The organism is Planctomycetota bacterium, from assembly GCA_018242585.1.
Lineage (GTDB): Bacteria > Planctomycetota > Planctomycetia > Pirellulales > PNKZ01 > JAFEBQ01.
On the sequence record JAFEBQ010000041.1, the window covers coordinates 1 to 57,671 of the forward strand.

Sequence of the window (57,671 nt, forward strand, 5' to 3'; positions counted from 1 at the left end):
CAAGTGCATAACAGGCTCTAGGCCAGCCCCGACGCACAGGCCGCCACCACGCCGAACGCCACCAGCCAGAATGCACTGACCGTTGGTGATACTTCCGGCGGCCCGCTTCGCTCGGCCCCGGCGGTCAAAATCGGCACGGCTATCAACAGCACGAGCGTGGCCAAAACCGAGCGCCGTGAGATCGGCTCGTTGAGCCAGAAGCGTCCCAACAGCGCGCCACCAATGATCGTCAGCCCCAACGTCAACGGCACCGACAGCGCGAGCCCGACGTATTTCAAGCCGATTTGAAAGCCGACGTTGCCGAGCCATTGACCAATCAGCCCCGTGACCGACAGTCCGACCAGCAACCGCGGTGTCGCCAGCAGAGGCAATTGCCGCGCCACGCGCACCGCCAAGATCAACGCCGCGACGGCGAACGTCGGGCCAGCTTTCATGGTGGCGACCCACAAGGGATCGCAATGCGCGACCTGCCGAAGACACGTGTTTGAGCAGGTGTAGATAAACGCCGCCATCAGCCCGCACCCGCTGCCGAACAGCACAGGATCGACTTGCCCACGCGGGCGCAGCTTCTTGGCCGCGGCGGCGGGCGCACGTTCAACGGCAGAACACTCGGCGGGGTTCACATCGGCAGGCGGGACTTCGCTTCGGGGCATCGTATCGGCTATTGTAGACCGACGGCACGACTTTGACGAGGCGAGGGTGTCGCGGTGAATAGTGTCGAAGCAAGCGGTGTCGACGCGACTGCAAGCTTCGTAATCGCAGCATGACGAAACCATGATCCTCCACGACGACGAGACAGTAGCCCTGGTCACGCAGATTCACGACGCGGGGCACCAAGGCGTGCTGGCCGTCACCGGCGGCGGCAGCGCGGCGCTGGCGGCCTTGCTGGCACAGCCCGGCGCGTCGCGCACGGTGCTCGAAGCGGTCGTGCCGTACGCGGCCGAAGCGCTGACCGCGTGGCTGGGCGCGCGGCCCGAGCAGTTCTGCTCGGTGCGAACCGCATGCGCAATGGCAATGGCGTCGTATCAACGCGCCCGGGCCTATCGCCCCGACGAAGAAAGCCACCACCTGTTCGGAGTGGGAGCGACGGCCAGCCTGGCCAGCGATCGGCCCAAGCACGGCTCGCACCGCGTCCACGTTGCGGTCCAGACAGCCGGGGCGACTCGCTGTACATCGCACGAATTGAATAAAGGAGCCCGGTCGCGCGGCGAGGAAGAAGCGTTCGTCTGCCAACTGATCTTGAACCTGGTGGCTGAAACGTGTGGGGTCGATGCACGACTGAAGCTCGCTCTGTTGGCCGGCGACGCGACCATGTTGCAACAAGCAAAGGCTCCGCCCGCGTGGGAAGATTTGCTGGCCGGCCGCGTGCCGTCGGTCGCCGTGGGGCACGTGGCGGCGGGCGTACCGGCGGCGATCTTTCCCGGCGCGTTCAACCCGTTGCACGATGGCCACCGGCAGATGGCGACGATCGCGGCGCGGCGGCTGGGAACGGTGCCCGCTTTTGAGCTGTCGGTGACCAACGTCGACAAGCCGGCGCTCGACTACCTGGAGATCGAACGTCGGGTGTCGCAGTTTGGCGCCGATGACGCGGTCTGGCTGACTTGCGCGCCGACGTTTGTCGAGAAGTCGGGGCTGTTTCCCGGCGCGACATTCGTTGTCGGCGCCGATACGATCGAGCGGATCGCCGCGCCGCGTTATTATGGCAATGATCAAGCTGCCACCGACCGGGCGCTCGCCACGCTGGCCCAGCGACGTTGCCGATTCCTGGTGTTCGGACGCACTTGCGAGGGAAGGTTTCAGGGGCTCGACGAGTTGCGCTTGCCACAGGCCTTGCGGGCCCTGTGCATCGGCGTTCCAGAAAGTGACTTCCGCAACGACGTGTCGTCGACGGAGCTACGCGGAGGGGCGAGGGGCTAGAAATAAGTTCCGAGGCGTGCGCGATAAACACCCCTCCCTTACAGGGAGGGGCAGGGGGGAGGGTGAAGACGTTCACGACTGAGAGGCATCGCCAGCAGAGGGCGTTCGAGGTTGCGCGATGTCGATTGGTCGGCGACGCGTTTACCCTCACCTGGCTTGCTGCGCTCGCCATCCTCTCCCTGGGAGGAAGAGGTGTTTCGCCGGCTTAACTGCGTGAGCGCACCCCCTGCCATCCGAAGCGACGCTAGACAGACAAAAAATCCTGATCTTCCAACGGCAGAGCTAACTCGCGCCAGGCGGGAAACAGCGGCGCGATGATCGACACGGGCTCGCGCGTCATCGGATGCAGGAACTCCAATTGCCGGCCGTGCAGGGCGATCGATTGCTCGCGGAAGTCCTCGACCGGCGGGCCGAAGCTGGTCAGCGAGCCGTACAGCGTGTCCCCCAACACAGCGTGCCCGCGGGCGGCGGCCTGGACACGAATCTGGTGATAGCGCCCGGTGTGCAGCACGACCTCGAGCCAGGTTCCCCACGGGAAGACGCCCAGCACCCGGTAGCTCAGCTCGGCGTCGCGTCCTTCGGGATGATCGGCGTCAACGACCAGCCCGCGCGGCTGCCCCTTGATCTTCAACAGTCGATCGCGCCATTTGCCGGACTCGGGCTCGACCACGCCCGAGACGCATGCCCAATAGCGCTTGTGTACGGTGCGGTTCTCGAACTGCTCGGAAAGCTTGCGAGCCGCGCGGACATGGCGCGCCACGACCACGGCCCCCGACACCGGCCGGTCCAGGCGGTGAGGCAACCCCAGGTAGACGTTTCCCGTCTTACCCTCGATCGCGCGAACCCAATCCTTGAGCTGCACCTCCAGGCTGTCGATCCCCTCGGGAGCGTGCGTCAGTAGTCCGGCCGGCTTGAGGGCGACGATGCACGGGCCGTTGTGATAGAGGATGTGCGGCAAAGAAGGGGCGAGGGGCTAGAGACTAGGGGCTAGTTGGAAAGGAGACTGTTGAAAGTGGAGAGTAGAGAATACATCTAGCAGCTCATTCGACAAACACCCCAAGATGCAATCGCCGAGGCGCGTTCGACAAACACCCCTCCCTCTCAGGGAGGGGCAGGGGGGAGGGTAAGAGCGTTCACGGCTGAGAAGCATCGCCATCAGAGGGCGTTCGAGGTTGTGCGATGTCAAATGGCCTGCCACGCATTTACCCTCACCTGGCTTGCTGCGCTCGCCATCCTCTCCCTGGGAGGGAGAGGTGTTTCGCGGGCTTAACGGCGTAAGTGCGAGCCCTGCCAAACGAGGCGACGCGCTGAAGACGTCACACGTAATCCACGAGCAAGACAACGCGGCGCAAAAGAAACAGCCCACGAGGGTTTGACGCTCGTGGGCTGCTCGTTGTCGAAGGCCCCCGGTCACTGACCGGGGGCTAAAGACTGGTTGCTCGCCAAATGCTGGTGCGAAATCAGACCGCGCCGGCCTTCGGCACCACGAACGGCGCCCGATACTCACGGGTCAGCATGGCGTCGGCCGCGGCGTTGTTGATGAACGTCTCGGTCTTGGTATCGAGCGCCAGGGTCTCGCCGCACACCACTTGCACGTCGGCCGGCACGCCGTTCTCGCTCAAGTGCTGCGCGAACCGCTCGAACGTCTCGGACTTGTCGGCCGATTGCAGCTTGGACTTCAGATCGCCCATCGGCATTGACTTGCCCAGGCGATACGAGATGTTTCCCAAGTGGCACAGGGCGCTCGACAGGTGCCCCTGTTCGATGTCGGCGTTGAGAACCTTGTAATCCCGCTTGCGAACAGCGTCGAGGAAGTTGTCGAAGTGGACCGAGTCGCCCCCCTTGGGTGTCGAGAACTTGGTCGTCAGGTTCCCCTTCAGGTCGAAGGCCGAGCCGCCGGCGTAACTGTTGAGTACCAGGTAACCTTCGCTCCCCTCGAAGATAATACCGACCGACGCGTCGCGCAGCGGCTTGGTCTCGAGGCCGCGAACTTCAAATACCAGCGTCTTGGGGCCGTAATCGGCGTACACCAACTGGGTATTCGCGGTTTCGCCGGCGTCTTCATAGCCCAAGCGGCCACCGTAGCTGAACACGCGATCGCACAGCGTGTTCGCCCCCAGGCCCCAGCGGGCCACGTCCATCTGGTGAATCCCCTGGTTCCCCAGGTCGCCGTTGCCACATTCCCACTGCCAGTGCCAGTCGTAGTGGAACTTGGGGCGGGTCAGCGGGCTCATCGGCGCCGGCCCGGCCCACAAGTTGTAATCGACCGAGGCCGGAATCTCGTACGTGCCGCGCGGGCCGATCGACTTGCGGCGCTTGTAGCACAGGCCGCGAGCGATCTTCACTTCGCCGATCTTGCCATCCTGCAGGAACTTGATCGCATCGGCGGTGCCAGCCATCGAGCGGCTTTGCGTGCCGGTCTGGCAAATCTTGTTGTACTTGCGAGCGGCTTCGACGATCCGCCGGCCTTCGCTGACGTTGTGGCTGACCGGCTTTTCGACATAGACGTCCTTGCCAGCCTGAATGGCCCAGATGCTGCACAGGGCGTGCCAGTGGTTTGGCGTGGCGGTGCTGACGATGTCGACCGACTTGTTGTCGAAGACTTCGCGCATGTCGCGGACGAACTTCGGCTTCAGGCCGGTCTTCTTTTCCATGTCGGCACAGGCTTGCTGGCCGACCTTCTCGTCGGCGTCGCAGATGATCGTCACATCGCAGCCGTTGCGGTTGCCAAAGCCAGCCAGGTGGCTCTTGCCGCGACCGTTGACGCCGATGACCGCCACGCTCAGTCGTTCGTTGGGGCTGCGAGCGCCGGCGCTCTCGTCCTTCTTCTCGGCGGCGCTCAACAGCGAAGCCGACATGGCGGCAGCCGAGGCCGCGAACATAGAATCTTGCAAGAACCGGCGGCGCGAAAGATGCGACATGAAGGGAACTCCTGTTCGAGTGCGCGGGACGTGAACCGTGCCGCGATCAGCGGCACGCAATGGTCGGAAACAACGCTCGGGCGGGCAGGTACTTAAGGCGGGAGAGCCCAGGGGCTCGAAGGCTGTTGATGATACCCTAGCCGGGCTGCGGGGGACAAATGTTTTTGACGCGCTGCAGTGGGGTTTTAATTGATCAAAAACGAGCGCGTCGGCCCCCTAAGCCCAGGGGTTTCACCCCCTGGGGTCTTTAGGTTTCCCAGGGGGCGAAGCCCCTGGGCTTGTGATTACCACCAGCAGGCTCGACGTTGCTCCGCTAGCAGCCCGATGGCTCGCTCGGTATAGGTTGCCTAAAACGGTCAAATGGCGAACAATTCAGCCCGGCAGGCCCTCCGGAGCGAACCAATTGCATGGCGGAGGGGTCGTTTTCTGGGTAGAATTGAACGCAGGGAGTTGCATCCCGGACTAGGAGGACTCATCACTCGTGGCGACTACTGAACTCAGCCGGGCCGACGTCGATGCGCGGGGCGACCGCTCATTGGAACGGGCCTTGGCCGCCGCTCGTACGGCCGCCGAACACCGCGGCCGGGACATTACCATCCTCGACCTGCGCGAACTCACCAGTGAGTTCGACTTCTTCGTGCTGGTCACCGGTTCCAGCCGCCGGCAATTGCACACCATTGCCGACGAAGTCAATCGCGTGCTACAAAAGCAACTGCACGATCGTCGATTGGGAACCGAAGGCTACGTCGACAGCCGCTGGATTCTTCAGGACTATGGCGACGTGGTGGTCCACTGCTTTGACGACGAAGCGCGGAAGTACTACGCGCTCGACCAGCTTTGGTGTACAGCTAAGCGAGTCGAGTTCGTGCCGCCGGTCGTCGAGCCCGCCCGCCACGCGCCGTGGGAAGAGTAGAGCGGTAGTTTTTGGATTCGTTCGGGCCTTGCTGCTGATCGCGACGGCTCTCTTTCAAGTGGGGAGCGGGAATCGGTCAAGGCGTTCAACGCCTTTGGGGCCTCCATCGCCATCGATCGCGCACTAGCCCTTCGCCCCTTGCGGGAGAAGGTGCCCGAAGGGCGGATGAGGGGTACCGAATAGCTCCTCGCGCCAGCCTGAAGCGCCCCCTCACCCGGTTCGCCATGCGAACCACCCTCTCCCACAAAGGGCGAGGGTGAAAGACGACCGTCCTCCATCAACCGTTCGGCAACCGCATGAATCTTTTAGCCCTGGTCCGCGAGCGGCTCGCCGCGGCGTTAACGCCCTACGCCACGCCCGAGGAATTGCCGGCCTTGCTCGAGTTGGTCCGGCCGAGCCAGGACGCCAGCTTTGGTGATTACCAGGCTAACTTGGCCATGCCGCTGGGCAAGAAGCTGGGCCGGCCACCGCGCGACATCGCGGCTGAGATCGTGGCCGCGCTGAAGCTCGACGACATCGCTCACCCACCCGAGGTCGCCGGCCCCGGCTTCATCAACGTCCGGCTACGCGACGACTGGCTGGCCGGGTGTCTGGGTCGGGCGGTCGCCGATGCGCGGTTGGGCGTGGCGGCGACGACGCAGCCGCGCACCTTTGTCATCGACTATTCCGCGCCGAACGTGGCCAAGCCGATGCACGTCGGGCACATTCGCTCGACGGTGATTGGCGATGCCCTGTACCGAACGCTGAAGTTCCTCGGCCACCGGACGATCAGCGACAACCACCTGGGGGACTGGGGCACCCAGTTCGGGATGATCATCTATGGCTACAAGCACTTTCGCGACGAGGCGGCGTACCAGAAGTCGCCGGTCGACGAGTTGGCTCGGCTGTACCGGCTGGTGAATCGGCTGGTCGATTATCACGAAGGGCGCGAGCGGCTACCGCTGTTGCGCAAAGAGCTGGCCGAACGCGAAGCCGATCTGCGCGCCGAGCAGGCCGCCCCGAAAGCCGCCGATCCGCAAGAAGAAAAGAAACGCGTCAAGGCGCTCAAGCGATTGGAAGGGGTCGTCGCCGACACGCGCAAAGACGTTGACGCGCTGGCCGAGAAGCTGGCCGCGGTCGAGTCGGACGAGAATCTGGCTCACATGGCCTGGCAACATCCCCACATCGGCCAGGCCGCGCTGCAAGAGACGGCCAAGCTTCACGAAGGAGACGCCGAGAACCTGCGCTTGTGGCACGCGTTCCTGCCGCCGTGCCGCGAGGCGATCAACGTCGTCTATCGCCGGCTGGGGGTGACGTTCGACGAGACGCTGGGGGAAAGCTTCTACCACGATCAACTGGCCGGCACGGTCGACGACCTGATCGCGCGGGGAATTGCCCGCGAGAGCGACGGGGCGCTGTGCGTCTTCTTCGACACGCTGCCGGTCACGGCCACCGGGGGCAAAAAGATTGACGCCCCGATGATCGTTCGCAAGAAGGACGGGGCGTTTTTGTACGCGACGACCGATCTGGCGACGATCGAATATCGAATGAAGCGGTGGCAGCCCGACGCCATTTTGTACGTCGTCGACCACCGGCAAAGCTTGCACTTCGAACAACTGTTCGCCACGGCGCGCTTGCTGGGCTTTGACAAGCTGGAACTGCAGCACGTCAGCTTTGGCACCGTGCTGGGGAGCGATGGCCGGCCGTACAAGACCCGCTCGGGCGACACGGTCGGCTTGACCGGGTTGCTGGACGAGGCGGTCAGCCGGGCCCGCGAGATCGTTTCGGCCAATGACGAGTCCAAGCCGAGCGGCGCGGACCTTTCGCCCGAACGCCGGCAACAGATCGCCGAGACGGTTGGCATCGCGGCGTTGAAGTACGCCGACCTGTCGCAGAACCGGACCAGCGACTACACGTTCAGCTACGACAAGATGTTGGCCATGAACGGCAACACGGCCACGTACATGCAATACGCCTACGCCCGGGTGCGGAGCATCTTCCGTCGCGGGCAGGTCGACGTCGAAGCGTTGCGAGCGTCGGCCCCGGCTGTGGCGCTCGACGCCCCGGCCGAGCAAGCCCTGGCGCGGCAGTTGTTGCGGTTCGAGGAAGCGCTGGCGTCGGTGTTGACCGATTACCGGCCGCACCAGTTGACGACGTATCTGTGGGATCTGGCGAACACGTATTCGACGTTTTTCGAGCAGTGTCCGGTGTTGAAGGCCGAGACGCCCGCCGTGCGCGACAGCCGGTTACTGCTCTGCGACCTGACCGCCCGGACGATCAAGCAGGGGCTGGAGTTGCTAGGCATCGGCGTGGTCGAGCAGATGTGATTCTGAAAGGCTCGCCACGGAAGCACTGAGTCACGGAGGCTTGCACGGAGAGGAATGAGAGAGGGAGAGAAGAAAGGGGTAGCCCGGACAACTTGTTGTCCGGGTCGCGCTAGCGACAAGAGGGTGGCGAACTCGGTTTCAACAACATTGGGTACGGTGCCCGCGCGCCTCTTGTTGCTGCGCAACCCCGACAAGCAAGTTGTCGGGGCTACCCCAGTTGAGGGCGCGACCCACACTTCGAGAGCCCGGGATTGGAATCGTCGGGCGGCGCTAACCGGGGGCTTACTTCTCCGGCGCTCTATGACGCACGTCTCCGTGCTTCACTCCGTGTCTCTGTGCCTCCGTGGCTAGTCTTCCACGAAGCAGCGAAAAACTCACACAAAGCCGCAGAAGTCAATCATCCGCGCGATTTCGCTCTTCAGCTCCGCGCGGCGGACGACGCGATCGACAAAGCCGTGCTCCAGCAGAAATTCGCTGGTCTGAAAGCCTTTGGGCAACTCGGCTCGAATCGTGGCCTCGATGGTCCGCGGGCCGGCAAAGCCGATCATCGCGCGCGGTTCGGCAAAGACCACATCCCCCAACGAGGCAAAGCTGGCCGCCACGCCACCCATCGTCGGGTCAGTGAGGACCGAGATGAACAAGCCGCCGGCGGCGTCATAGCGCGCGAGCGCCGCCGAGACCTTGGCCATTTGCATCAGGGATAGAATCCCTTCGTGCATCCGGGCGCCGCCGCCCGAGCCGCTGACGATGATCAGCGGCAAGTGCTGCTCGGTGGCCCGTTCAGTCAAGCGAGTTAAACGCTCGCCGACGACTGAACCCATGCTTCCCATGATGAAGGCCGAGTCGGTGATGCCGACTGCCACGCGGCGGGCGCGGATCATGCCGTGGCCGGTCAGGGCTGCGTCGTTCAGGCCGGTGCGCTTCTGCTCGGCTTGCAACCGCTGGGCGTACGGCTTCTTGTCGACAAAGCCCAACGGGTCCAGCGGCATCACCTCGGCGTCCCACTCCTCGAACGTGCCGTCGTCCAACAACTGGGCCGTCCGGTCCTTGGCCGAGATGTACCAGTGATAGTCGCATTGGGGACAGACGTTGAACCGCTTCTCCGCTTCCTTGCGAAAGATCGTCTCGCCACAGCCCGGGCAGCGCTTCCACAACCCCTCGGGCACCCCGCGCTTGGCGCGCGGCGCGGCGGCCGATGACGAAATCGCGTCCATCGGAGCCGTGGGAACCGGCGTCTGGTCGGGCAGTTCGCTGGAGGTGGTGGAATCGGTTTTGGCCGAAGCCATAGTCGGTCGTCTCCGGTACTTCTTCGCCGCGGCCACGCTCGGGTGCGCGACGCGCGATTCTTTTCGTGCCTAGGCGGTCTCGCTCGTCCGCGCGGCGGCCACCGGAACCGGCGCGGTCCCGCGCTCGATCAGCTCCCACGTGCCGTGCTCGCTCATCACTTCCCACAAGTCGCCGACCGGCGTGTGGTTCAGGCACGCCCGGGCCAAACTGGCCAGCGGCTCGGACAACACCAGGCCGACAACGCCATCTTTATTCTTCTTGGCGATTTTCGCCAGCGCCTCTTGCACGCGTTCGCGAGCCTCGCCCAGGGTTTCCCCTTCGGGCGGGCAGACGCACTCGGGCTGGTCCGAGCATTTCTGGTAAACCTTGGGGAGCTTGCGTCGCACTTCTTCGACGAGCATCCCCTGCCACAGTCCCAGGCTCATGTTGGTGAGCCCGTCCAGGCATTTTACCTTGGCGTCGAGCGCCTCGGCGAGCATGGTGGCCGTTTGCCGGGCCGGCTCGCCGTCGGCGGTGTAAATGACGTGCAAATCCAGCGGCCGCAGGGCCGGCGCCAACTGTTCGACTTCGCGCACTCCGGTGTCGCACAGCGGGATGTCCAGGCTCCCCTGAATCCGACCTTGCAGGTCGTAATCGGTAGCGCCCGGGCGAATTAGAGCAATCCTTAACATGTTCGTTGCGGTGACCGTGTTGTTTTGGAACTGGCCAGTTCCACCAAGCGGCGGGTGCTGGCCAAATAGTCGCTGGTGCCAAAGATCGCCGAACCCACCACCAGCAGTTGGGCTCCGGCCGCGCAGCAATCGGCGATCGTGGCGTCGTTCACGCCCCCATCGATCTCCAACAGCAATTCATCGCCCGCCAAGCTGCGCAGCTCGGCAAGCTTGTCCAGCGCCCGGCGGTCGAACTTCTGGCCGCCAAAGCCCGGGTTCACACTCATCACCAACACCAGATCGCAATCCTTCAGGTACGGCCGCACTGCCGAGACCGGGGTGTCGGGGTTCAAGGCCAGACCAGCCATCGCCCCGATGGCCCGAATCTCGCGCAGCAATGGCCGCGGATCATGGACTGCCTCGACATGAATGGTCATCGAGTCGGCCCCGGCTTCCCGGTAACGCTCGATGTACTGGGCCGGATTGCTGATCATCAGATGGACGTCTAGCGGCAGGGTGGTCATCCGCCGAAACGCCTCGACCAGGGGCAATCCATAGGACAGGTTCGGCACAAAGTGGCCGTCCATTACGTCCAGGTGCAGCCCCGGAACGCCGGCGGCTTCGATGCGGCGCACTTCATTGGCCAACTGGCCAAAGTCGCACATCAACAGCGACGGCAGCACCGCAGGAATCGACCCACGCAGGTGGGCAATCGTCTCAGAGATGGTCATCCGCGGTGAGTCCAACGACTTCCACTCGTGAAGAGCAGACGTGGCTGCATGCAAAAACCGACCGCGCGTCCAAAAGCTGCCGAACGGCTGGGCGGGTCGCGGACTGCCTGCCCCGCAGACTCGACCGACCCAGACTCAAACGATCTGGTCCGCTGGCAGCCGGCTTGCCCCCGTGGGCCGCCGCCTGTGACGCGCGTAGGAAGTATCTTATCAGCTTTGAGCGTCGGAATCTGCGCGTGGTTCAAGGGGCGTCGCAAGCTGTTTGCTGGCAATGCTTTCAGTCAACGCCGCTAGCGGGGACCGTTGTACGGCTTCAAGCCAGCCTGAGTCATGGCATCCACGCCCGAAATCGCGGCTGAATCGTCGCCCCTGGCTGGCCCGGCCGCTCGCCGGCCGGGTTGCGTAAGCAACAGGAAGAACGCGCGACTCTGGCGACCTATTCCAAGCTCCAACGATCTTCTTGTCGCTGGCGCGACCCAGCCGACAAGCGGCTGGGCCACCCTTACTGAGGACGGTCGCCAGAGGGAAGGTCACTGGGCATGCGAGCCCGCCTACTTGGCGGCTTTTGCCGGCTTTTTCAGCTCGGCCAGGGCGGCCAGCACGTCGTCGTCGTGGCCGTCGACCGAGACCTTCTTCCAGACCTTGGCCACCACGCCGTGGGCGTCGATCAGATAGGTCGAGCGCTGGATCCCCATCGACTTCTTGCCGTACATGTTCTTCTCGCGCCAGGCCCCGTACTTCTCGGCCACCACATGCTCTTCGTCGGACAACAGCGGGAAGTTCAGGTCGAACTTGTCGCGAAATCCGGCGTGGCTGTCGACCGTGTCCGTGCTCAGACCCAACACCTGGGCACCTAGCTTGGCCAGTTCGGCCTTGCGGTCGCGGAAGGCGCAAGCCTCCTTAGTGCAGCCCGGCGTGTTGTCGCGCGGGTAGAAATAGAGCACCACCGGCTTGCCGCGCAGCTCCTTCAGCTTGACCTTCGAGCCGCTATCGGTGGGCAGGGTGAAATCGGGGGCCGGCTGGCCGGCTTCGATCCAATCGCTCATGTTCGACGTTCCTTGCTGGGCAATTCGGCTATGGTTATCAGTCGGCCGCACGCTCGCGGCGGCCCGTTCGGACGCCGATTGTACAGGCCGCCGCCCCATCGGCGAGCCCCCTTGGCCCGGTCGATAGGGTCAGACACTTTGGGCCCGATTGCCACTGGGGACATAACCTCTGGCGGTTCTTAGGGTATCATCAGTGGTCTCAGGGCCTGGCAACGGTTAGCGACCAGCGCACCCCAGGGCAATGTGAACCCGTCCGTTGAGCGACCATGGGCATTCGATTCGCCTGTCAACAATGCGGCCACGCCATGCACGTCAAGGATTTCCTGGCTGGCAAGCGCGGCATTTGCGATCAGTGCCAGGCCCGGGTCGACATCCCGCTGCAATCGACGATCGAAAAGGTCAAGACCGCCGAGGGGACGATCTATCGGCCGGTTGCCGCACCCCAGGGGGGTGCCAATGCTCAGATGGCTGGCGAGTCGGCCACCACGATGGCAGCCCCAACCGACACCGCGCAGGGCGCCGCGTTGCAGCCCACCACGGCCTATGCCCCCGCCGAAACGGCACATGCCCAGCCTGCCGCGTTGACTGCTCCGTCGGGCAAGCCGGCCGCAACGCCGCACGACCCGATCGACGAGAAACCGGCCGCCGTCTGGTACGTGTTGCCGCCGGGAGGAACGACTCAATACGGCCCGGCCCCCGGCACGTTGTTTCGCGTCTGGATCGATCAGGGGCGTGTGGGGCCCGAGTCGATGATCTGGCGCGAGGATTGGCCCGAGTGGCGTCGCGCGGCGGAGGTGTTGCCCCAGATGAGCGCGCTGACGCTCCCGCCCAGCGGTATCGCCTTGGCCACGCCGATTGGCCAGACCGTCTGGAGCGACCCGGTCGCCCGCACGCCAGCCACGCCGAACATCCCAGCCTCGGTGCTGGCCAAAGGGGAGTATCGCCTGGAACAGCGGCGTCGGAGCACGTGGCTGTGGGCCGGGCTGGCGGTGCTGCTGATCGCGGCGGTCGGACTGGCCGCCGTGATGATGCGGATTTATTCGTAATCCGCCTGACAGCCCGACCCGCTTAACGCCGGTGGACGATGAGAACCACGACGCGACTAATTCGTCGCCGTGGGCACCTGGGCACTTTCTACAGCGGCGTGCTCGATCTGTTCGAGCAAGCGCCGACACAAAGTCAGCATCAGCGCCCGGGCTTCGTCGCGCTCGGGATTGGTGATGGGCATGCCGCTGGTCACGAAGACCTGCGCCTGGATGTACTTGGCCGACGGACCGCCGGCCAATTGCACGCCGGCATGTTGCCAGTTCTGCTTCATGTTCATCAGCCGGTCGGTCAGCTCGAGCTGCAACCGGGAATCGAGCGACAGGCTGGAGGGAATGAATGGCTTGCCTTGCATGTCGAACATCACAAACACCAGGTAGCCGTAGCCCAGCGGCATCTGGTTCATTTCGCAATCCATGAACGGCAGATCGGAGTCGCCACGCGCTGCATGGAACGTCGGCGGGCTCACATCCCAACCCAGACCGCGGTAGCAAACCGTGATGTCGTGCCACTTGGCAAAGGGAAAGTCGACCGAGGCCCAGATGCGGTCGCTGCCTTTGCCATACGCCCAATAGCGCGAGTGGACCGCATGGAACGCCTGCTCGATCGAGTGTTTGAACTCGGTCTGCGGGCGACTTCCGCCCCACACGGCCGGCAAGGTATCGGCCGAGAGTTTTTCAAAGGCGAGCGGCGCGTGCGACGCATCGACCGTTTCGGTCGAACTGCCACCGACCGGGGCCAGCAGGTAGACCTGCCAGAGGACCAGCACCGCAAACGCGACGGTCACGGGAATAGTCAGCCACGAATCGATACTGGTGTGACGTAGCGCCGGAAAAACAGCCGTTCCCCGATTGGGCCTGGTCGAATTCCACCAGTACTTCGGATCGTGCAAGGTGAAGAACTCGAACAACCGATCGGTGCTCAGCACCATCCCCATGGTGAACGCGAACACCAGCATTCCCAGCAACCAGTGGGGCGTCCCCGTGGCTAAATCGACGTTCTTTTCCGCCGCGATCGTCACCAGGAAAATTCGCAGCGCATTGGCCGCAAACACCCAGCCAAACGACGACAGCAACAACATCACCGAGCGAAGAATGCCTCGCTTGGTCCACAAGACAAAGAAAAACGTGCCGGCGAAGCAGGCGTACAACGACTGCACGCCGCTGCACGCTTCCTCGACGAACAACTGCCGGCCTGGCAATTCGATGGTGTTTCCCATCAGCAAATGGATGACGCGGAACTGATCGAGCATCTGGCTGCTCCACGAAGCAGTCAGGCTCTGCATCTGGGCGATCAGCCGCGTTTCAATCTCGGACGAGTAAGGCACCATCAGCGAGGCGAATACGGCAATCGGCAAGGCGGCCGAAAGCAACTTGCGCCCGCCCAGCCCATGGGCTAAACCCAACAGCAACAAGAAGACCGCCCACATGGCCGCGCCGGGAATCATCAGCGCGATGGCGATCACATCGCACACCAGCGCCGCGACAACGGCGATCAGCATTCCAAACATCTCGCCATGGTGCAGTTGGCCGATCGTCGACAGCCGCTGTTGGACCAGCACAAACACACCCACCGGGATCAACAGCGCGTAGCCGTGCTGGGGTTTGTCCCACAGATCCCACAAGTGAATCCAAACCAACGGCAGATGGGCCAATAGCAGCACCGCCGCCGCGACTAGCACGCGGACGCTGATCTGGGGCAGCGCGAGGGCGCGCCCCGAACCGGCTGGCTTGGGCGATGGTCGAACGGGTGCGACCACGGCCGCCGAATGTTCAGATTCGAGCGACACTTGCGACAAGAAAACGCCTCAACGCTAGCGGGCTGTCCACCGTCATCACCGGGCTCGTTTGGTCGAGGCCAGCAGGCAATCAGCCAATGAATGGAAACAGCGTCCCTGCTCCCACCAATGCCACACCATTGCTGGGCTCGGAGCCGCCATCTTCAGTTTAGGGAGAATCGCTACCGAGGCAAGCTTTTAGTGCAGCCCAAACCCCAGGTTCCGACCGACGCAAACCCTGTTCTCGCCCGATCATAACGACGCTGGAACAGGCCCCGGTCGCGCCAGCCGTCACAACCTGCGCCGCTCGCCATTGAGGAGGCGGAGATCGAGGGGGACTCCCCACCATTGGGGAACGGATATGCGTGTGAGATGCTCCGCCAAGCCGGCGGCTTGGCCGCGGAAAACTGGCGACCGAGTCGCCGGCTTGGAAGAACGCTGCTTGGTGTGCGTTGGCAAATTGAGGGGAATTGAGCTGGGCCGCCAGCGACCTTATTCACCCTTGATCGTGAACTCGATCGACGCTTGCCCCGCTTTGTTGGCCAGCGTGTCTTCGACCGTGAGCTGCAGGGTGTACTTGCCGCCGTAGATCTTAGTGGGCAAGTGGAGGAAGTAGCGGATGAAATAGTCGTGCCGCACGTTCTGACAGTTTTCCTCGGTGGCCGGCAGCTCATGCTCGGCCACCCGGCGGCCTTGCGCATCGACAATCTGGTAACTGCTCTTCAGCGATGTGCGGTGCCCCTTGGGAGTGGCCTCGCTCTTGAAGTTCTGCAATTCGCAATACAACAGCAGTTGCTGCCCGGCCTTGAATTCGTACTTGGGAAAATCGGTATGCACGCCGAAGCTGCTCACCTCGGTGCAGAAGGCCAAATTCTTGACCAGCAAGTTGCTCGACTCAGCCAGCCGGTCCACGGCCTGGGCCAGGTGCGTCGTAGCGTCGGTGAGCCGGCGGTCCCGATCGCGCCCTTGGCCGGCGTCGAGATAGGTCGACATCCCGTACATCTGTTGCACCCAAAAATCTTGCTCGGCTGGTTGCATGCCGGCGATCGGACGCATGGCGTCCTTCTTGCGGCCGGCCATCAGGTACATCATCCGCAACTGGGCCTGTTGCGCGAGCACTTCGGGGGACGTCCCGCCATCGGCCGTCGATTCTTCCAGCTTGGCAATCGCCTGCGAAATCATGCCCGGCACGTCCTCGGGCGTCAGCGGTCGATCGAACGACACCGGCGTGATCGGTGAACTGGTCGTGTCCGGTGCTGCGGCGGTCGAGGTAGCGGCGGCGCTGGTTGCGCTGGGAGTGGCCGGCGCAGGCGTCGCGGCCGGTGACGCCACGGTCGGCGCGTTGGTCGCTGGCGCTGTCCCGGCTAGTTGCACGGGCGCTGCGGCCGGCGGTTGATTAGCGGGAGCCGGTGCGGCGACCGGCGTCACGGCAGTCGCCGACACGGTTGCAGTCGCGGTGGTTGCCTCGACGACGGGCCGCGCATCGATGGGCTTGGCCGCATTGGCCACCGTGGTCGCTTGTTCCTTCTGGCGCTGCCGGTATTTGAGCGAGGCGCGGAAGACCTGCACCATCTGCGGCCACAGCGCGGGATCGGTCTGCTGCAAGTCGGCCAACAGTTGCGACTGGGCGACCGGATCGAGGGCGCCGAGTGTTTGCAACTCGGCCATGATCTGGCTGAGCTGTTCGTTGCGCGCGGCGGCGGTGTTCGACGCCGCGCCGGTTTGCGCCGTTACCACGCCGGCGGGCACGGCCCCGGGCAACGTGACATTTGGCTCGGCGAGCGGGGCGCTGGTCAGCGCGGCAGTGGCGGCGGCATTCGGCGCGCTATTGCCACGCCGCAAGCCAAAGATCGACGGTCGCGCGACATCGCCACTGGTGCAGCCAGCCGTGGCCATCAGCATCAGCAGCCAAACGCATCCCCAGCACCGCGGCGCGCGACGAGCTGGCTCGCGCAGGCTGCGACGTGCAATGGGATAGGTAGCGCTCGGCTTCATGTTCGAATCTGCCGAAACCAAAACACGATCATCGGTGCGGAGGGCGGAATCGATGATGCGTTTGCGGTGGGGAAGGGAGAACAGGCGGGGGCGGAAGAATACGCCAAATCCCCCCCGCCAGCAAGGCGAAGTGCGTGGCCTGACAGCGCTAATGTCCAGCATCGCGCATGACGCTAGCACTCGCGTCGCTGGCCGAAGGGGTGGCCCAGCCGCTAGCCGGCTGGGTCGCGCAGCGACAGGAAATAGCGCAAGCTCATCCATTCTTCTTGTCGCTTCGCGACACGGCCGACAAGCGGCCGTGCCATCCAGCGTCGAACGGTCACCGGCTTTGCACCTGCGGCTCGGCGGCGGCCGAGATTCGCGCGATCAGCCGTTCCAGGGTCCGTCGCGCCGCGGGTCGTCCGCCCCCTTGGCTTTTGAGCGCGATGTCGGTGTCGAGCAGCCAGCGATAGAGCTGTTGAGATCGATAACGCCCGAGCCGCTTCAATTGCGTCTCGGCCTTCTCGATAAACATGCGGACGCCGGCCGCTTCGAGCGCGCCGCGCAGCGACATCCGTCGTCCCTCGGTCTCAGAACGAAAGACATGCCGCGCCGCGGTGGCCAGCTTGCGCAGCGACGAAGCGATTTGCCCCAGGATGGCCACTGGCTCTTCACCTGATCGCAACAGGCGATCGAGTTGTTCGAGGGCCGAGGCCGATTGCCCCAGCAAGGCGGCGTCGAGCATGTCCCAGGTGCTTTTGGTGCGCCAACTGCCCACCAGCCGATGGACGTCGTCGGCCACGATCTTGCGGCCTGGCTCGACCGCTCCGGCCAGCTTGGACAGTTCCTGATCCAACAGGCCCATCTCGGGCCCGACGATTTCGATCAGCACGTTAGCCGCCGAGCTGTCGAGTTCAGCTTGGTATTGCTTCTTTGCCCAGCGCTGAGCCCATTTGGACAGCTTAGCTTCGGTCGGCGTCGAGCAATCGATCGTCAAGCCCGACGCCGCGACGGCCTTGGCCAGCCGGGTGTTGGCGGGCCAGGTCTTGACGTTCAACAACAGGACGCCCGACGAGCGGGGCTTGGCCACGTAATCTTCCAAGGCCGCTCGGTTCTGGGTGACAAAATCGTCGGCGTTGTCGACCACGGCCAACCGCCGCCCGCCGCCGAACATGGCCATCGTCGACAGCTCGTCAATCACGTCGCGTAGCTCGGCTTCGTCGCCGTCGAAGGTGGTCATGCTGAACTCATCACCACCCGTCACGGCGTCGCGCAGCCACTGGCTGACCTGCCGCCGAAGCAAATGCTCATCACCGGCCGCCACGCAGACCGGCGGAATCTTGGCCGGCGGCTTGTCGAGCAGATCGAGTGCGTGAGTTGAAGTAGCAGCCACGGCGGGAAAGCCTGAATGACGAAGCACGAACGATGAATGCTGGCACACGAGTGCTGTCGCGAATATAGAGGCGGCAGCCAGATTGCTCAAGCAGCGCGGCTACAGGGTGAGAAGACCAACCACAAAGGCACGACGACACGACGGAATTGGGGGGAATTGAACCGCAAAGACGCAAAGGTCGCAAAGAAGACCGAAGAAACCAAGCGCTAGCGGGGGCTTGTCACTCAATCTCCGTCCACCCGAAGCTTATTGATATGCTTCCTCTCTTTCCCTGCTCGTGCATTTTTCTTTGCGCCCTTTGCGTCTTTGCGGTTCAATCTCCCTCTTCGCTGCCGCTGCCTTCGATCTCTGCTCTTGTCGCAATTCGGCGCTTGAACTACAAGTCCGCGAGTAACTTGCGACTCTTTGCGCGCCGAATGAAATGCCCCCACGCCTGACGACAATCATCACCTGGTTTGCGCGGCGGCCGACCGTGGCCGTCATGCTGCTGGCTGCGCTACTGTTTCTGTGGCAGCTTGGCTCGAACCGCGCGCTGACCGAGCACGAAACGCTCGTCGCCGGCCCGGCCAAGCAGATGGTCGCGTCGGGCGACTGGCTGGTGCTCTGGATCGGCGATCGAACCTGGCTCGAGAAGCCGCCCTTGCCCGAGTGGCTGGCCGGGCTCTCGTCGATCGCCCTCGGCGGCTTCACCGAAACCAGCGTGCGACTGCCGTTCGCGTTGTGCGGCTTGCTGGTCGTCTGGCTGCAGATGCGGCTGGCGACGCGCTTATTCAACGGGACCATCGGTTGGCTGTCGGGCCTGGTGCAATGCACCAGCGTCTACATGGTGGCCTATGCCCGACTGTGCGAAGCCGACGTGGTGCTGCTGGCCTTGTATCTGGCCGCGCTCACGCTGTTTCACGAAGCTGAATCACGGCGCAAGTCGCTCGCCCCGGCCGAGTGGCGGCGCTGGCGGTTTGCTTTCTGGATCGTGATCGGACTGACGAATCTGGCCAAAGGAATCGGCTTCGGCGCGCTGCTGGCCTTGTTCACTTGCGCCGGCTGGTTGATCGTCTCGGGCGATTGGCGCGGCCTGCGACGCTGGGTCTCGCCGCTCGGCATCTTGGCCGCGGTGGCGATTGCCGTCGCCTGGCCGGTGGCGGTGTCGCTCCGCGACCCGAGCGCGCTCCAGCTTTGGTACGAGCACACCTTCCGCCGCGCGGCCGATGGCATCGGTTACTCGCAGCCTTGGTGGTACTACTTCAGTCAGTGGCCGGTGCAGTTGCTCCCCTGGACCCCGTGGGTCGTGATCGGCGCTTGGTCGTCGCTGCGCACCGCGTGGCAACAGCTGCGCTCGAGCGAGCGATTCTGTTGGTTCTGGTTCGCGGGCCAGTTAGCTTTGCTCTCCTGCTCGTCGGGCAAGAATCATCACTATCTGCTCTATGCGCTGCCGGCGCTCGCGCCGATTGCCGCGAGTGGCTTATTGACCAGCGCGACACACCTGGCGACCTGGGGTGTTCGGCCACATCGCGTGTCGCTGGCGGCCGCAGCGCTGTTCGCCACGATTGTCGGCGGACATCTAACGGTCCAGACTTGGGTGATGCCACGCCGCGATCAATCGGCGGCGGATAAGCAATTCTTGCAAATGATCGGCCAACACTTGCCCGACAACTGCCTGCTAGCCGCCAGCGGTCGACAGGAAATCGCGCGGCACGTGTTCTATGTCGACCGGCCGTTGATCGGCGTCTGGTGCCCTTCGCATTTGCCGAATGTGTTGCCGGCGGGCGCGACGACGGCCTATGTGATCGATCGGGCGTCAGGGCGTCACGAATTGGGGATGGTCGGCCGCGTCGAACAAGTGGCCCAAAGCCCCTACACGCGCAAAGAGCGAAACCTCGACGATCGCTTCACGCTGTTCCGCGTCGAACTCAACACGCCGGCCGGCGGCGCGGCGACCACGGCTGCCCAGCCGGTAGATCGCCAAGAATTCCAGCGCTAACGCACTCTGGCGCTCTCTGACTGCGGGACTTTTGCCCTCGGCGCTTCCCGATGGTTAGAATGATCGCGACGATTTGCCATCATTCGAGGAGCTTGGACCATGCGCTGGGAAGGTGGACGCGAGAGCGACAATGTCGAGGACCAGCGCGGCGATGGTGGCGGCGGCTTCGGTGGTTTCGGCGGCGGGTTTGGCGGCCAGCCGATCATGCTCAGCGGCACCGGGTTGGTGATCCTGATCATTATCAGCCTGGTGTTCGGGCTCAATCCGTTGGAACTGTTGCAAGACGCCCAGCAAGGCGCGCCGCCTCCGCCGGCCGTCCACGCGCCCCACGAAGCCGGCCCCGAGGAAGAACATCTCAAGAAGTTTGTCTCGGTCGTGCTGGCCGAGACCGAGGACGTCTGGACCGAGTTGTTTCGCCAGCAAGGACTGCAATATCGCAAGCCTCACCTGGTGTTGTTCAACGGTCGAGTCGCCTCGGCGTGCGGCCTGTCATCGGCGGCGACCGGGCCGTTCTATTGCCCAGGTGACGAGCGCGTCTATCTGGACCTGAGCTTTTATCGCGAGTTGCGGCAGCGATTTCAGGCCCAGGGAGAATTCGCCCAGGCCTATGTGATCGCTCACGAAGTCGGCCATCACGTGCAGAAGCAACTGGGCATCAACGAGCAAGTCCAGGAAATGCAGCGCCGCAGCGACCGAGTGCGCGCCAACCATCTGTCGGTCTGTCTAGAGTTGCAGGCCGACTTCTTTGCCGGCGTCTGGGCTCGGCACGCCGACGAGATGCAACACATCCTCGACCCGGGCGATATCGAATCGGCCTTGCGCTGCGCCGCCGCGATTGGCGACGATCGCCTGCAAAAGCAGGCTCAAGGTTACGTCGTGCCCGACTCGTTCACCCACGGCACCAGCGCCCAGCGCGCCCGCTGGTTTCGCTTGGGCTACGAAACCGGCGACATGACCAAAGGAGACACGTTCAACGCGAAGGAGCTGTGAGGAAGAAGTTGCTGGTTGCAAGTTGCTAGTTGCTAGAGTTCGACCTTAGCTGCCAGCGCTTAGCGCAATCAGCGAAGCGTGTGCGACAAACACCCCTCCCTTTCAGGGAGGGGCAGGGGGGAGGGTAACGACGTTGCAGGCCAAACAAGATTCCAGCCACGCAGGCTTCGATCGAAAGCGAGAAACCAACATGCTTCGCATCGTATTCAGCACCTTCGCCATCGTCACCGCCGGCCTGGTGAACGTGGCCCAAGCCGGCGAGCCGGCTCGGTTGCCGCCTGGCGTCGTCGTCGAAGAAACTTGCCCTGACGCCAAGCTGACCAAGATCGTCTTCGTCGCCGGCAGCAGCTTCTACAAGCCCGGCGAGCACGAGTACCTCGGCGGCGCGGCCGTGCTGATGCGCCTGGCCCGACAAACGCCTGGCGTGTTTCCGGTTCTGGCGGTCGATTGGCCGCGGCGGGCCGAGACGTTCGCCGGCGCCAAGGCGATCGTGTTTTACCTGGACTGCGGCGACAAACATCCGCTGCGCGACGAAGCTAAGCTGGCCGAGGTACAGCGACTGGCCGACGCCGGCGTCGGACTGGTCGGCTGCCATCAGTTCGTCGACATTCCCAAGGAGCTGAATCCGGCCATGCAGCGACTGGTCGGCGCGGCGTGGGAGAAAGGGGCCTCGCAACGCGGGCACTGGGTGTCGGACTTCAAGACCTTTCCCCAGCACCCAACCACGCGCGGCGTCACGCCCTTTACGATCGACGACGGCTGGTTGTTCAAGCTGCGATTCATCGACGGCATGACCGGCATCACGCCGCTGGTGCGAACGGTTTCGCCCAAGGTGAAAGCGCCCGAGTACGACGACAACGCAATCGTCGGTTGGGCCTGCAATCGTGAGTGTGCCACCAAGCAGGGAATGGCCCGGTCGTTCGTCTTTACCGGTTGTCATCTGCACAAAAGCCTGGCCGAGCCGGGCTATCGACGATTCCTGACCAATGGCATCCTCTGGGCCGCCGGCGCCGAGATTCCCAGCAATGGCGCGCCGGTTGAACTCGACGCGGCCACGCTGGGCAGCTACCTGCCGCCACCGCCCGCCGGCGAAACCAAGTAATCACCCTCCACACGACGCGCACGCATATGAAACCATTTTGGGGCGAGTTGATCGGCACGATGATCCTGGTCGTGCTGGGGGATGGAGTCGTGGCCAACGTGCTGTTGGCGCGCACCAAAGGGAACAATGCCGGCTGGATCGTGGTTTCGGCAGGCTGGGGTCTGGCGGTAGCGATTGCCGTTTACCTGGTCAATGTGGTGAGCGGCGGGCATTTGAATCCGGCCGTCACCGTGGCGATGGCCACGCTCGGCAAACTCTTGTGGGCCGATGTACCAGTTTACGTGGCGGCGCAAATGCTGGGTGCGTTCCTCGGCGCGGTGCTCGTCTGGCTGGCGTACTGGCCCCACTGGGTGGCGACCGAGGATCAAAACGCGAAGCTGGCGGTGTTTTGCACCGCGCCGGCCATTCGCCGCATGTGCGCCAACTTCTTGTGCGAGTTGATCGGCACGTTCGTGCTGGTGCTGGGCGTGCTGGCCATCTTGCGGCCCGACAATCTCAGGCCGGGCACCGGACTGGCGTTGGGCATCGGGCCGCTCTTGGTCGGCTTGCTGGTCTGGTCGATTGGCTTATCGCTCGGCGGACCGACCGGCTATGCGATCAACCCAGCACGCGATCTGGGGCCACGCCTGGCCCACGCGCTATTGCCGATCGCCGGTAAGGGCCCCAGCGACTGGGCCTACGCCTGGGTTCCGGTCCTAGGCCCGATCGCCGGCGGCGTGCTGGGCGCCAAGTTCTTTCAATGGTGTTGGTGAGGGGGGGAAGAGGGGTTAGGGACTAGAGGCTAGGGGCTAGGGAAGACAAGACAGCGCGACGTGAGACGATCGCAGCATGCGCGACAAACACCCCTCCCTTTCAGGGAGGGGCAGGGGGGAGGGTAAGGACGTTGCAGGCCGACAAAGCATCAAGGCGCACTCGCCCCACACAAATCATCGCGCTGCTCCTGGCACTGGGAAGCACCAGCATCCTGCGCGCCGCCGATAACACGCCGCCAACCGCCAACGACACCGGCCCAACCGACACAGCCATCCGCGCCGCGGTCGCCAAGTCGATCCCGCTGCTCGAACGTGCCGCGCGCAGCTCGCTCGAACAGCGCGGCAAGCAATGTTTCACCTGTCATCACGAAGGGCTCGTCGTGATGGCCCTCGCGCCAGCCGAAGCCCGCGGCTTTGCCGTCGACAAGAAACTGTGGCAAGAGCAGGTCGATCACACAGCGGCGTTCCTGGCCAAGAATCGCGACCGCTACCGCCAGGGGCGCGGGCAGGGGGGGCACATCGACATGGCGGGTTACGCCTTGTGGACGCTCGACACCGCCCGCTGGCCGGCCGACGAGACGACCGCCGCGGTGGCCGAGTTCTTTTTGAAGTTCCAGGCCGACGCCGAGCATTACCAGCCGGCGTCCCACCGCCCGCCGAGCGAGCACAGCTTCTTCACCAGCAGCTATGTCGCTCTGCGCGGCTTGAAGGTTTATGGCACGCCAGAACTGCGAACCCAGATCGCCGAGCGGACGGCCCAGGTTGGCAAATGGATTCGCCAGACCGAGGCGATCGAGACCGAGGACAATATCTTTCGGCTCCGCGCGTTGAAATTGCTTGAGGCCGACGCGGACGAAGTGAAGCTCGCGACGACAACATTGCAAGCCGCTCAACAACCGGATGGCGGCTGGCGGCAACTTCCTGACATGCAATCGGACTCCTACGCGACAAGCACGGCACTGCTGGCCCTGCACGAGGAAGGAGGCCTGGCGACCGACAATCCAGCGTATCGGCGCGGGCTGCGATTCCTGATCGACCAACAGCAAGAAGATGGCTCGTGGCACGTGGCCTCGCGGGCTAAGGCGTTCCAGGTCTACTACGAATCAGGCTACCCACACGGCAAGGATCAGTTCATCTCGATGACCGCCGCCTGCTGGGCCACGCGAGCGCTGCTGTTGGCGCTGCCGATAAACTCAGTGCCAGCGAAGTAATCCCAGTTAGGGTACGCACCACGTGCGTACCATTGTGCGATTATTGACGCCACAGTTCAGGTACGCACGGGTGCGTACCCTACGGAAACTGTCTGCACGATGGAAGACTAACCATCACATTCGGGTGCCATGCTCAAGCCCCCAAGGCTTGAGCATGTGCAGCGCCAATACGGCATGCTCAAGGCTTAAGGCCTTGAGCATGGCACCCTTGGATGTTGTCGCGGCGAGCGACGAGTTCTGATCACCAAAAGAAAACGGCGTGGAGCTTGCACTCCACGCCGTTTCTATTTTCGACGCACTCGGCTTTCGCCGGGCGATGGTTAACCACCCACCTGCCGCGGCCGCTTACTGGCCGCAGTCGCCTTTGCACGGAATGCAAACCTTGCAGACGATCGTCTTGGGGACCATTTGGCAGACGCGGACCGGCACTTCCTTTTCGATCTGCACCGGCACGCAGACGTTGTAGGCGACCTGCTTCTCGACCGCCACCGTCTTGCAAACCGTCACTTGCCGTTCGCACGTCCGCTGCTCAGGCACCATCACGCAATACGGCACCTCGCGGGTCCGCTGCTCGCAGACCATCTCGGTGACGGTGCGATTGACGGTTCGCACTTCGGGGCGACAGACGTTGACCTGGTACTCGAACTGCTCGGGGACGCAGACGACCTTCTGTACCGTGCAGGTCCGCTGCTCGGGAACCATCACACAATATGGCACGTCGCGAGTCCGCTCCTCGGCCACCAGGCGGCAGACGGTTTCCTGGACATCACGCGTCTCGGGCCGGCAAACCGGCACCGTGTAGGTGAACTGCTCGGGGACGCAGACCTGCTTCTGCACCGTCACGGTTCGCTGCTGCGGCACCAGCACGCAATACGGCTGCTCGCAGGTCCGCTGCTCGGCGACCATCTTGCAGACAGCCTGTTGCACTTGCCGCGTTTCGGGGCGGCAGAGTTGCACGGTATAGGTACACGGCACGTTGACCACTTGCGGACGATAGGCCGTAACCGAAACCGGCTTGTAAACGTACTTGGGAACCCAAACCTGGCGCGTGACCACCGGGACCGCGGCGCACTGGCCACAGCCGGCGTAGCCGCCGCAGCCACGGCAAGGCGCACAGGGAACTTGTTGACAGGCCCAGCCACCTTGATCGACGCAGACCGACCGCTGCTCGACGACGGGGACCATCTGGCAGACTTGCCGCGTCCCTTGCCGCTGCTCGTAGTAGGGGACCATGACCGTTACGTTTTGCGTGACCGTTTCATAGACCGGCTTGTACGCGGTGTAGGTCTGCTGACGCACGCGGGTCTCGGGAACCTGGACCGTGATGGTTTGTTCTTCGGCGACGCACTTCATCACCTGGCGCGTGCCGGTACGGGTTTCGCTGCCGGGGACCATGACCGTCACTTGCCGGGTCACCGTCTCGTTGACCGGCTTGTGAACGACGTAGGTTTCCTTGCGAACGCGGGTTTCGGGGACTTGGACCGTGTAGGTCCGCTCTTCGCTGACCGTGCGGGCGACGTTGCGCGTGCCAACGCGGGTCTCGACGGTGGGGACCATGACGGTGATCTTTTCTTCGATCGTCCGCTGCACCGGCTTGGCGACGGTATAGGCCACCGTGCGCGTGCGCTGCTCGGGGACCATGACCGTGTAGGTGTTGACCACGGTTTTGGTCTCGGGAACTTGCTGGTAGCAGGTCACCGTTTTCTCGCGCGCTTCGGTGACGTACTGGGTGACGTTGATCTTGCGCATCTCGGTGACCCATTGTGGCACCAGGATGGTCTTCTCGACCAACTGGTACTGCGGCGCGCAGGTCTTGGCGATACAGCAATCACAGCCTGCCTTCGCGCACCCGGCGCGGGCGTGGCGGAAGCCGACGCTGGTGGCCGGCGTTGCCGCGTAGAGCGTCGACGCCAGACTGGCGAGCGCGACGAGCGCCGTGGCAATACAAAGTTGTCGTCTCATTGGTTGCATCCTTCCGTTCTCTGCGAAACCTGACGACCGTCCCCATGTGCGACCACGCGAAGCACGTCCACGGTCGTCTCACCCTGCTCGGTCGGACTGACTCGATTGGCGCGGCGAGCGCGCAATGGCGCTCCGTTCGACATCGTGGGGTCAAGTCGCAGCACGCGCGTTGACTGGCCCCAGCGGCCTCGCAAGCCAAAAGGTCCGACGTTGGCGATTCTAGTTCGACGAAATCGTGTGTCCATGCGCCGGGGGACGAAGAACGCCGGCTTTTCCGCCAGGTCGGGCCCCCCTGACGAATCGAAAAGTGTGGCGAATCGGATAGCCACGATCGAGCGGGGTATCACCAAGCCGGCGACTTTGTCGCCGTTCGTCGGCGGCCGAGCCGCCGGCTTGGTACGCGGAAACTCTCATGCCGACAAGCGGTTACGGCTTGCGCACTCTTGCGATGGGCGTGATTTCAGCAAAGCTCAGGGACAGCCGTCCCTGGGTCGTGGCTCGCGCGGGCTGCTACCCAGGGACAGCGATCCCTCGGCTTTCAGCGAGCAAGCGACGACAAATGACAATGATGCGCCTTCGCACGCCGCGCTGCAATCAGAATCACGTCGCCAAGGGACGATTACTTCTCAACCGTCACGCGCAGCGGCTTGGCCGTGTAGCTCATCTTCATCACGAAGTTGACCGACACGTGAGCCTGGACCGGGACGATCTGATCGGCGACCGGCTTGGCGTCCTTGGCCGTGGTCAGGACGATCACGCCCGAGGTCTGCTCGCCGGTCAGCAAGGTCTTGCTCTTTTTGTCGTCGATGGTCACGCCGGCGGGCAAGCTGTTGCCGCTGATGCCACCCAGGTGCCGGTAGATCAGGTCGAGCGAGACGTTCTTGTTGAAACCTGGCGCGCGCTCGATGGTGATCTCGATCGGCTTCGATTCGCCCGGCTTGAGCGTGACGTGCTCGGGCTTGATGTTGACGCGGCGCAGATCGAACGGCGCGCCGACCGAGACGGTCAGCATTTCGACTTGCATCAAACCGCGGCCGCCGCCGGGCAGGTACGTCTCTTGCCAAGGCACCGCCACGGCCGACAACTGCGGCGCGTCGGCCGCGTCGTTGTGCCGGCCGGTTCCTGCGATGCGGATGTTGGCCGCGCCGAGTGCCGCGTTGTCGGCGGCGGTCAGAACGATGCAGCCATCGTTCTCGCCCGGCAGTATCCTTCCGCACTCGGCCGTCACGCCGGTGGGCAGTCCCGTGGCCGTCAGCTTGATCTCGCCGGCAAAGCCGTTCTTGCGATAGACGCGAACGAACAACGCCGCCGACAGACCCGGCGCGAGCAAGGCCTTGTCGCTGTCCACGTGCAACGTGAAGAACGGCTGACTGCGCGTGACTGACAGCAAGTACACGTGGGTCGGACTGCCGCCGCTGAACAGATCGCGCAGCTCCAGCGTGTAGCGACCATCGGCCGGCGCGGTCCAGTTTTCGATCAGCGAGTCGCCATAGGTGAAACGGTGAATCGTGACGTCGTCGTTTTCCAGTAGCCGCGCGCCCTTGTCGTTCAGCACGGCCAACACCGGATCGAGCGACGACTGATGCCGGCGGGCCAGCACCTCGAACGTGAAGGCTTCGCCTTTCTTGGCCTCGAACGTGAAGTAGTCGATCTCGCCTGGCTGGGCGACTCGACCACACACAGCGGCCGGTGCAGTGACCGGCAACGCCGCGGTCAAGGTGTGATTGTCGGCGGTCACGGTCGACAAGGGGAGGCGGCTAACCACGACGGGCACGGGCCCGACACGCTTGCCACCATCGAGCGTCGCGGTTACCCAGGTGGGGCCATCGGGGACGTCGGCCGGAATGGTGACCGAGGCTTTGGCCGCCGGCGGCAGATGGAAGCCCAGCAACTCGACGCTGGTCGTCTTGCCCGGCGGCACGGCCGAGGGGAATGCCGCCGTCACCAGCGGCGCGTCGGCGACCTCGACGGCGTACTGCCAATAAATATTCCCCTGATAGCGGACGTCGCGAATCTCGAGCGTGTAGTCGCCGGCGTGCTCAAAGCGGTATTGAAAGGCCGGATCGGCGAAGAAGAAGTTGTCACCCGACGCGACCACGGTCCCTTGCTCGTTCCGCAAGGTGATGATCGGGTCGACGTGAATCTGCAGGTCGTGAATCCGATCTTCGCAGCGTGCCGCGCGGCAATGAAAGACCAGCGTCGTGCCGGCCTCGACGTGGAACTTGTAGTAATCGACGTCTTCGGCCTTTTCGATCGCGCCGCACAGGCAGGCAGGCAGCGTGAATTTCTGGGCGTCGGCCGGCGCGTCGTTCTTCGGTTGCTCGCCGACAACGGGCCAGTTCGTCAGCACCAACTGGCCCAGCGTCGACACGCCTTGCGGAGTGACCACGCGAAAGTCGCGCACGCCGGGCATCTGGTCGGCGGCGACATCGAACTTGAGCTTGATCTTGGGAACCGGCTTCTTGTCGGCGACCTTGGGCGGCTCGGCGGGCTTTTTGACCTCGGGAGCGGGCTTCGCGGGCTCGGCTTTCTTTTGCTCGGCAACCTTCTTGGCGTCGTCAGCCCTTTTGTCGTCGGCGATCTTCTTGGCGTCGTCGGCCTGCTTCGGTTCAGCTTTCTGCGCGACTGCTTGCGGTTTTGCCGTCGCGGCGGCCGGCTGCTTCGCTGGCTCCTGCTGTACGTCGCTTTTCTTGGCTTCTTCTTTCTTCGCCTCGGCCTTCTTGCCATCGTCTTTCTTCGTGTCCGCTTTTTTCTCGGGCGTTGGCTTCTTCGCTTCGATCTTGACGGTTTGCGTGGTGACTTGCGGCTTGACGGTCGCCGTCGGCTTGGCAGTTGTCGTCGCGGAGGCCGGTGGAGTGACCGCGGCCAAGACAGGCGCTGCCGGCGGTTCGGGCAGAATGGCGGTGCCACGCACGCCGGGTCCGGTGACGAGCACCTGCGACGCGCCGTCCAGGTTGTAGCGCGCCGACAGCGTGTGTTCCGAGGTCTTGCCGATCTGGGCGGCCAGCGGCGCCAGGTCCATGACCATCGGATACGAGATTGGCTCCTGGGCCGAGGCGCCTTGCGGCACTGAGAGGATCGACGATACGGAACAAGCGGCGATGACGAATATCATTAACCGACGGCAATGCATTCCGACGTTCTCCTCAAGTGTATCGGCACGCACGAATCAAATGTCGTCTGGCCGGCAGCGTCTTTACCCTCCCCCAGCCCCTCCCTGAAAGGGAGGGGTGTTCACCGCGCGTCGCTGACAATTACTCGCCACGGCGCAGCCTTTGTCCTGGCACGTCTTTCCTAGCAACTAGCCGCTAGCAACCAGCAACTTTTTGTCTCGCCCATCTGCTCAATGCACAAACAAGAAGTGCTTCGAGTTGATCAGCGACCAGAGCAGGTCTTCGCAGAACACTTGCAACGACGGGCTTTCGGCCAACAGCTTCTCGCACGTCTTGCGCTCGTTCTCGCTGGGCAGTCGCGATAACGTGGCCAGGTACAATTCGTCAATGATCTCATTCGCCGGCTTTTTGGCGTTCAGCGCGACGCGTAGCCGCCCCTTGCTGTCGTTGATCTTGGCCGACAGGGTGTCGCCGTTCAGCGTATGCAACGCTTGCGACAGATTTTCGTCCGCCACGCGCTCGCACTCACAGACCGTCGCACGCCGCGGCTTGCCGAAGGTATTCAGGAAGTAGTCCGGATAGTTCGAGTCGGGCAGCTCGATGGCCCGCGTGCCCAGCGGCAAGCTTTTGAACTTGGTCTGGGTGCCCGTCACGAAGTCGATGGCGTCTAGCAACGGCTCGGCCGCCAGGCGCTTCACCGTGTAGTGGCTGAAGAACTTGCTGTCGGCGGCGTTGGCCTCGGTGGGCTGCGAGTCAAGCTGATACAACCGCGAGGTCATGATCACCCGCATCAGGTGCTTGACGTCGAACTTGTGGGCGGTGAAGTCGCGGGCCAACGCGTCCAACAGTGCCGGGTTCGTGGCCGGGTTCGTCGCCCGCATGTCGTCGACCGGCTCGACCAGGCCATGCCCCAGCAGATTCGCCACGTAGCGGTTGACGATGTTGCGAGCAAAGAATGGATTCTCGGCCGACGTCAGCCAGGCGGCCAACGGCACGCGCCGATCCGAAGCGTCGGCCACTGGTTCCCCTTCCAGCGGCGTCGGCGTCAGCGTCTTGCCGGTCTTGGGATGGCGCACTTCGCCAGCGCTTTTCACCATCACGACTTGCTCGCGGCTAAACAGGCCGAACTCCAGGCTGTTCTTGGTGCCGACGCGCGAGAAGAACGCGGCAAAGCTGTAGTAGTCCTGCTGGCTGTACTTCTCGAACGGGTGATGATGGCACTTGGCGCAGGTAAGCCGCACACCCAGGAACAACTGCGCCGTCGTCTCGGCCAGATCCTCGGGATTGGTCGCCACGCGGTAATAGTTGGCCGGGCCATTGCGGTAGATCGAACCCTGGGCCGTGATCAGCTCGCGCACGAACTGATCGATCGGCTTGTTGGCGCGCATCGACTCGAGAATCCAGTTGTGCATCGCCCACATTCCTTGTTCGCCCAGGGTGTCACTGCTCGAGCGAATCAGATCGGCCCACTTGACCGACCAGTAGGCGGCGTAATCGTTGTTGTGAACGTCCAGCTTTGGATCACCCGTCAGCCCTAGCAGTCGATCGATAAGGTGTTCGCGCTTCTTGGGTTCCTTCGACGCGAGGAATGCCTTGGTCTCGTCAATCGACGGCAAGGTGCCGACCGCGTCGAGAAACGCCCGGCGCAGGAACGTGCTGTCGTCGCACAACGGCGAAGGTTCGATGCCCAGTTGCTTGAATTTGGCCGAGGCCAGTTCGTCGACGAAGTTGCTGTTTTTCCAGCCGGCTAGTTTCACGTCGGTGCTGAACGGCACCACGACCATGCACACGGCGGCCTGCCCTTCGTAGCGCACCAGGACCGGCGCTTGCCCCCGCCCCACGGTCTGGAAATGACCATTGCGGTCGACTTTGGCCACCGACTCGTCCGGCGTGTCGAACTTGGCCATGGCCGTCACGTCGCGCGTCGTGCCGTTCGAGTAGGTGGCGTCGACGCGCAGTTGTTGATCGACCCCCGTGCCGCACACGCGCTGGTCGGGATAGACGGTCAGCTTGGCGACGTGCGGATCGTCGGCCTTGGGGGCCGGCGCGCCGGCGGCCAGCCAGGCCCGCAGAATCTCGCACTCGATGCCACTGTCTTGCAGCCGTCGTCCGCCGCCGTGGACCACATGTCCGGTCGGCTTCATCAGCACCAGACTTTGCTCCGGGTCATTCAAGTTGGCGCGGCGCCCTTGACGATCGCGGACCATCGCCTGGTAATCTTCGTCCGGCGCATAGCCGAATACCGAAAGCTTGAAGCCCCCCTTGCCATGCTGGCTGGCGTGGCACGCCGCGGCGTTGCAGCCGGCCTTGCTCAAAAGCGGCGAGATGTCCGTTGTGAAGTTCACTTTGCCCGTGGCCAACACGTCGGTGACCTCGACGGGAACGGTGATGGACTTCTCGCGTTTGGCGACTTGGACGGTGATGGTCGCTTTGCCGTTGCCGCGCGCTCGGAGTCGTCCGGTCGGCGTGACGGTGACGATCTTGTCGTCGCTCGACTTGAACGTGGCCTGGTTGGTCAAATCGCCTCGCCGCGCGAGGACTTCGCTCGCCACCTTGCCCGACGGCGGCGCGCCGTCGGTGACGACCAATTGCATCTGGGCAAAGTTGCCGACCAGCTTGGCCTCGGCCGGTGTCACCTGGTATTCGCCTGGCGCGGCCGGCGTCGATGCGGCGTGCAACGGCGCAACAACCAATAGAAGAGTGGTCAAAGCGCCAAGACTTGCTAGCAGGCGGCTCGTGGCGAGCATGGTCAGACCTCGTGCGTGCGAAAGAAGACGACGATCCATCGACGATCAGCCCGAGTCGATCTCGGGCGCAGGCAGGCTGCGGGGAATCGCTCGGTTCGTGGGCGGTATCGAGCCCTGGTGCGGTGATTCGCCGTACCAACAATTATGGCCGTATCAAGGACCGTTGTCCCGACCGCGAACGATTCATTTTCAGGCAGGCTCGAACGCACCGGGCGAGGTTCGCCGGCCGGAAGGTCCGAGGTGTACAGGAAGGCAACGTATCAACTGTTCATTATGTACTGTTGAGGTCGCCGATGCCAAGCTAGTTTTCCCTCTGGGGGGTGGGCGTTGGAGGCGTGTTCATGGCGGTCGCGGCTGCCTAGAATCGATGCATGCTCAATTCAGCGAAGTCGAGACGACAGTTAGGTTTGGCACTTTTGTGCGCGGGCGTCGTCGGGCTCGTTTCGTTCATCATCTGGGAGCCGGCCCGAGGGGCGTGGCACTTTCTTTCCCCAATGTTGTTTACTTGGTCACTGGTGTTCCTGATCGTGGGAACCGGGCTGACGTTTTGGCGCACGATCGATCGTTGCCTGGTCGTTTCGCTTGAGTTCGGCTACCTGTCTCCGTTCGCGCTCCTTTGGCAGTTGCTGTTGGCGATGATCGGTTGGAGTTGGCAACTATTGCGTCGCGTCTTGACCGGCGACGCGCGGCATCGGGAATCGCGACGGGAGAACCGTACGGAATAGCATCCCAGCACGCAAGTCGAACGTGGCATGAGCGATAGCTCTGCGTTGGCGTCACCCAGGTCGGCTTGTCGGCAGGGGAGCGCTATAGTACGATTGTCCGCTGCCCGGAGGGTAAGCGAATGGCTAGCAGGCTGACTCGAAATCAGTTGCCGAGAAATCGGTTGTGGGTTCGACTCCCATGCCCTCCGCCTTGGTAAGTCGCTAGCAGAAAAAGGGTTCCGACACACGCCGTCGGAACCCTTTTTCGTTACCTCTCCCCCAGCAGTACAGACTGTTACCAGACCGTTGCATCGCCTGCGAATCCTGCAGGATTCCTAGATGACCCGCGAGGTCTTGGCAGGATTCCTGATCGCCCGAATGAGCATCGTGAAATCGCCCCCCGACGATGGCTTACGTGGCCCGCTATTCGAACAGCGTCGACTGCTGTTCGGCTGGCTTTGGATAGGTCACCTGCGCGCCACTGAGCCGGCCCCCCTCGGTTAGCGAGTGAGGCTGAATCGCGCCGTTAGGCATGATGTGTTGGGCCGTAATTCCGCGAGCGAGCAGGTAATCGGCAATCAGCCGGCGATGGCACCGCCAGAACAAACCTTCAGCGCACATGATCGCGCTGGGAAGGCGAGTGGCGATTTCCAGAGCTGACTCGACGCCGGCGCGAAACTCGGCTGTCTGCATGTAATCGGCGTAGTTCTGGAAACTTTTGTTGCGCAGACCGGCGTTTTCTGGTGAAGATGCTCCGCTGGAGCGCCGCCCCCCCAGGGCCTCGATCCAGTGGTATTCCATGCCAACCCCGGTCAGCGCCTCGGCAAGCGCCGCTTGATGAAACTGGGGCTGCCGCCGCGAACCAGGGAACCGGCGAACGTCGATCAAAGCGGCAACACCGTGCTGTTGCAACAGCGCGATGAACCTCTCGATGGGATGTGTCGAGTGACCAATCGTAAATAACGCCGGAGACGTTGCCATAGGCGCCTCGCGTGGCCAGAATGGACGACCAGCCCCATCGTCCATTATTGCGAGATCCGCGCACTGGAAAAGTCGTCTCCCAGGCCAGGCGATTGGCGTCTTCACTCAGAGGGAACGCCCGGGCAATGCAACCTCATCGACGCGAGTCAGCGTCAGCAGCCAGTTGCCGCGGCCGCCGTTCATCGAGTCCGGCCGGCTCCCCTTATTGTTGACGCACCAGAGGAGTTGGTTCCCTTGCATCTGATAGATGCCCAAACAAGCCTGGCCGCGGCGATCTCCTTCGGTGTACACCGCGTCCATGTTCCCTGACTTGCCATTGCCAGTCATGGTGAACGTGCCGGCCCCCAGGCTCTGACCACGACCGCCAGGACCATACTCGCGGCCAATAATCGTATAGCCGTTGACGGTCAGCTCGATCTGCCCGCGACCTTCGATCGTGCCGCGCCACACGGTCGGTCCGGTCGGCTTGGCTCCTTTGCCGCTGGCGCCCAGACTGGCCGAGCCGCTGGCCGAGGCCACCAAGGTTTCGGCCGCCCCTTGCAATTCGCTGAGTTCGAGCGCGTGATCCTTGTTGGTGTCCAGGCGGACGAAGCTTTGCACCATCTTGCCCCATTCGACGCGCGAGACCCGACTGTCGCCGTTGGCGTCGGCCAGCTTCATGATCAAGTCAGCGGCCCCGCCGGTCGCTTCGAGTTCGCGCGGGGCGAGCGAGTTGTCCTTGTCGGCGTCGAGTCGGGCAAAAGTCTGGGTAAAGCGCGACCACTCGGCGCGTGTGATCAGTCCATCGCCGTCGGCGTCAATAAAGCGAATCCCTTCCGGCGGTGGTTCGTCGCCGGCGGGTTTGCCGTCGCCTGTCGATGCGCCGCCGGCCGACACCTTGGGAGCGGTCGAAGCGGGCTTGCCGCGTAGCCGTTCATAGGCGGCCAGAAACTCGTCGCGAGTGACCTTGTCGCTTGGCCCGCGCCCCAAGTCTTTGAAGACACGTTCCAGGAACGAGCGCGAGCCGGGGGTCGCTTCGTCGAGGGTTAACGTGCCGTCTCCCGAGCTGTCGAGCTGTCGGAACATCGCCTCGGCCGCCGCCGAGGCGGGATCGCCGCGTCCGACGCTGGGCAGACTGTTCCAGACGCCCCAGGCGAAAGCGGGGAGCAGAAGAGCGACCAGGCGGAGGTTGCGCCGCTGGGGAAGAGGCATGATCGTCCCCCTTTGAACCAAGGAGTATGTATTGTCGAGCGGTGAAAAGCGGTTCGCGGACCTTGTTCAACGGGTACCGCCGGGCAACCTTCGGCGGAACCCATTGCCAATCAGGCTGTTGTGACCTGGCTGGCTATGCGACCCGAGCCGTCGTGGGCGCGGCGCACGCCCCTCCCAACAGTAAAAACGAAAAGCAAACGAGGTTGTCTACTGAAAGTCTTCGCGCGTTTGGCGGAAGAGGTGGGCCACCGCCGGCGGTCGCACGCTCAAAATCACCCGTAAGTAATGTCATCGCCTTGGCCGTCCGGACGCGCGACCTTGCCGATTGCGGGCACTATTCAGGCCGTCGCCGGGCGGGCCGAATCGCTCATGCCCGTAACTCGAAATCCCGCTGAGGATTCGGTCGATAAGACCAACGGGTCTGCGGAGAGCAAATCACCGGAGCACGGGTTTCATTGGCAGCGGGTAGCACCGACAACTTGTTGTCGGTGTCGCGCAGCGACAAGAGGGGGTGGAACATGTGTCCTGATCCCTCTTGCGGCTGCGCCGCCCAGACAAGCGAGTTGTCTGGGTCCCCATCGTTGTGGTAGCGACCGCAACATCCGAGCAGCGGCAGGTGTTCATGATTCCTAACTTTCACAATCAGGCAGCGCGCTACCTTTGGGCGCTGGCCGTCTTGTTCGTCGCCGGCCAGGCTGACGCCCAAGTCTTTCGACGGCCAGCCCAGCCCGAGGAAGTGGCCAAGCGAGATGACTTCGAGACCGACCGAGATTCGTTCACCTTCGCCACCTCGACGGCGGCGGTGAAAACCACGATCGTCGAATCTTCGTACTCGTACATCGACAATCGCGTTGGCCCCTCGTCGCACAGCTATCCCGAGTTGCTCGTCCGCCACGGCATCACCGATTGGCTCGAGCTGCGCGTCGGCTGGAACTACGAGCAGGGGGGGCCGGGAGCCGTCTCGGGCAACGAAGTCGGCGGCGAAGATTTGCAAGCCGAGACGGAAGGGCGGTTGCTCTACGGCGCGAAGGTCTGGCTGACGCGCCAGGACGGCTTGCGCCCCAACAGCTCGTTCATCGTCCAGGGCTATACGCCGACGGCGGGGCCATCGACCGCCTCGACGATCGACGTCGGCCAGGCGTTCGGCTGGAAGTTCTCGAACGGCTGGAGTTGGAACTCGGCGCTGCGATACGCCAACGGCTATGAAGGCGACAGCGTGTTCGGCCAATGGGCGCCGTCAACCGTGCTGGACATTCCCTTGGGGCAACGCTGGCGCGCGCACGCCGAGTATTTCGCCATCATCTCCTCGGGCAAGCAAGTGCCGCTCAACGAGCACTTTGCCAGCTTTGGCGCGCACGTGATGTTGACGCCCAACATCGAGTTTGGCGACCGCTTCGGCGTGGGCCTGAACGACGTGACGCCAGGCTTCTTCAACAACATCGGTCTCGGCTGGCGCTTTTGACGCCCGCGTCGGCGCGTCAGGGCCGTTCACCAGCGGCCAGTCGCCGCTCGATTTCATCGAGCACCGGCAACAGGTCGGCCACCGAGTCGATGGTGTAATGCGCGCCGGCGGCGGCCAGACGCGCCGCCGCGTCAGCACACAGCTTGTCACGCTCGGCGGAAGCCAGCGCCTCGAGCGCCGCGCGCGACAGCCCCACCTCATTGCCGGTTCGAATCACGCCCACGGTCCACATGCCGGCGTTCCGCCCAGCTTCGATCCCCACGCGCGTGTCATCGACGATGACAATCGATTCGAGAGGGAAGACGCCAAGCCGGCGAGCGTTCTCCAGGTTGAGCCACGGCGCGGGGCGTCCTTCTTTCAGGTCGCTGGCGCAGAGCATTTCGTCGGGCCGGTAACCTTGCCGCTCGGCCAACGGCATCAGCACGTCCATCATCTCGCGAACGTAGCCGGTGCTGGAACCGATCTTCATTCCCCGCTGGCGACAGGCGGCCACCACGTCGGCCGCGCCGGGCAACAGGTCGGCGTAATCGGTCAGGCATTTCAACTGCATGGGCAGGAACGCGACGTACAGCCGATCGACGTCGACGCTCGTCGGCGCGCGACGATGGGCCTGCCGCCAGCGTTCGGCTACGGCCGGCATCTGTAATAGCGTTTCAATGTGCGCTCGCTTGGCCATTCCCATCGGCTCGCGGGCCTCGGCTTCGGTGATGGCCACGCCTTCGTCGGCAAACACGCGAACGAACGTCGCCGTCGGCGCGCGCGAGCCAAAATCGATCGTCGTACCGGCCCAGTCGAACAGGACGGCTTGAAGTGGGCCTCGGTATCGCGCGCCGGTCGAATAGCGTTGCATCGAGATTCTCGTTCCTTCCGACAATTCCTAGTGGTGGCCGAGCGGCGTCACGAGCGCGTTTGCCACATTTGCTCGGCCAGCCCCAACGACAACGTCATGCCAGCGCCCCCCGTGGCGGTGCAAATGGTCACTCCTGGCTGTGGTTCGGCGGTCAACACGTGCAGCCGCGGATGCTTGGCATAGATGCCATGCCAGCGCTGGCCGATGGTCCAATCGGGCAAGACCAGAAACCGCCGCAGCTCGGCCAAGATCAGTTCATCGATCCGCTGCTTGTCGAACGGTTCGATCTGGGCATCGTATTCATGCGAATCGCCGAGCACGACCTCGCCCAGTTCGTTTTGCGACGCCATCACGTGGATGCCATAGGCGTCCAACTCGGGACACTCGGCCGCCACGCGCTGCTTCAGCGCTGGCAACGACGGACAGCGTTCAAAGCTGTCGTAATGCCGCAACGTCAGCCCACCGGCCAGATGCGGCCCCAAGCGCCAATCGCCCGACTGAGCCACCGTGCGCAGCATTTGCAGTTTGCAGCGTCGCAATCCCGCCGTGGCGAACACCTCGGGAAACAAGGTCTCGAAGTCCGCGCCGCCACAGACGATGGTCCGCTCGGCCCGCCAGTTGCGACCATCGGTCGCCGTCAGCCGGGTGCCGTCGACACGGGCGATCGTGGTCTCGTACTCCAGCAGCACGTCATAGGTCGATTGCAGCCAGCGCGGCAACACGCGGAGCGTCTGCCGCGGGTCGACGCACATTTCGCTGGCGCTCCACAAGCCGGCCAGCAATCCCTCGCGGCGCACGCCCGGCGAATGATCGCACACGGCTGCCGGGGTAATCAGTTCACAGCGATACTCGCGACCGGCTTGCGAGAAGAACTCTTCCAGCACCGCCAACTCGTCCGCGCGGTAGGCCAGATGCAACGACCCGCAAGGGTTCAACCAGAAGCCGGCGCCGCGGGCCGCCTCGATCCACAGCTCGCGACTCAGCAGGGCCGTCTGGTGCAACTCGCCAGCCGGCTGGCCCACGGGCCAGATCATGCCAAAGTTACGAATCGACGCTCCCTGCGCGGCCGCGCTGCGCTCGAACAACAACACCGACTTGCCCCGTCGCGCCGCGGCCCAGGCGTGGGCCAAGCCGACAATGCCAGCCCCGACAATCGCGACATCGGCCGACGCAGTCATGGGCTTAACCTTTCACTGGTTGCGGTCGCGCGGCACGTTCGACGTAGGAAAAAAAGTGTTCAAGCGGCGGCGTCCGCAGATTGGCAACCTTGGCCGTGTCGTCCCAGCGGCGAAGTCGCACTGCCTCGCGCCAATGGCTCAGTTTCTCGAAGTCGGCCCGTTCGTCCGCGTTCATCACCCCACCTTGCAAGTGCAAGCTCTGTATCGACGGCGGACTAAGTTGATCGAAATAGCTGACGTCAACCGTACACAGATAGCGCTTGGCCGCCACGTGCCATCGAACCGGCTCGGTGACCGATGCGTCGAACCAGCGGGTCAGCCAGTGATAGCCGGCGTTTTCGTGATGGTCGTCGATCCCTTGCTCGGGGGCGTCGTCCGGCAAGTCGTGAAGCAGGTGCCCAATGTCGTGTAACAACGCCGCGGTGATCAGCGCCGCGTCGGCCCCTTCCTGCTCGGCCGACCAGGCGGCCTGCAGGGCGTGTTCCACCTGGGTGACACATTCGCCCCCATATTGCGAGTTGCCACACTGCTGAAACAACTCGGCAATTTGTGCCACGGAAGTCATCGCGCCGCCCTGGGTTGGATGCTTACGGACTGAAAGTGAACGCCTGTGAACCTGCGCCATTGTTCACGATCGGTTGCCAGTTGCAACCTGGGGCGGCGAGTTCACCGGCGGCTAATGAAACGCTCATTCGCGGCTGTTAAGATGCGCGGCTTGCCCGCCGTTTTGTGGGAAATCTGTTTGGTCCGGGTTGCGGCCTTATCGGTCGCACTGTTTTGCGAGACATGGTGATGTCGACCGCCCAGCTTCGCTTTCGCCCGAGCAGTGCGCCCGTCGAAGTCCCCACCTGGGTCTTTACCCTGTGGGCCATGACGGCGGCCTTTGGCACGTACTTTTGCATGTATGGTTTTCGCAAGCCGTTCACCGCGGCCGGGTTCGAGGAACTGTCACTGTGGGGGATCGGTTACAAGACAGTTCTCGTCTCGGCCCAAGTCTTCGGTTACATGCTGTCCAAGTTCCTGGGCATCAAGGTCATTGCTGAAATCGCGCCCAATCGCCGAGCCTTCGGCATCCTGGTGCTCGTCGCGCTGTCACAGGCCGCATTGCTAGGGTTTGGGCTGACGCCAGCGCCGTACAACGCGATCTTTCTGTTCCTCAACGGGCTGCCGTTGGGCATGGTTTTTGGCATGGTGCTCGGCGCGCTCGAAGGGCGCGCGCTAACCGAGTTGCTGGCCGCGGGCTTGTGCGCCAGCTTTATTGTTGCCGATGGATTCACCAAATCGGTGGGTGGCTGGTTGCTGGCCGCCGGGGTGAGCGAGTCGTGGATGCCGTTCACGGCGGGGCTAGTCTTCTTGCTGCCGCTGGTGGTGTTCGTGGCAATGCTGGGCTGTCTGCCGCCCCCCAGCGAGCGTGACGTGGCCGCCCGCAGCGAGCGGCAACCAATGACGGCCGCCGACCGCCGCGAGTTCTTCCTGCGCTATGCGGTGGGGCTGACTGGCATCATGGCGATGTACCTGAGCGTGACGATCTTGCGGAGCATCCGCGCCGATTTCGCGCGCGAAATCTGGCAAAGCCTGGGCTACGCGGATCGTCCCGGCGTGTTCACGACTTCAGAAATGATTGTCGGCTTCAGCGTGATGGCGCTGACGGCGCTGGGCGTTTTGATTCGCAATAATCGCTTGGCGTTTTTTGTGGCAATGGGAATGTCGCTGGCGGGCTTACTGCTGATTCCCGTGGCCATCCTGGGGCGCCGCTGGGGCCTGGATGGCTTTGTGTTCATGGTGCTGATCGGTCTCGGTCTATACCTGCCCTACGTGGCGGTTCATACGAGCATTTTCGAGCGGCTGATTGCCATGACCCGCGACCGGGGTAATATTGGATTCTTGATGTACCTGGCTGACTCGTTCGGGTACTTGGGCTACGTGGCGGTGATGATTGGGCACAGCGCGTTTCTGTCGGCCGGGGGTGGCGACGAAGTCAAGGAGAACTTCTTGCACTTCTTCGAGCCTGCTTGTTGGATCATCAGTGCTGCCGGCGGGGTGTGCCTGTTGGTCGCGTGGATCTATTTTGCTCGTCGCGTGGTGACCGAAACGGTGACCTGTGAAGAACCGGCGCCGGCGGCGGGAACCGCATGAGTCGTGGGCCATTTTTGAAAGCCGTCGCATGAGCACTGTGGCCGCGATGGTGTTCTCGGGCGCAGGTCGCCCATTGGAGGCGAAGCGATTCGCGCTCCCCACTCTTGGCGAGCGGGAGGTGCTCGTGCGCGTCACGGGCTGCACTCTCTGTGGTAGCGATCTGCATACGTACACGGGGCGGCGCAGCGTGCCGGTACCGACCGTGTTGGGCCATGAGATCCTGGGGCACATCGCCGTATTCGGCCCCGGCGCGGCGCGGCAAGACTTCACCGGCCAGCCACTCGCCGAGGGTGATCGCGTCACCTGGGCCATCGTGGCCAACTGTGGCGATTGCTTTTATTGTCGGCGTGACTTGCCAGCCAAGTGCCTGCACAGCGTCAAGTTTGGCCACGAACCGTTGCGCGACGGCCAAGAGTTGACTGGCGGGCTGGCCGAGTATTGCGTCTTGCCGCGCGGCTCGGCGATCTTTCGCTTGCCCGATCAGCTAAGCGACAAGGTCGCCTGTCCAGCTAACTGCGCCACGGCCACCGTGGCCGCGGTGTTGGAAGCGGCCGGCGCGGTTCGCAAACGAGCAGTGTTGGTCCTGGGGGCCGGCATGCTTGGGCTGACGGCGTGTGCCATGGCCAATCTGGCCGGCGCCAGCGCGGTGATCTGCTGCGATGTGCTCCCCGAGCGGCGACAAAAGGCAATGGCGTTTGGCGCTTCGGCCGTGGCCAGCCCAGACAACGTGGCCGAGTTCGTCACTCAATTGACCGACGGGCATGGAGTCGACGCGGTGCTCGAATTGTCGGGCTCGACCGATGCGCTGGAGCAATCGTTGCCGCTGTTGCGGCTGGGCGGGACTGCGGTCTTGGCCGGCGCGGTTTTCCCGACGCGGCCGCTGACGCTCGAACCCGAGCGACTGGTGCGCCGCAACCTGACGCTGCGCGGTGTTCACAATTACGCGCCGCGGCACCTGGAAGCGGCGCTGCGGTTCTTGGCCGCGGCCGAGCGATTCCCGTTTGCGTCGTTGGTGTCGAGTTGGTTGCCGTTGGCACATGCCGAGCAAGCGTTTCAACAGGCACACCACGGCCACGCCTATCGCATTGGCGTGCGCTGCGCGCCTGAATAATCCGAGGTAATCGCTTCCCCTCGCGATTGTCGGCATTTAGGTTTCACGCCACGGCTTCGCTGTGTTAAGGTAGTGGTTCCCGCCGCACGCCCCCGCCTTTACTCGAAGGACTCCCCATGTCGATATTTGATCGTCGCCAGTTTCTGGGTACATCGCTCGGTGGCCTGGCTGGTCTGGCCGCGGCCGGTCTGCCCGCATGGAGCATAGCGCGCGAGACGGCAACCGCCCAGGGGAAGCTCGACTCGCTGTTTCTCACCTGGCAACGCGACCCCACGACGACGATGACCGTGCAATGGCTGGCGCCGGCCAGCACCGCCGCCGACGCCACGGTTCGCTGTACCCTGGCCAAGGGAGAAGGATCGGCTCACACGGCCGGCGCCGCGCACAAGCCTTACCCGATGACCGACCTGCAAGTCTTTCGCGCCGAGTTAACCGGGCTGAAGCCGGGGACCGAGTATCAATTCACGGTCGGCAAAGGTGAAACGAGCTACCGCTTTCGCACCATGCCGGCCAAGGCGACCGACGCGTTTCAATTCATCTCGGGTGGCGACTGCGACGTCAACGAACACGCGGTGACGAACAACTTGCTGGCCGCGCGGCAGGATCCGATGTTCACGATCATCGGCGGCGACCTGGGCTACGACGACGGCAAGAAAGTCGACAAGAGCCTGGGCTTCATCCGCAATTACAGCCAGCAGATGGTCGATAGCCAGAACCGGTTGATTCCGCTGATCGTCTGCTTGGGCAATCACGAGGTCGACGGTGGCTATGGCAAGCCGCGCGAGAAGGCGCCGTTCTATTTCGCGCTGCACGACGGGCTTTACAAGGACCAGAGCTACGCCACGCTCGACTTCGGCGATTACTTGAGCCTGGTCCTGTTGGACTCGGGACATATCTCGCCGATCGACGGCGAACAGACCGCCTGGCTCCAAAAGGCGTTGGCCGCGCGGGCCGACGTGCCCCATTTGTTCGCCGTGAACCACGTGCCGTCCTACCCATCGTATCGCAGTCCCGATACCAGCTCGTCGAAAGACGGCACCGGCGAACTGAGCCGGAAACATTGGGTGCCGCTATTCGAGAAGCACAACGTCGGCGCGGTCTTTGAGCACCACGACCATACATTCAAGCGGACCCATGCGCTACGGGGTGGCACGCCGAGCAGCAATGGCGTCGTCTACCTAGGGGACGGTTCCTGGGGCAAGCTGCGTGCGCCGAAGGAACCCGAGTCTCGCCCCTATCTGGCCAAGACCGACGCGGCGTTCCATCTGTCGATCCATCGCCTGGAAGGGGAGCAATGCTTCCACTTGGCGCAAGAAGAAGGGGGCCGGATCGTCGACGCATGCGTAACGGCCAAACGGGCACTGCGCACCAAGACACGCTCGTAAAGCCGAAGCACTTCACAGACACGGCTTACTGATTTGATACCGAAAGGCGAGCACGCAAACACCCCTCCCTTCCAGGGAGGGGCAGGGGGGAGGGTCGAGGCGTTCACCGCCAATAATGCTACCACCAGGACTCCGTTACCGAATCAATTGCCGATCGGCCCGCAACCCGTTTACCCTCCCTCAGTCCCTCCCTGGAAGGGAGGGATGTTCATCGCGCGACTTGCGACGCATATCGCGATTGCACGCCGTTCCGCGAAGTTCAGCGGCTCAACAATCACGTCACACGTTGCCACAACTCGCGGCACGTCGGCGCCGCCGACTCCCACGTCGCTCGATAGACCTTGAGTACTCGCCACGAGTCACTTGGCGCAAGGCGCACTCCCAGCTCAGCCGCCAATCGCCCCAAGGCCACCAGATCTGCCGACTGCCAATCGATCCGCTCGCGCCGCGAGCGACGCAATCGCGCCCCGACATTCACGGCCACCGACCAGCGCCCTTCATGTTCATAAACGACCAGATCCCGTGGGCTAATCTGCTGGAAATAGATCCGCCAGACGTGCAGTTGCCCCAACAGCCGCACCGCCGAGCCGGCCAACATGACAAGCTGCCGCGCGCATTCGTCTGCTGGTAGTCTCGCCAGCCAAGCCGCGTGTTCGGCCAACGATCGCTGACTCGCGAGGGGTTGCACGACGAGCGTCGCCTCGACTTCACTCTCGCCGTTTCGTGGTGTCGCCAAGAGCATCCCTCGCGGCGTGGCAATCCCCCGCGCCCAAAGCGATTGATTGTCATGCCACAGCGATCGGGCGTGTCGATAACGCCAGCGCGCAGGCAGCCAATCCATTCCGCCGGCGATGCGAAGCAGGTCGACGGGCTGTGCGTCGCCGCCTAGCCTCACCAGCTCACGTCTGGCGCGCAAACTATCGAGCGTGGCCAGCAAGCTTGGAATCAACTCGGCCGGCACGTCGCGCGTGGCGAACCAATCGGCCGCGTCAGTCGCGCCCTGGTGATAGTCGCGATTCTCTTGCCAGGCCCGCCGGTCGCGGCGCGTGACCAGGCGGATCGAGTAATCATCGGTCAAGCGCGACACTTCCGCCGCCGCTTCGCGCAGCGTCGGTCGCGCCGTCCCCAGATCGGCGCGCCCCTCCAAATACTGCCGCAGCCAGCGCAGTCGCTCGCGCCGCGAGGCGCGGCCTCGCCAATCGTGATTGAGCATCACCAGATTCAGCGTCGCCGCACGCCACGACAGCGCCCGCCGCAGCTCGACTCCTGGGACATCGACTAGAAACAGTCGCGGCCCGGCCGCACGCGCACCCGTCGTCGACACGGCCGAAGCATCCGCCGGCGCGACCAGCAGATTCCCCCCGTGCAAATCGTTGTGACACACTCCCGCACGATGGGCCGCCGCGACCAGCGCCGCCAATGCGTCGATCAAATGCCGCCGCTCGTCGCAAGTTTCGCTCGATGCGCGTCCGGCCGGCAACTCGGCCACGTACTCGTTCAACGACCGCGCCCCGGCAACCGCCACGGTGACCAGCACGTTGTCGGTGGCGGCGCCGGCGGCCCAGCCGCACGCCACGGGCTCGACCGTGGGGAGCGCGCGCCGCTGCAATTCCAGGGTTCGCGAGAACTCTCGCTGGGCCGCCGAGCCGAACCAGCGCTGCCAGACTCGCCGCCAAAAGCCGACCCGGTGATCGTGCTTGACGAAGAACGACTGGTGCGGGAGATCGACGCGATAGACCGTGCGATGCCGGCCATGCTTGACGACTTCGACTTGTCCCTGACGGAACCAGTCGTCCAGCGGCAATTCGTCGCGCTCGGCCAGCTTGCGCCACGCCGGCGAGAACCGCCAGCGCAGCGAGGCGACCTGCTTCAGCGGCTGGTTTGCTTTACTCGACACGCATCCATGCTCCGTCGATTGGCTCGCGCGGCGGATCTAGAACACTCCCGCGTCGAGCCAAGTTTATCTGCCCCCAAGCCGGTGGCTCTGCCACCGATTCTCGGCGACAAGTCGCCGACTTGGTATCAACATTACCATACGCTCGCGAGAGTGATTAAAACACTCCCGCGTCGCGATCGTAGCCCAGTTCGGCCGCTTGCTTCAGGTCGCTCTGGGCTTCTTCCTTGCGTCCCAGCTTCTCGTAAACTTCGCCCCGATGGTGCATCATCACCGCCAAGTTCTCGCGATACATCCGCCGCTCGCGTTCGAGCGCCGCCTTGGCCGGCTTGCGTCGTTCCAACATCTGTAAGTTCGTCGCCTCGGACTTCTGGGTCAGCTCGATGGCCTGGGTCAAGTCCTTCAGCGCCGCGTCATGGTTCCCCAGCAGAAATTGCAGGTAGCCGCGGGTGTCGATGAAGGCCGCGTTGTCGCCGCCGACAAAGTTGATGGCGTTTTCGATGTCGACCAGCGCATCTTTCAGCTCCACGCCGGCCACCGCGCGGGCGTAGGCCCGGGCGTTCAGCGGAGCGGCATCGCGGGCCAGGCTGCGCGTGACGGCCTGATTGGCGTCGTCGATCGCCTTGCGAAACTCGTGCTTGCGCTGCCAAAGCATGCTGCGATACAGGTAAGCTTCCGACGTGCGCGACAGGGCCACCGCCCGGTGGGCGTCGTCGAGCGCCAGATCGACGCGCCCCGCTTCGAGTTGAATCGCGCTGCGCAGCCGGAAGATCTCGGCGATCTTGCGGTCCTTGGTGCCGCGTGGCTGAGCGGCATCGTCGGTCGGCGCGTCCAGGGGGCCTGCGGCCGGTTTCAGCGCCTCGTCGGCGCCGGCCCATTCGAGCGCGCGATCCAGGTTGGCAATCGCGTCGTCCAACTCTCCTTGGTCATAGTCAGTGATCGCGCGCTGGCAGAGAAAGCCGATCCAGGTCCAACGGGCGTTCTCGCCCAGCGACGACTCGAAGAACATCCCCACCGTCACCGCGGCCAGCAAGGCCAGCAACAGCAACCGTCCCCAGCGCCGGCTGGGCAGGCTGCTGCGCTTGATGGGCAACGGCCCTTCGTCGCCGAACTTCTGCGGCAAGGGAAAGCCATGCTGATCGACTTGGGGGTCAGGACGTTTCATCGGGGCGAGTGGGATGCCTTGGCAAGATTACAATCGGCAGCGGAGAGCTGATAAAGGCCGCGCACGGTCGGGCTCTGGTTACGCCGTCCTTCCCCGGGTGCTTGGCGTGGCCATCAGGCCGGCTCAGGGTACGTTCCGAGCCTCGGGATCGGAGGACAGGAACCTGCTTAAACCTAGCTCTTACCAGCAATAACGGCAAGCTCGGCAAGTCTTTCCACATTGCTAGCGAAGTATTGCGAGACTAGGTGAAACAGGTGATTGACGAAAGCAGGCGGCGGCGCTACTATCGGCAGTGTGCTTGCCGAGAACGCCTGGCGCGGGCCCATCGGCCCCTAGGTTGAAGTACCGCTGCGCCAGCCACGCGATCTCGCAAGCTGTCAAGCATGGTCGCCAAACGCGAACCGTTTGGCGCTCGGTCATCGATCTGAGGGTTGCTCAACTTAAGGAGGGACTTTCGATGCCACTGTTCGAAATTGAAACTGACTGCCACATCATTATCAGCTGGGCGGGTGACCAGGACGCCGCGGCTGAGGTCGTGCAGAAGGCCTATCCTGGCGAACGCATCGTACGCATGACCAAGCGCCCGCGCGACACTTGGGTGATCTCGAAGGCCGCGCTGGGCATCGCCGGCCCGACTGATCCTTGCCACACGGCGCGCGACTGTCTGAGCAAAGCTTCCGGCGACAAGGTGCATGCCATCCGGTTGTACATGCACGAGACGGGGACCGACCTGGAACGCGCCCGCCGCGCGATCGAGTCGAACATGGTCATGGGTTGGTAAGGCCCTGGCCTTAGTTCTCTGAGCCGATTCGTGAGCGGCCGCAGTCTGATCGTGGTTACTACCTAGACGCGGCCGCGCTGCCAAAGAGAGTCAACCGCCCGGGGCGCGCCGACCCCGGGGCGCGCCGACCCCGGGCCGCGCCGACTCCGGGCCGCGCCGACTCCGGGCCGCGAGCAGCTTCTTTTTCGTTACGTGCGACACTCTTGCAGCGCTGGTTCGATCACTTCGCTGGCATGTGATCGTTCTTCACCTTCTCGTAGCGCGGAGTTGCCGGCCAGAGAATCCAATCGCCGGGGGCCTTTTCGTCGACTGCTTTGCGGAACTCTCCATGTAAGAGAATCCAGCGCCATTCGCCCCGTTCTTGCAGGCTCGTATCGGTGGGCGGCAATTCAAGAGCGAGGCCAGGCACTCGTAAAGGAATCCCTCCGTCGTCGCGACGATTGAATCCGACGGAGTAGACCAAAGGCTGCTCGTCGACAATGCGATAACGCAACGCCTCTCCGTTGAACCGATCGACAGGAATCTTTGGCAGGTACACGGGAACCAACTCCGCAGCCGCTCGGGGCCAATGCCCCAGCTTTTCACGAAAACGAAAGACCGCACTAACCAGGCGCAATGCGTCAACCTGTTGATAGTATTGTTCTCGGGCCCTCAGCTCTTTCCATTTGCCACCGGCGTAGGGGACACCCGTCAGCGAAACAATTTGATTCCGCCGAACGCTAAATATTCGCTCACTCGCGGCGGTATATGCACTCGCGCCATCCATCCAGACGCATGCACCATCCTCGCGTTCGATGGTTTCCAGCAAACTTTCGCTCGTGGCGTGCAACTCGTGGCGCGACATTGTGAAAAGCGAGCTTACCGGTGCGAGCCAATCGCTCGGCAGACGGCTCTGTTCGTGTTCGCCACAGAACTTACGCGCAGCAGGCGCGAAAAAGCATCCTCCATCATGGCCGTCGTCGGTACAAATGCGCTGCAACATGTCGATGGCAATCAGCCGATATCGGTCGACCTCATAATTGTGCCGATCATCGACATAGGCAACGGCGCGCTTTTCGATCGCTATCAGTGCATTCGCGGTTAGTGTGGAGGGAAATTTCTCAAGGATATATGCCCAATGGAAGATCGCTTGACCGAAGAGAATATCGGCAACTAGCGTCTGACAGGCGACGGGCTCCGCACGACCGTGCCCGGCAACGGCAATCATGGCTTCCAAGTCGGCAGCGGCACGATCGCCATCACCTTGAGACGCTGCCCACACAGCGTCGCCGGCCAACACTCGCATCAAGATTCGCAATGCGAAGATCGCATCATTGGAGCAAAACACAATCGGCGGGTTCCCGATGCATGTCTGACTCGGACGAGTTTGGACGTCGTCGAGTTCGTTGGACATTCCAGCAGCGATCACCTTGGGCGACTCTTCGAATGACACGTCCAGCGAATAAATGAATCCGAGTTTGGGGCGATGAGACGCTTCACGAACCTCCGCTAACCGTGCCGCATGACGCGCGAGGTACGCAGGTACATCAGGGTCAGTGAACACCTGCCCTGCAAGGTCCACCCAATTCTCAGGCCAATCCCCATTGAGTTCTTGGGCGGCGCGTGCATAAATCGGCCAGGCACGCTGCTCCACGGGAATGGCCAGCACCTTTTCGTTCAACTCGGCAAGAATATTCCGCTTGATCTGCGGCGGGTTCGACCAGTAACGCCAGGCGAGAATGCCGTAGACGACGAGCAAAACAACCAGCACGCCGCCGGTCCACTTGAGCAGCCGCCGCGTCCAGCGTCGCAACCGGGATTGATGAGGGACTTCTGGCATGATGCGACACACTCGACCGCGCTAACCGGTGGCTGACGCCCCGGCTCTTGCCATTCATTGACGCTACAAACAATCTTCAGGGTGCCACTGGTGGCTTGTCTACCATTGCGACTCTCGCTCGGGCACGCCTAGGATTCTGAGCCGTTGGCCTGAGCGCGTGCGAACTCAGCGGCCACCTGCTCAGCAGGAATCTCGACAACTTCGCCGTTGCGCGAGAAGACCATCGGTACGCCAGCCTTTCGGTGACGCTCGATTGCGGCCAATAGGGCTTGGTCCATCGCCCGATCGATAGGCGTACCCTGCGCAAACAGGTCGTCGATGTTTACTTCGTGATCAGTCGCCATGAGCGTACGCTCCCTTGATTCGGTCCCAGAGCACAGGATCGTCAACCTGATCAGCCACCTCGTGCCGGCCAGACGCAATCACCCGCAATCTCCTGATCGACGAAGCATTATACATCCGCCAGCTCATCGCCAGTGGCTGGTAGATACCAAAAAAGTTCTTCAAACCTGCCTCATAGCGACGACGAATCGTCTCTTCAGGCACATCATGCCCGCCCAACCGAACACGATTCGCCACTCGCTTCACCGCTGCACTAGCGCTCGACAGCCACAGATAAACAAGATGAACATGGTAGCCCTGTTGAATCAACTGACTGAGTCTTGGTGCATGGGATCGCGCCGCCAGCGTCGTTTCAAATGCGAAATCGACCCGATGTCTGGCAAGTTCATCCAGACGTTCCAGCATGATCCGACCAGCCTCAAACGCGGCGCTGGCCGGGTCGAAACCGGCCAGCCCCTCGGCGATCACATCAGCGTTGACGAATTGCGTCACCGACAGCACGTCGTGCAACAGCGCCGGCGCTAACGTCGATTTGCCGGCGCCGTTTGGGCCAGCCAACACGATCAACTTGGGCGTCTTGGCGGCCATCGCGAACCGTTAGCGCTCTTCCGGGCCTTCCAGGGTCTGGTAGATCGGCAGGTGCCGGTAATAGACTTCGAGCATCAGCAGGTCGAGCGCCGTGATGTAAATCCGCCCGCCGAATTCACCCCACCGGTCCGGCACCGGTCGGGCCGGGTCCCAACTGCCGGCCAGCGGACCTGACTGAACCTGTGAATCGACGAGCAACGTGCGGAGCGCGCCGTTCCACTGCTCCCAATACTCGCCTTGCATCTGGAACATCACCTGCGTCGCGTAGTACCAATAATACGCGTCGCGCTGACCCGACGGACGAGCGGCCGTGGCCCGGCCATACTCGGGGAGTTGCCGCCCTAGCCAGCGGGCCCCTTCGACCATGCTCGGCTGATCGCGTCGCCAGCCCAGGTATTGCCGCATCAACAACGCCTCGGCCGTCATCACGCGGCTCGGCTCGCGCTGCGAAGCTTGCGTGCTGCGCGGGCGATAAGCGTAATGAGCCGGATCGCCGCCGGCGCCCTGGGCTTCGTCGAGCCAGTGGCTCACCTTGGCGTAAGTAGTCGACGGCACGGCCAAGCCGGCCAACTCGCCGCTCTTTAATGCCATCACTTGCCAGCCCGAGACCGAAGTGTCGCTCCCCTGGCGCGGCGCATAACGCCAGCCGCCGTCGGTCGGATGTTGCGCCGCGATGATGAAGTTCAGTGCGTTCTGCGCCGGGGCGCGCAGTTGCGCGTCGCGCGTCATGCCGTACGCCTCGCACAGCGCGATCGACGCGATGCCGTGACTGTACAACCAGACGTTCAGCGCCGAACGCTGGTCTAGCGGCACGAACAAGTCGCCGTCGGGCTTCTGCCGGCTGACCAGGTGTTGCAGGCCGCGACCAACCACGTCGCGATACTTGCCGTCGGTGTGCGTGTAGCCCGCTCCCAGGAAGGCGAGCAAGGCCAAGCCCGTGCCGGCCGTGTTCGATTGCATGATCATGCCGCTCGGGTCGCCCGTCTCGGCGCCGGCGTTGAAAGCGTGCAGGCTCCAACTACCGTCGGCTGATTGCACGCGAGCCAAAAAGGCCAGCCCCAACTCGACCGCGCGTTCGGTCCCTTCGGTGCCTCCGTAAGCGCGGGCCGTCTCGCCACGGCGCGAGCGGTCGCGCTGCTTCAAGCCGGCCACGGCCGTGTCGCGCACGTGGGCGTCGACGGCTTGCTGGCCGCCGGCTTTTTCCAGGATCAGCCGCGGCGTGGCGGCGTGGACCACTTCGCTTTCGGGTCGCGCGCGGCGCAGTGGCACACCGGCGTCGGCCGCGGTCGATCCGGTCAGACCGCCGGCTTCGCCGGGAGTTTCGCTGCGTGACGGAGCGGGCTGGCCAATCGACGAGCGGGCCAGCGCGCCGCCGGCGTTCGACTCGATGGTGCTGCGACGTCCCATCCCGCTCGCCGGTCCCAAGGCCAACGCGCCGCGCGTGCCGGACGGGCGTGAATCGTTGCCGCCGGGCGAGCCCGTCGAGGGTCGCGCGGCCAGTTGCGGAACGCTGAGTTGTCCCATGCCGTCGCCGGCCGGGGCCGCGCGCTGCGGCGCGCCCCCAGCGCCGGGCATGGTGCGAGCGCCGACGTAGTCGCTGGGGCTGGCCGGTTCGTTGTCGGCCCCGTTGCGGACGGCGGCCATCGCGCCGGCCCCATGCAACAGACCAGCCGCTCCGCCCGCGCCGGTCGCTTCGCTTTGAGCGCCCGAGGCGCCGAACGAGCTGCCGGCACCCATCGGTCCCAGTTGTGTCGCGCCAGGCGCGCCCAAGCTGGAACCCGCCGCCAACTGCCCGGCCGCGCTCGATGCGCGCTGGCCAAAGCTACCCGGCGCGGCTTGCAACTCGCCGGCGGCTTGCGAACCGGTCGTACCTGGCGAGCCGGCCGAGGCCTGGCGATGGCCGGCGGTGCCGTGCATGCCGACGACGGCCGGGGCGCGTTCTTGCGGCATGGTAGCGGCTTCGGCGCCGCTGATGCCGTGCGTGCGGATCATCGGTTCACCCGCCGCGGTCGGTTGACCGGCGCCGGGGAGCGTGGCCGTGCGCGAAGGGGTGGCCGCCGGCGCGGCGACCGAGGCGGGAGCGTTATTCATCGCGGCGGTCATCGGCGCGGCGGTCGTCTGGGATGCGGCGCCCGTGAAGCGGCCGGTCGGTTCCAGCGGGCGAACCGTGGTATCGCGTGTGACCGTGGGATTGTTCAACGTCGGCACGGCGGCATTCGGTTCGGCCATCACCGGCTGAGAACGCTCTTGTCGGTTGAGCATGGCCAGTTCCAGCCGCGTGTTCATTGGCTGCTGGGCCGAGCTGGCTTGCCGATCGGGAAGCTGCGGTGTCGGCGCGGCGCGCTGGGACAATTGCGTTTGCGCCTCGGGCATGTTCGCTTGTGGCGTGGCCGAGGCGGCCTGACGCTGAGTCTGCGCTGGGCTCAGGTCCTCGTGTGCCGTGGCCGCCGACCGCAGCACCGTGGCGCGCTCGGCCGGCGACAGTTGCGGCTCGGGGCGGACCATCTCGGCGCGTTTCTGCTCGGCTTGCTGCTCGGCGCGGCGCGGGGCCGACACCTCGGCGCGGGCCAGCTCGAGCGGCTGGGCCTGCTGCTCGGCTTTCTCTTGCTTTTTCATCTCGCGTGGCCGCGTGACCTGCTCCTCGGGCTGCGACTGGCGTTCCTCGGCCTTGGTCGCCACGCGCTGCGGGTTGGCCTCGACCGGCTCCTGGAACATTTGCAACTCGTTGGGAGTCGCTTCGTGCGCGTCGGGGGTGTGATAGTCGGGCATCAGGACCGGTTCGTAAGGCCGGGCCACGATTCCTTCGTCATTGACATGCACTGGCTGGATTTCCCAGCGATACAGCCCCAGCGACATCACCAGATGGATCACCAGGCTGAGCAGCAGCGCCAGTTGCATGCGACGCTGGATGTGCGCGCTGATCAAGCGGGCTGCGCCGATGACCAGCAGGGTCACCAGCGCGAGCGCCCCGAGTTGCGCCCAGGCGTTTTGCCAAATGACCGTCGACTCGAAATCGCCGTGGGCGGCGATCACGCCCCCCGAAGCCGCCGCCAAGAGCACCAGCAACAGATTGACCGGCCAGCCGCGATCGTCGAAATCGTCGATCGCGGGCAAGTGCGGCGCGTGGCTGGTGGTGTGGGGCGACATGGCTGGTGGCGTGGAACGCCGGCTCGACGAACTTGATTGCTTAGGTGACCGGGGCGGTCGTGACGCGATAGTCCCGAATCTTGGCGCGGTTGCACAGGTTCATCACCGCGGCCACGAACTCGAAGGGCACGCGCTTGTCGGCGCGGATATAGACGGTCTGGCGGCCGGGATTGTCGGCCGAGGATTTTTGCAGCACGCCCAGCAGTTGTTGCTCGTTGAGGTGCTGGCCGTTGACGATGAACTGGCCTTGCTGGTTGACGTTGATGAACAGTTCCTTGGGGCGGGCGGTGATCGGCATCGCCTCGCTGGCGTCGGGAAGGATGACGTTCATGTCCCGCTCGGCTTCCTCGAACTGGGTCGCCACCAGAAAGAAGATCAGCAGCAAAAAGACGCAGTCGATCATCGGCGTCATATTGATGCCGCCCGAGACGAACCCTTTGTTGATTTGCACAGGCATGGAGGTGTCAGCCATTCAGGGCACAAGCGATCCAGACAGCAAAAATGTCTCAGGCAGTGGACTAGTTGGCGACCACGGGGGGTTCGGGCGTCACGGGGGGAGCCGGCGGCGGCGCGGCCGCGGCGCGCTGGACATCGCTGGTGCGAGCCACACGGAGCTTGCCTTCGTAGCGTTCCAATTGCGGCAAGAGCGAGCTCAGCAGCTCGTCGATGTCCTGGAATAAAACCTGGATGCGTCCTTCGAAGTAGTGGGCAAAGACCGAAGCCGGAATCGCCACCACCAGCCCGCCGAACGTGGTGATCAACGCGGTGTAGATGCCTTCGGCCAGGTATTGGTACTTGTTGGCGCCGGCGCCAAGGTTGGCCGCGTCGAAGAAGCAGCGGATCATCCCCTGGACCGTGCCGAGCAACCCCAGCAAGGGCGCTACGCTGACCGCCAGGTTGATCGTCCGTACGTTGCGATACAGCTTGGTCGCTTCGCGGTTGCTGGCTTCGGCCACGGTGTGCTCGACTTCGGAGTGCGGACGGCCGACCTTGAGTAGCACCGACCGCAGCACGTTGGCGGCGGCCGACGGGAATTGCTGACAAAGCTGGTACGCCGCCCGCGGGTCGAGTCCGCCGGGCTTCGACGCCAACTGGTTCAAGCTATCGACCAACTGCGCCGGAATGACCCGACCGCGGCGCAGGCCGAAGAGCCGTTCGATGGCCAAGATGATGACCAGCACCGAGAGGAGCGTGATGGGGATCATCAGCACGCCACCCTTCAACCAGTAAAGTTGGAACATCGAGTGAATCTTGTCGCCGACTTTCTCTTCACTGGCGGGTTGGGCCGCGGCTGGCTTGGCCTTTTTGCCGGCGGCGAGGGCGGCCTCGGCTTCACGCTCGGCCTGGCGCTGACGCTCGACGTCGACTGGGGCCGTGCGCGCCGGCGGGGCAGGGGCCTGGGCTTGGACCGAGATGCTTAGGCCGGCGAGGGCGCACGCCAGAATCAGTGCGGCCAGGCTGCGACGCCGTTTACCCTCCCCCAGCCCCTCCCTGGAAGGGAGGGGTGCTTGTTGGGCGCGCTTCACGCCGGCGCCTTCGGGCGGTGCGCATCGTTGATCGTTCACGTCAGTTCGCATTGCCGAGTTCCTTGAGTCGATCCTGGGCAAGCTTCGCTTGCTCGCTGTTCGGGAATTTTTCGACCAGCTCGCGGTACGAGCGGCGAGCCTGGTCGGGTTGTTTCAAGACTTCGAAGCAGCGGCCCGTTTCATAGTGGGCCGCCGCTTGCCAGCGCGGACTGTCGTAGGTCAGCACGCGGAAGTAGTTCTTGATCGCTTGCTGGTGTTCGCGGCGCTCGAAGTGGATTTCCCCCATCATGAATCGCGCTCGGGCCGCGACTTCATCGCCCGTCAGCTCGGTGACTTCTTCAAAGTGCTTCAGTGCGTCGGCCGGCTTGTCGAGCGATTGTTCCGCCACGGCTTGCTCGTACAACAACTCGGGGGCATAAGGCCCGCGCGGGTCAAGCGCCAGGCCGGCCTGCACGCTTTGCAAACTTTGCTTCCACTGTTTCAGTTTCGCGGCCGCCTGGCCCGTGTGCAGCAGCGACAAGACCTTCATCCCGGGAGCTTTTGGCTCCTGAACCTTGGCATACAGGGCCAGAGCTTGCTCGAACTGATCTTGCTTGAAGAACGTCTCGGCTTCCATGAAAGCCGCGTCGGCCGAGAGGTCGCCTTTGGCAAATTGCTGCCGCTGCTTCTGGAACGTCGCGCGGGCCTTTTCGTAATCGCCTTGGCGGAAGTACGACCAGCCCAGGCGGTGCAAGATCGACTCGGTCAACGACGACTCACCGGCGCGCGTCAACGCCGAGGCGTACGCCTCGGCAGCGCGGCTGAACTCTTCGGCCTGGTAATAGTGGTCGGCCAGTTGGCACTGGGCCTCGGCGAACAGGGGGCTGTCGGGAAACTTCTTGACCAGTTGCTGGAAGGCGTCGAGCGAATCCTTTTCGCGGCCGGCGTTCTTGGCGGCCCAGGCCAACTCGTTCCAGGCCCGATCGGCGCCGACGTATTTGGCATCGTCCTTCAACAACTTCTGAAACGTGTCGATCGCCGCGGGCAGTTGCTCGGCCGCCACCAGGCACAACCCCAGGTTGTAGCGCGCGTCGGAACGCTCGGCCGTCGTCGGCTTGGTGTCGAGGAACGCCTGGAAGTCGCCAATCGCGCGCTGGTAATCCTTCAGGCTGTAACGAGCCACGCCGCGCGCGTAGAGCGTGCGGGCCGCGACGTCGGCGACCGGCTTGGCGGCCAGCAGTTGGTCATAGGCCGCGACCGCGTCCTTGCCATTGCCTTGCGAGAAGAGCGCCCAGCCCAAGCCGTAGCGGGCCTGCGGCGCGAGGGGGCTGTTGCCGAATCGCTTGAGCAACTCTTGATAGTGTTGCACTGCGGCTGGAAGATCGTCGGCGGCATAGGCGTATTCGGCCGCGCGGAAGTACAGCTTGTCGGCCACCGGCCCGGACGAGAACTCTTGCATGCCGCGCTGCAACATCGCCCGGGCGCGCTTCAGGTCGTTCTTGTCGCGCGCAATCTGGGCCAGCAGCAACAGCGTCTCGTCGGCTTGCTTGCTCTGCGGCGCGGCGGCCAGCGACGCCTCGAGGGCCTCGGCCGCTTCCTTTGGCTTCTTCTGCTGCAGGTAGCTATTGCCCAACAGATAATAAGCCTGGGCGTTGGCGTCGGCCGTGGCCAGCTTGCCGGCCAGCGGCTTCAGCGCCGAAACCGCGTCGGAATACCGCTCGCCCAGCGACAGCGCCAGCCCGCGACGCAGCGACCAGGTCGGCACCTCGGCGTGCTGGGGATAGTCGCGCAGCAGCTTGCCGTAGTCGGCTTCGGCCCCTTTGAAGTCGCGGGCCAGGAGCTTGCTCTCGGCCGAGACATAGCGCACGGCGGGCACGAGTTCGTGCTGGGGATACTGCTTCAGAAACTTTTGGCTGCGCGAGGCCGCGGCCGAGTAATCGTTTTGCTTCAAGGCGCAGAACGAGGCCATGTACAGAGCCTCGGCCGCCAGATCGTGCTGCGCGTGCTGCTCGGCCACGGCGTTGTAAGCCGTCGAAGCGTCCGCGAGCCGAGCGGGCATTTCGTACAGCGCGTCGGCGCGATCGAGCATCAGCCGCGCGGCCCAAGTGCTCTTGCCCGCTTTCTTCAGCGCTGCATCGACGCGCTCGGCGGCCTTGGCCGGTTGACCTTCGCGGAGGTACGCGCGGGTGATCCAGTGAACTGCTTCCCACGATGCGTCGCTGTCACCGGCGGCCAGCGGCTCGAACTCAACACGCGCGTCGGCGAACTTGTCGTCCAGGAACAAGCACTTGCCCGCAGTCATGCGCGCCGTCGGCACCGACGACGATTGGGGGTAGCGATTGATCAGGTCGCGATAGAGCGAGGCAGCTTTGGCGTATTGCTTCTGTTCAAAGCGGGCGTCAGCCTGACGGCGCAGGGCGTAATCGGCCGGGCCAAACCCCTGGGCCGCGGCTGCTGTCGCGAACAGCGGCTCGGCTTCGGCCGGCTTGTCCAATTGCATCAGCGCGTCGCCGCGGCGCATGGTCACTTCGGTAACCAAGCGATGTTGCGGGTAAAGCTGCAAGAAGGCGGCAAAGTTATCCGCGGCTGGCTGAAAGCGTTCCAACTCGGCCTGCGTCACACCCAGCGCGTACCAGGCGTCGGGCGCTAACGTGTCGTCCGGAAATTGCTTGACGAACTCGATGTAGAACTTCACCGCGTCGGTCTTGCGGCCGGCGGCATAGGCGGCTTCGCCTTGATAGAAGATCGCCTGGGGCAAGTATCGCCCCTGGGGATACTTCTGGGCCAGCGTGGCCAGGGTTTGTTGCGCGCGGTCGAGCATGTCGGCCTTGCCTGACTGGCCGACGTTGTATTGGGACAACCCTAAGTAGTAATACGTGGCCGGCAGCAGATCGAGCTTCTCGCCGTCGGTGGTCTCGGCCACCAGCGCGCCGGCCGGAAACTTCGCCGCGTCGTCGAGCAGCTTCTGAAACGTGGCCGCCGCGTCGGCGTACTGCTTGAGCTTGAGCTGGCACACGCCCAGGTAATGTCGAGCCCTGGGCGCCAACGGATCGGCACCCTGCTTGGCGACGAACTTGGTCCATTCTTCGGCGGCCAGGTCGAACTGGTCCCGGTTCTGCAACTGAACCGCCGTGGCGTACAGCCGAGTGGCGGCTTCGCTGCTCCCGCTGGCCGCCCCGGCCGCGGCATCGCCAGCGGGCTTGCCCGGGTTGCCCGCCGGGGCCTGGGCGTGCGCGTTCAAGGTCAGCAGGCTGGTGAACAACCCGGCCAGCAGCAGACGAACCGACAGACGGCATGAGGAATCGAGATACTTCGGCATAGCGATCTACATTCTAGGCAGGGGAGGGCCAGCCAGGCTGGCCGAGGGGGCACGAAGCAAAGCCACGATCAGCCCCGCTGAGGCCGCTCGGAATACTCCTTTTTACCGTACCTGAACGGGCGAGTGCAAATCTTGCCCCGGTCGCGACTTGCTACGCGGTTGCCGACCTGAGGCGAGACTTCTATGATGGCGGCCGCAGCCCATTTTCCGGCCAGATAAGGTCGGGGCAGCAATGCCGAATCACCAAGAGGAAACCGCCGCTTTGAAACCGATGGAAATCGACATTCCGGTGTCGTATT

Annotated in this window: 43 protein-coding genes and 1 tRNA gene (1 of these 44 running past the window's edge); 17 read left to right on the top strand and 27 right to left on the bottom strand. The window is 63.7% G+C overall.

What is annotated here, in order from left to right; all coding sequences use genetic code 11:
* Nucleotides 1–17 precede the first annotated feature (17 nt).
* Entirely contained in the window at nt 18–653 is a 636-nt protein-coding gene (locus JSS27_18485) for a DMT family transporter (protein MBS0210936.1), read from the bottom strand.
* Between the two features lie 121 nt (nt 654–774).
* Here JSS27_18485 and JSS27_18490 point away from each other — a divergent pair, with 121 nt between their 5' ends.
* Nucleotides 775–1,917, top strand: a complete 1,143-nt coding sequence (locus tag JSS27_18490) for a hypothetical protein (protein MBS0210937.1) — start codon at nt 775–777, stop codon at nt 1,915–1,917.
* Between the two features lie 244 nt (nt 1,918–2,161).
* Here the strand turns inward: JSS27_18490 and JSS27_18495 are convergent, their stop codons facing one another.
* Both JSS27_18495 and JSS27_18500 read right to left on the bottom strand, forming a co-directional pair.
* Entirely contained in the window at nt 2,162–2,875 is a 714-nt protein-coding gene (locus JSS27_18495; GenBank protein MBS0210938.1) for an RluA family pseudouridine synthase, read from the bottom strand.
* Nucleotides 2,876–3,377: 502 nt separating this feature from the next.
* A complete protein-coding gene (locus JSS27_18500; protein MBS0210939.1) occupies nt 3,378–4,838 on the bottom strand; it encodes a Gfo/Idh/MocA family oxidoreductase in 1,461 nt (486 codons plus the stop codon).
* Between the two features lie 481 nt (nt 4,839–5,319).
* Here JSS27_18500 and rsfS point away from each other — a divergent pair, with 481 nt between their 5' ends.
* Together rsfS and argS are read left to right on the top strand one after the other, a co-directional pair.
* Nucleotides 5,320–5,751, top strand: a complete 432-nt coding sequence (rsfS, locus tag JSS27_18505) for a ribosome silencing factor (protein ID MBS0210940.1) — start codon at nt 5,320–5,322, stop codon at nt 5,749–5,751.
* Nucleotides 5,752–6,047: 296 nt separating this feature from the next.
* Nucleotides 6,048–8,057: an arginine--tRNA ligase gene (gene argS / locus JSS27_18510; GenBank protein MBS0210941.1), complete on the top strand. Its 2,010-nt coding sequence runs from the start codon at nt 6,048–6,050 to the stop codon at nt 8,055–8,057.
* 374 nt (nt 8,058–8,431) lie between these two features.
* On the opposite strand, the gene JSS27_18515 is transcribed toward argS, so the two are convergent.
* The 4 genes from JSS27_18515 to bcp form a co-directional block, all read right to left on the bottom strand.
* Complete coding sequence (locus JSS27_18515; GenBank protein MBS0210942.1) at nt 8,432–9,343, bottom strand: acetyl-CoA carboxylase carboxyltransferase subunit beta; 912 nt, start codon at nt 9,341–9,343, stop codon at nt 8,432–8,434.
* A 69-nt stretch (nt 9,344–9,412) separates the two neighbouring features.
* Nucleotides 9,413–10,015, bottom strand: a complete 603-nt coding sequence (locus JSS27_18520) for a histidine phosphatase family protein (protein MBS0210943.1) — start codon at nt 10,013–10,015, stop codon at nt 9,413–9,415.
* Complete coding sequence (gene rpe / locus JSS27_18525) at nt 10,009–10,725, bottom strand: ribulose-phosphate 3-epimerase (GenBank protein ID MBS0210944.1); 717 nt, start codon at nt 10,723–10,725, stop codon at nt 10,009–10,011. Before rpe ends, JSS27_18520 begins: the two co-directional genes overlap by 7 nt.
* A 551-nt stretch (nt 10,726–11,276) precedes the next feature.
* Nucleotides 11,277–11,771 carry a thioredoxin-dependent thiol peroxidase gene (gene bcp / locus JSS27_18530; protein MBS0210945.1) on the bottom strand — a complete coding sequence of 165 codons (495 nt, stop codon included), beginning with the start codon at nt 11,769–11,771 and terminating at the stop codon, nt 11,277–11,279.
* Nucleotides 11,772–12,037: 266 nt separating this feature from the next.
* Here bcp and JSS27_18535 point away from each other — a divergent pair, with 266 nt between their 5' ends.
* Complete coding sequence (locus JSS27_18535) at nt 12,038–12,817, top strand: DUF4339 domain-containing protein (GenBank protein MBS0210946.1); 780 nt, start codon at nt 12,038–12,040, stop codon at nt 12,815–12,817.
* Between the two features lie 56 nt (nt 12,818–12,873).
* Here JSS27_18535 and xrtU read toward each other — a convergent pair whose 3' ends face one another.
* The 3 genes from xrtU to holA all read right to left on the bottom strand — a co-directional run bounded on the left by xrtU (nt 12,874) and on the right by holA (nt 17,959).
* Nucleotides 12,874–14,613, bottom strand: a complete 1,740-nt coding sequence (gene xrtU, locus JSS27_18540) for an exosortase U (protein MBS0210947.1) — start codon at nt 14,611–14,613, stop codon at nt 12,874–12,876.
* A gap of 471 nt (nt 14,614–15,084) precedes the next feature.
* Complete coding sequence (locus tag JSS27_18545; GenBank protein ID MBS0210948.1) at nt 15,085–16,587, bottom strand: hypothetical protein; 1,503 nt, start codon at nt 16,585–16,587, stop codon at nt 15,085–15,087.
* Between the two features lie 319 nt (nt 16,588–16,906).
* Entirely contained in the window at nt 16,907–17,959 is a 1,053-nt protein-coding gene (gene holA, locus JSS27_18550) for a DNA polymerase III subunit delta (GenBank protein ID MBS0210949.1), read from the bottom strand.
* A 421-nt stretch (nt 17,960–18,380) separates the two neighbouring features.
* Between holA and JSS27_18555 the strand changes: the two genes are divergently transcribed.
* From JSS27_18555 to JSS27_18575, 5 genes are all read left to right on the top strand, one after another.
* A complete protein-coding gene (locus JSS27_18555; protein MBS0210950.1) occupies nt 18,381–19,937 on the top strand; it encodes a glycosyltransferase family 39 protein in 1,557 nt (518 codons plus the stop codon).
* 99 nt (nt 19,938–20,036) lie between these two features.
* Nucleotides 20,037–20,927, top strand: coding sequence for a neutral zinc metallopeptidase (locus JSS27_18560; GenBank protein ID MBS0210951.1), 891 nt, complete (start codon nt 20,037–20,039; stop codon nt 20,925–20,927).
* A 190-nt stretch (nt 20,928–21,117) separates the two neighbouring features.
* Nucleotides 21,118–22,029 carry a ThuA domain-containing protein gene (locus JSS27_18565; GenBank protein ID MBS0210952.1) on the top strand — a complete coding sequence of 304 codons (912 nt, stop codon included), beginning with the start codon at nt 21,118–21,120 and terminating at the stop codon, nt 22,027–22,029.
* A 26-nt stretch (nt 22,030–22,055) separates the two neighbouring features.
* On the top strand, nt 22,056–22,781 hold the full coding sequence (locus JSS27_18570) for an aquaporin family protein (GenBank protein MBS0210953.1): 726 nt from the start codon (nt 22,056–22,058) through the stop codon (nt 22,779–22,781).
* A 131-nt stretch (nt 22,782–22,912) separates the two neighbouring features.
* Nucleotides 22,913–23,992: a hypothetical protein gene (locus JSS27_18575; protein ID MBS0210954.1), complete on the top strand. Its 1,080-nt coding sequence runs from the start codon at nt 22,913–22,915 to the stop codon at nt 23,990–23,992.
* A gap of 345 nt (nt 23,993–24,337) precedes the next feature.
* Here JSS27_18575 and JSS27_18580 read toward each other — a convergent pair whose 3' ends face one another.
* From JSS27_18580 to JSS27_18590, 3 genes are all read right to left on the bottom strand, one after another.
* Nucleotides 24,338–25,954, bottom strand: a complete 1,617-nt coding sequence (locus JSS27_18580) for a hypothetical protein (protein MBS0210955.1) — start codon at nt 25,952–25,954, stop codon at nt 24,338–24,340.
* 619 nt (nt 25,955–26,573) lie between these two features.
* Nucleotides 26,574–29,024 (bottom strand): hypothetical protein, encoded by a 2,451-nt coding sequence (locus JSS27_18585; protein ID MBS0210956.1) that lies wholly within the window; start codon nt 29,022–29,024, stop codon nt 26,574–26,576.
* 273 nt (nt 29,025–29,297) lie between these two features.
* Nucleotides 29,298–31,661, bottom strand: coding sequence for a DUF1553 domain-containing protein (locus JSS27_18590; protein MBS0210957.1), 2,364 nt, complete (start codon nt 31,659–31,661; stop codon nt 29,298–29,300).
* Nucleotides 31,662–32,308: 647 nt separating this feature from the next.
* Here JSS27_18590 and JSS27_18595 point away from each other — a divergent pair.
* Nucleotides 32,309–32,539, top strand: a complete 231-nt coding sequence (locus JSS27_18595; GenBank protein MBS0210958.1) for a hypothetical protein — start codon at nt 32,309–32,311, stop codon at nt 32,537–32,539.
* 106 nt (nt 32,540–32,645) lie between these two features.
* A tRNA-Ser gene (locus JSS27_18600) sits at nt 32,646–32,727 on the top strand.
* Between the two features lie 214 nt (nt 32,728–32,941).
* Here the strand turns inward: JSS27_18600 and JSS27_18605 are convergent.
* Together JSS27_18605 and JSS27_18610 are read right to left on the bottom strand one after the other, a co-directional pair.
* Nucleotides 32,942–33,499 carry a DUF488 domain-containing protein gene (locus JSS27_18605; protein MBS0210959.1) on the bottom strand — a complete coding sequence of 186 codons (558 nt, stop codon included), beginning with the start codon at nt 33,497–33,499 and terminating at the stop codon, nt 32,942–32,944.
* Between the two features lie 105 nt (nt 33,500–33,604).
* Nucleotides 33,605–34,690, bottom strand: a complete 1,086-nt coding sequence (locus tag JSS27_18610; protein ID MBS0210960.1) for a hypothetical protein — start codon at nt 34,688–34,690, stop codon at nt 33,605–33,607.
* A gap of 622 nt (nt 34,691–35,312) precedes the next feature.
* On the opposite strand from JSS27_18610, the gene JSS27_18615 reads away from it, so the two are divergent.
* On the top strand, nt 35,313–36,152 hold the full coding sequence (locus JSS27_18615) for a transporter (GenBank protein MBS0210961.1): 840 nt from the start codon (nt 35,313–35,315) through the stop codon (nt 36,150–36,152).
* A gap of 16 nt (nt 36,153–36,168) precedes the next feature.
* Here the strand turns inward: JSS27_18615 and JSS27_18620 are convergent, their stop codons facing one another.
* From JSS27_18620 to JSS27_18630, 3 genes are read right to left on the bottom strand one after another with little or no spacing between them, the layout of a single operon-like run.
* Nucleotides 36,169–37,002 (bottom strand): phosphonoacetaldehyde hydrolase, encoded by an 834-nt coding sequence (locus tag JSS27_18620; GenBank protein MBS0210962.1) that lies wholly within the window; start codon nt 37,000–37,002, stop codon nt 36,169–36,171.
* Nucleotides 37,003–37,049: 47 nt separating this feature from the next.
* Nucleotides 37,050–38,180: a TIGR03364 family FAD-dependent oxidoreductase gene (locus JSS27_18625; protein MBS0210963.1), complete on the bottom strand. Its 1,131-nt coding sequence runs from the start codon at nt 38,178–38,180 to the stop codon at nt 37,050–37,052.
* Nucleotides 38,181–38,184: 4 nt separating this feature from the next.
* The gene (locus tag JSS27_18630) at nt 38,185–38,745 is read right to left on the bottom strand and encodes an HD domain-containing protein (protein MBS0210964.1); all 561 of its coding nucleotides are present in this window, start codon (nt 38,743–38,745) and stop codon (nt 38,185–38,187) included.
* Between the two features lie 305 nt (nt 38,746–39,050).
* Here JSS27_18630 and JSS27_18635 point away from each other — a divergent pair, with 305 nt between their 5' ends.
* From JSS27_18635 to JSS27_18645, 3 genes are all read left to right on the top strand, one after another.
* Nucleotides 39,051–40,316 (top strand): hypothetical protein, encoded by a 1,266-nt coding sequence (locus JSS27_18635; protein MBS0210965.1) that lies wholly within the window; start codon nt 39,051–39,053, stop codon nt 40,314–40,316.
* A 46-nt stretch (nt 40,317–40,362) separates the two neighbouring features.
* Nucleotides 40,363–41,427 carry a zinc-binding dehydrogenase gene (locus JSS27_18640; GenBank protein ID MBS0210966.1) on the top strand — a complete coding sequence of 355 codons (1,065 nt, stop codon included), beginning with the start codon at nt 40,363–40,365 and terminating at the stop codon, nt 41,425–41,427.
* Between the two features lie 116 nt (nt 41,428–41,543).
* Nucleotides 41,544–42,812: a metallophosphoesterase family protein gene (locus JSS27_18645; protein MBS0210967.1), complete on the top strand. Its 1,269-nt coding sequence runs from the start codon at nt 41,544–41,546 to the stop codon at nt 42,810–42,812.
* Nucleotides 42,813–43,086: 274 nt separating this feature from the next.
* On the opposite strand, the gene JSS27_18650 is transcribed toward JSS27_18645, so the two are convergent.
* On the bottom strand, nt 43,087–44,709 hold the full coding sequence (locus tag JSS27_18650; protein MBS0210968.1) for a phosphotransferase: 1,623 nt from the start codon (nt 44,707–44,709) through the stop codon (nt 43,087–43,089).
* A 154-nt stretch (nt 44,710–44,863) separates the two neighbouring features.
* Nucleotides 44,864–45,871, bottom strand: a complete 1,008-nt coding sequence (locus tag JSS27_18655) for a hypothetical protein (GenBank protein MBS0210969.1) — start codon at nt 45,869–45,871, stop codon at nt 44,864–44,866.
* A 457-nt stretch (nt 45,872–46,328) separates the two neighbouring features.
* Between JSS27_18655 and JSS27_18660 the strand changes: the two genes are divergently transcribed.
* On the top strand, nt 46,329–46,652 hold the full coding sequence (locus tag JSS27_18660; GenBank protein MBS0210970.1) for a hypothetical protein: 324 nt from the start codon (nt 46,329–46,331) through the stop codon (nt 46,650–46,652).
* A 220-nt stretch (nt 46,653–46,872) separates the two neighbouring features.
* On the opposite strand, the gene JSS27_18665 is transcribed toward JSS27_18660, so the two are convergent.
* From JSS27_18665 to JSS27_18695, 7 genes are all read right to left on the bottom strand, one after another.
* On the bottom strand, nt 46,873–48,471 hold the full coding sequence (locus JSS27_18665) for a hypothetical protein (protein ID MBS0210971.1): 1,599 nt from the start codon (nt 48,469–48,471) through the stop codon (nt 46,873–46,875).
* Nucleotides 48,472–48,599: 128 nt separating this feature from the next.
* Entirely contained in the window at nt 48,600–48,815 is a 216-nt protein-coding gene (locus JSS27_18670) for a hypothetical protein (protein ID MBS0210972.1), read from the bottom strand.
* Nucleotides 48,805–49,401 carry a zeta toxin family protein gene (locus JSS27_18675; protein MBS0210973.1) on the bottom strand — a complete coding sequence of 199 codons (597 nt, stop codon included), beginning with the start codon at nt 49,399–49,401 and terminating at the stop codon, nt 48,805–48,807. Before JSS27_18675 ends, JSS27_18670 begins: the two co-directional genes overlap by 11 nt.
* 9 nt (nt 49,402–49,410) lie before the next feature.
* Complete coding sequence (locus tag JSS27_18680) at nt 49,411–52,548, bottom strand: hypothetical protein (GenBank protein MBS0210974.1); 3,138 nt, start codon at nt 52,546–52,548, stop codon at nt 49,411–49,413.
* 40 nt (nt 52,549–52,588) lie between these two features.
* Nucleotides 52,589–53,005 carry a biopolymer transporter ExbD gene (locus tag JSS27_18685; GenBank protein MBS0210975.1) on the bottom strand — a complete coding sequence of 139 codons (417 nt, stop codon included), beginning with the start codon at nt 53,003–53,005 and terminating at the stop codon, nt 52,589–52,591.
* A gap of 61 nt (nt 53,006–53,066) precedes the next feature.
* Nucleotides 53,067–54,125 carry a MotA/TolQ/ExbB proton channel family protein gene (locus tag JSS27_18690; protein MBS0210976.1) on the bottom strand — a complete coding sequence of 353 codons (1,059 nt, stop codon included), beginning with the start codon at nt 54,123–54,125 and terminating at the stop codon, nt 53,067–53,069.
* A complete protein-coding gene (locus JSS27_18695; GenBank protein ID MBS0210977.1) occupies nt 54,115–57,372 on the bottom strand; it encodes a tetratricopeptide repeat protein in 3,258 nt (1,085 codons plus the stop codon). The genes JSS27_18690 and JSS27_18695 overlap by 11 nt, the downstream gene beginning before the upstream one ends.
* 271 nt (nt 57,373–57,643) lie before the next feature.
* On the opposite strand from JSS27_18695, the gene JSS27_18700 reads away from it, so the two are divergent.
* Nucleotides 57,644–57,671: the 5' portion of a TerC family protein gene (locus JSS27_18700; GenBank protein ID MBS0210978.1), read on the top strand. The gene runs 959 nt beyond the window's last position; only the first 28 of its 987 coding nucleotides appear in the window; the start codon lies at nt 57,644–57,646; its stop codon lies off the right edge, out of view.

Excerpts from the sequence above, each read along its gene's own strand:
- JSS27_18485 (MBS0210936.1), bottom strand. The coding sequence starts at position 653 with ATGCCCCGAAGCGAAGTCCCGCCTGCCGATGTGAACCCCGCCGAGTGT.
- JSS27_18490 (MBS0210937.1), top strand. The coding sequence starts at position 775 with ATGATCCTCCACGACGACGAGACAGTAGCCCTGGTCACGCAGATTCAC.
- JSS27_18500 (MBS0210939.1), bottom strand. The coding sequence starts at position 4,838 with ATGTCGCATCTTTCGCGCCGCCGGTTCTTGCAAGATTCTATGTTCGCG.
- argS (MBS0210941.1), top strand. The coding sequence starts at position 6,048 with ATGAATCTTTTAGCCCTGGTCCGCGAGCGGCTCGCCGCGGCGTTAACG.
- JSS27_18515 (MBS0210942.1), bottom strand. The coding sequence starts at position 9,343 with ATGGCTTCGGCCAAAACCGATTCCACCACCTCCAGCGAACTGCCCGAC.
- JSS27_18520 (MBS0210943.1), bottom strand. The coding sequence starts at position 10,015 with ATGTTAAGGATTGCTCTAATTCGCCCGGGCGCTACCGATTACGACCTG.
- rpe (MBS0210944.1), bottom strand. The coding sequence starts at position 10,725 with ATGACCATCTCTGAGACGATTGCCCACCTGCGTGGGTCGATTCCTGCG.
- bcp (MBS0210945.1), bottom strand. The coding sequence starts at position 11,771 with ATGAGCGATTGGATCGAAGCCGGCCAGCCGGCCCCCGATTTCACCCTG.
- JSS27_18535 (MBS0210946.1), top strand. The coding sequence starts at position 12,038 with ATGGGCATTCGATTCGCCTGTCAACAATGCGGCCACGCCATGCACGTC.
- JSS27_18545 (MBS0210948.1), bottom strand. The coding sequence starts at position 16,587 with ATGAAGCCGAGCGCTACCTATCCCATTGCACGTCGCAGCCTGCGCGAG.
- JSS27_18555 (MBS0210950.1), top strand. The coding sequence starts at position 18,381 with ATGCCCCCACGCCTGACGACAATCATCACCTGGTTTGCGCGGCGGCCG.
- JSS27_18560 (MBS0210951.1), top strand. The coding sequence starts at position 20,037 with ATGCGCTGGGAAGGTGGACGCGAGAGCGACAATGTCGAGGACCAGCGC.
- JSS27_18565 (MBS0210952.1), top strand. The coding sequence starts at position 21,118 with ATGCTTCGCATCGTATTCAGCACCTTCGCCATCGTCACCGCCGGCCTG.
- JSS27_18570 (MBS0210953.1), top strand. The coding sequence starts at position 22,056 with ATGAAACCATTTTGGGGCGAGTTGATCGGCACGATGATCCTGGTCGTG.
- JSS27_18580 (MBS0210955.1), bottom strand. The coding sequence starts at position 25,954 with ATGAGACGACAACTTTGTATTGCCACGGCGCTCGTCGCGCTCGCCAGT.
- JSS27_18590 (MBS0210957.1), bottom strand. The coding sequence starts at position 31,661 with ATGCAATTGGTCGTCACCGACGGCGCGCCGCCGTCGGGCAAGGTGGCG.
- JSS27_18595 (MBS0210958.1), top strand. The coding sequence starts at position 32,309 with ATGTTGTTTACTTGGTCACTGGTGTTCCTGATCGTGGGAACCGGGCTG.
- JSS27_18605 (MBS0210959.1), bottom strand. The coding sequence starts at position 33,499 with ATGGCAACGTCTCCGGCGTTATTTACGATTGGTCACTCGACACATCCC.
- JSS27_18610 (MBS0210960.1), bottom strand. The coding sequence starts at position 34,690 with ATGCCTCTTCCCCAGCGGCGCAACCTCCGCCTGGTCGCTCTTCTGCTC.
- JSS27_18615 (MBS0210961.1), top strand. The coding sequence starts at position 35,313 with ATGATTCCTAACTTTCACAATCAGGCAGCGCGCTACCTTTGGGCGCTG.
- JSS27_18620 (MBS0210962.1), bottom strand. The coding sequence starts at position 37,002 with ATGCAACGCTATTCGACCGGCGCGCGATACCGAGGCCCACTTCAAGCC.
- JSS27_18625 (MBS0210963.1), bottom strand. The coding sequence starts at position 38,180 with ATGACTGCGTCGGCCGATGTCGCGATTGTCGGGGCTGGCATTGTCGGC.
- JSS27_18630 (MBS0210964.1), bottom strand. The coding sequence starts at position 38,745 with ATGACTTCCGTGGCACAAATTGCCGAGTTGTTTCAGCAGTGTGGCAAC.
- JSS27_18635 (MBS0210965.1), top strand. The coding sequence starts at position 39,051 with ATGACGGCGGCCTTTGGCACGTACTTTTGCATGTATGGTTTTCGCAAG.
- JSS27_18640 (MBS0210966.1), top strand. The coding sequence starts at position 40,363 with ATGGTGTTCTCGGGCGCAGGTCGCCCATTGGAGGCGAAGCGATTCGCG.
- JSS27_18645 (MBS0210967.1), top strand. The coding sequence starts at position 41,544 with ATGTCGATATTTGATCGTCGCCAGTTTCTGGGTACATCGCTCGGTGGC.
- JSS27_18655 (MBS0210969.1), bottom strand. The coding sequence starts at position 45,871 with ATGAAACGTCCTGACCCCCAAGTCGATCAGCATGGCTTTCCCTTGCCG.
- JSS27_18660 (MBS0210970.1), top strand. The coding sequence starts at position 46,329 with ATGCCACTGTTCGAAATTGAAACTGACTGCCACATCATTATCAGCTGG.
- JSS27_18665 (MBS0210971.1), bottom strand. The coding sequence starts at position 48,471 with ATGCCAGAAGTCCCTCATCAATCCCGGTTGCGACGCTGGACGCGGCGG.
- JSS27_18670 (MBS0210972.1), bottom strand. The coding sequence starts at position 48,815 with ATGGCGACTGATCACGAAGTAAACATCGACGACCTGTTTGCGCAGGGT.
- JSS27_18675 (MBS0210973.1), bottom strand. The coding sequence starts at position 49,401 with ATGGCCGCCAAGACGCCCAAGTTGATCGTGTTGGCTGGCCCAAACGGC.
- JSS27_18680 (MBS0210974.1), bottom strand. The coding sequence starts at position 52,548 with ATGTCGCCCCACACCACCAGCCACGCGCCGCACTTGCCCGCGATCGAC.
- JSS27_18685 (MBS0210975.1), bottom strand. The coding sequence starts at position 53,005 with ATGCCTGTGCAAATCAACAAAGGGTTCGTCTCGGGCGGCATCAATATG.
- JSS27_18690 (MBS0210976.1), bottom strand. The coding sequence starts at position 54,125 with ATGCGAACTGACGTGAACGATCAACGATGCGCACCGCCCGAAGGCGCC.
- JSS27_18695 (MBS0210977.1), bottom strand. The coding sequence starts at position 57,372 with ATGCCGAAGTATCTCGATTCCTCATGCCGTCTGTCGGTTCGTCTGCTG.